Raw genomic sequence first — 57,671 nt, 5'->3', positions numbered from 1 at the left:
TTGTTAAAAAACTTAATAAACAAAACAAATTCTTATTAATCATTAGTAAAAAACTTTAATAAAAAAAAATTCTTATTATCCTTATCTCTTATTCATATAAAAAGTTTTTATTAAAAATCTTAATAAATAAGTTAGTCCTAATTTAAAATGAATATCAAGATTTAATAAAAGTTATTTCAAATTTTTACACTTGAAATGTATGTCTATTGAGATAAAAAAAATTATTTATTCTTAATGATATTTAGTGATTTCAAACTATAAGCTTTAGTTGATGGTTAAATCTATCATTATAAGTTTTAGCTATATTTTTAGAATAATTATATGTGCAATGTACATTATCTGAATAAATATTTTCATGGAATGGAAATCTTGGGAAGATCTGCATCATTTCAGATCCATCGACTAAAATAACTTTTGTATTTGGTAAATCATCTTCCTTGACGTTTACATCACAATTCTTGAATTTATTCAAAACCTCTATCTTTTCATTATCAATAGTACAAGCTTGATTAGCTATAATGTTAATTTTTACCCCAGTATTTTTCAGATTCTCAAAAACATTTATTAATATTTGTGCTTCATTGAAAAAAAGAAAGCCTATTTTCATGTTTAAGGTCTTTTTAGCACTTTTTATTAGATTAATTTCCTTTTTTATTATGGGTCGAAAACCTTGAATAAGATTTATTGGATGTTTCAATTTGTTTATATTTGCCTCATAGAGAAAATTAAGTTCATTATTTGCTGTATATAATTCATCTAATATTTTTATTTGTTCTTTTCTGAAAGTTTCGGTTGGTGGTACAACATGATAAATTACTGGATTACTTTTTTCTACATCAACGAAACCTTTTTGAATTAGTTTATTTAAAATTGTGTATGTGTTTTGTTTTTTGAATCTTACTTCTTTGCTTATCTCTTCAACTGTCCCACCCATCTTTTGAACTAATAACATGTATACTATAGCTTCACTTTTATGCAGGTTCATACGTTCTAGAGCATTAATAGTCTTATTCATATTCCATTCCGCCTTTTTGTTCATGCTTATCATAGCTATTATTTCAAACTTTTGATCGTTTTTAATCTTCTAAAATTATCATTATCTATTAAGATATGCTATGTAAATATATATGTATTACTTATAATTAAATAAAAGTCTTTTGGTTAAAGGTATTTTTATCAAAATTTTTCAATGAATTCTAATTAATTATATTTCATAAGTATGTGATATTACGAAATATTTGAAATATTCTAAGAAAGATCTATATGAAACATAGAAAATAAAACCTAATTAAAAATAAAATTAAAAAGATTCTTCAAAAAATTCAATAGAAATTCGATATTATTAAATAGAATAAATACATAGTACTTATTATAAGTAGTAATAATTAAATAATAACAAAAATAAGTACTAATTAATAAGTAATAACAAGTAATAATAAAAATAAGTACTAATTAATGAGTAATAATAAAAATAAGTACTAATTAATGAGTAATAATAAAAATAAGTACTAATTAATGAGTAATAATAAAAATAAGTACTAATTAATAAGTAATAATAAAAATAAGTACTAATTAATAAGTAATAATAAAAATAAGTACTAATTAATAAGTAATAATAAAAATAAGTACTAATCAATAAATAATAAAAAATTAAAATATTATAAGCCTATTTACTATTCTTTTAAGTATTTTTTAAAGTTTTTAGGTTTTAGGTATTTAAATACAAGTTTCTTAGATAGAAACTTAGAAATATTATTTGAAGTATAAAAATTAATAGAAGCTATTTATAAGCTCCTAAATGGTGATTAAATGAGAATATTGCTAGTTCATTCAGATTATTTAAAATACAAAACTAAGAAAAAAACACCAATAGCTGAAGAAATTGAAAAAGAGCAAAAAGAAGGCTTGTTTAAAGAGTCTTTAGTAGTTTTTACAGCTGTTGAAAAAGAAGATGAAAAAAATCCAGATGGTGTTTTAAAGAACCTTCTAGATGAGATAAAAAAAGTAAATAAAGAAATTAAAGCAGACAATATAGTTATTTACCCATATGCCCATTTATCCTCTTCACTCAGCTCCCCAAAAATAGCTATAAGTATTTTAAAAAGTGTGGAAAAGGCATTGAAAGATGAGAATTTTAAAGTATATAGAGTGCCTTTTGGATGGTATAAATCATTTGAAGTTTCTTGTAAAGGTCATCCATTATCAGAGTTATCAAGAACTATTAGCTCCAAGATTGAAATTGATGATGAAAAAATTGATGAAGAAATTTCAATATCTCCTAAATATTTCATATTTGACAGTTGGGAGAATTTTACACCAGAAGAGTATTATTATGGGAGTAACTCACAACTAAAAAAGCTATTAAAAAATGAACTAGGAACTCTTTCTACAAAAGATATAGAACCTCCTCATGTTAAATTGATGAGAGAAAAAGAATTATGTGACTATGAAAGTGCAGCAGATGTAGGTCATTTGAAATGGTATCCCAAAGGAAGATTAATAAGAGATATATTAAGTGATTATGTCTACAAATTAGTAGTTGATGAAGGAGCTATGCCTATAGAAACTCCAGTTATGTATGATTTGGCTAACAATGCTATAAGAGAGCATGCAAGTAAATTTGGAGAAAGACAATACAAAATTCATACTAAAAAAGAGTTAATGTTGCGATTCGCTTGTTGTTTTGGTGCATTTAGAGTTTTATCTGAATCATTTTTGACTTGGAAAAATTTGCCAGCAAAGGTTTATGAACTATCTACCTACAGTTTTAGATTTGAAAAAAGAGGGGAAGTAGTAGGCTTAAAAAGACTTAGGGGATTTACTATGCCTGATATGCATACTGTCTGTGCAGATATGGAACAAACGTTGGATGAATTTGATAAACAAGTAGCTATGTGTTATGAAACTAGCAAAAATCTTAATATAAACTATGAAATAATTTTCAGGGCCACTCAAGACTTTTACGATGAAAATAAAGATTGGATGGAAAATGTAGCTGAAAAAATAGGCAAACCTGTACTTTTTGAAATTCTCCCAGAACGAAAACATTATTGGGTTTGTAAAATGGATATGGCAGCTATTGACTATCTTGACAGGCCAATTGAAAATCCAACAGTTCAAATTGATGTTGAAAGTGGAAAAAGGTTTGATATTAGCTATTTAAACAAAGATGAAAAATCAGAACATCCTATTGTATTACATTGCAGTCCTACTGGAAGTATAGAAAGAGTAATATGTAGTTTACTAGAAAAAACAGCTATAGAACAAAAAGAAAAAGCTCCTATGTTACCAGTTTGGTTATCTCCAACCCAAGTGAGAATTATTCCTATTAGTGAAAAACATTTAACTTATGCTAATTTTTTATGGGAACATCTATCTCTTAACAATATCAGAGCAGATATCGATGATAGAGACGAACGTGTTGGTAAAAAAATAAGAACTTCTGCAACTGATTGGGTTCCTTATGTTATTGTTGTTGGGGATAATGAAATCAATAGTGAAATATTCAAAGTAACAATAAGAGAAACTGGGGAACAAAAAGAGATGAACATTGAACAATTATTAGATCATATCATGCATGAGACTTTAGGTCTTCCATTTAGAAATTTGCCATTGTCCAAATATTTATCCAAACGAATAAATTTCCAATAAAAAAAAATAAAAAATAAAAAATAGCTATTAAAAATTAAAAAATAATAGCTATTTAGACATTTTTATAATTACAAATAAAATGCACTAGAGGCGATACTTCAAGTATAATAAAGGATAGTAACACTGTCAACTATATGAAGGAAAATTTTATACAATATTATTGAAACTTCATTGAAAGAGATATGTATCAGTGAACATCGATTTCAAGTGTAAAAATGGATGAAAATATTGAAAATTTTAAAAATCAAATCTGGGTAATTAAGCTTTAATTAATAATTTAAATTAGTTTAATTGTTAATTAATAATCATTCAGTTTTTATTCTGATGAATAAGTATTTTAATTAATATTTAGTCTGATTAATATATTTATAGTAAAATAATAATTTCTAGCAAGTATATAATTTATACTAAGCATGATAATTTCTAGCAAGTATATAATTTATACTAAGCATGATAATTTCTAGCAACTATATAATTTATACTAAGCATGATAATTTCTAGCAACTATATAATTTATACTAAGCATGATAATTTCTAGCAAGTATATAATTTATAGCAAGTATTATATTTAACTAAAAACAGAAATGTTAATATAATTGAAATTTATAAAATTCTAAAAATCAGGAAATATCTGGAGGAAATGAAATGTATAAAATAGGCGAAGCTCTTATTGGAGATGGAAACGAATTAGCTCATATTGATTTGATTATTGGTGATAAAGAAAGTGCAGCTGGAAGTGCATTTGCAAATGGAATGAGTCAATTATCAATTGGTCATACCCCCCTTTTATCAGTTATAAGACCAAATTTAATGACAAAACCAGCTACTTTAATTGTTCCAAAAGTAACTGTTGGAGATTTAGATGATGCGAGCAAAATCTTTGGACCAGCTCAAACAGCAGTGGGAAGAGCTGTAGCTGATGCAGTGGAAGAAGGTCTTATTCCAAAAGACCAATCCGAAGATCTTGTAATAATAATAAGTGTTTTTATACATCCTGAAGCAAAAGATTATAGAAAAATTTACCAATATAATTATGGAGCTACAAAATTAGCTATTAGAAGAGCTATGGGTGATTATCCTAGTATCGATAAAGTTCTTGCTGAAAAAGACAGGGGAACTCATCCAATTATGGGATTCAAAGTTACAAGGTTATGGAGTCCACCATATTTACAAGTAGCTCTTGATTTAGACAATCTCGACACAATGGAAAAGATTATTGCTGCTATTCCAGATAGAGAAAGAGTATTGCTTGAAGCTGGAACTCCACTTATTAAGAAGTTTGGTGTTGGTGTTGTTAACAAAATTAGAGAATTGAGGCCAGATGCATTCATAATAGCTGATTTAAAAACATTAGATGTTGGAAGAGTAGAAGTTAAAATGGCTGCTGATGAAACAGCTGATGCAATAGCCATTTCTGGTCTTGGTACTATTGAATCTATTGAAAAAGCTATTCATGAAGCTCAAAAACAAGGAATCTATTCAATCCTTGATATGATGAATGTATCTAATTTTACAGATAAACTAAATCAAATTAATGAAAACCTTAAACCAGATATTGTTCTCCTTCATAGGAATGTTGATCTTGAAACTTCAAAAGCTGAAAAAGGTGAAGATACAAGTAGTATGACTGAATGGGGTAATATAAAAGAAATCAAAAATCTCATTGGAAATGGATTAGTAGCTGTTGCAGGAGGTATCACACCTGCAAAAGTAGAAGAAGCTATTGATAGTGGAGCAGACATAATAGTTGTTGGAAGATACATAATTGGTTCAAGAGATGTAAGAAGATCTGCTGAAGATTTTTTAAGTCATTTACCTCAAGATCCAGACAATATGAGATTAGCTCTTGATGAAGATGAATCTGCTAACTAGTAAGAATATCTATATCATAATTAGCTAAAAATAATTATTAATAACTAGTATTATTGCTAGCTATTATTTTCTTTTTATTTATTTTTTTTAAATTAATTTGTTTTGATTTTTAATTTGTGATTAAATTTATGATAAATTACTTATAACTTATAAGAAATAATTTATAAATAATAAGTTAAAAGTTCTGATTTTTAATATCTAATGATTAAGTGATAAAAGATAATAAATAACTTATAAGAAATAAGTTATAAGAAATATGATATAATAAATAAGTTATAATTTAAAATATATAATAAATAAGTTATAATTTAAAATATATAATTTATAAGATATAATTTAAAAGAAATAATTTATAAGATATAAATTATAAAATATAATTTAAAAGAAATAATTTATAAAATATAAGTTATAAAATATAATTTAAAAGATATAAAACAAAAGTTATAAGTAATAAGATATGTTGTATAAGTTAAAAAGTATAAAATATACTTTATAAATCATAACAAAGAAGTTAAAAAGTATAAGTAAAAATATATAAGAAATAAATTATAATATATAATAAATAAGTTAAAAGAAATAATTTATAAAAAATAAGAGATAACTAATAAGAGATAATTTAAATAGTAACTAATTAGTTATAAGTTAAAAGTAACAAGAAATCAGTTAAAAGTTATCTGTTATCAGTTTTGAATTATATCCTCTAACTTATATATTTTAACTTAGAAAAAATAAAAGAAAAATATAAGGATGGAAAAATGGGAGAGACAATAGCTATTATAAACCAAAAAGGAGGTTGTGGAAAAACTACAACCGCAGTTAACTTAGCTGCATCATTAGCAATGATGGATAAATCAATATTATTAGTTGATATGGATCCACAGGCCAATGCAACCACTAGTTTTGGGATTAATAAAGTAGAACTAGAAAATACAGTGTATTCTGCTATCAGTGGACAAGTAAACATTAAAAAAGCTATCATCCCCACTATGGTTAAAAATTTGTTTATTTTGCCAAGTAACATCTCACTTAGTGGAGTAGAAGTTGAATTAAGCAAACTAGATAATTATCATATCGTTTTAAAAGAATTATTAGAAAGCGTTAAAAGTATATTTGATTATATAATAATAGACCTACCACCATCTCTGGGAGTAATAACTATTAATGGTCTAGTAGCTTCAGATAGTGTGATAATACCAATTCAGGCAGAATATTTTGCACTTGAAGGAGTAGCTGATTTAGTAAATACTATAAAATTAGTAGAAGAACGTCTTAGAAGCCCATCTCCAATAAAAGGAATAGTATTAACTCTATATGACTCAAGGACAAGATTAGGAAAAGAAGTATATACTGAACTTAAAAAATATTTCGGTGATAAGGAACATATATTTAAAACAGTTATTCCAAGAAATATACGATTAGCTGAGGCCCCAAGTTATGGAAAACCTTGTATTATGTATGATGAGGATAGTAGAGGAACAAAATCATACTTAAAATTAGCTAAAGAAATGTTAGAATTGGAAAAAGAAAATAAGTAGAAATAAGAGGAAATAAATTTAAAAAGGTTATAAAATGGTTAAGAAAACAAAACAAAAAAATAGTGGGTTAGGACGTGGTTTAGACTCTTTAATACCAAAATATTATGAGGATGAAGAAGAAAAAAATGACAGTCACTCCTCAATTACATTAGAAGATATTCTTGGAAATACTGAAAAAGACACAGAAGAAAAAATAAGCACGAAAAAGGATGAAGAAGAGATCGAGGAAGAAATAAAAAATAATGAAAAAGAACAAATTGAACCAAAAAAAATTGAAGAATTTCAAGTAGAAGAAAATATTAACAAATCACCTGTGTCTACTATTGTTCAAAAATCACCAAATGAAAATAATATTCAAAATTTTAATGACGATATTTCTACTATCCCATCACCCCTCCCTACAAACATGTCTGAAGAAACGAATGAAGTCGTTGAAAATATTGAAGAAGTCCCTAATATAAATGAGGAAAATAGTATAGCTATTGAAAATAATGAAAGCTCTCTTGAAGAAAATGATAGAAATATAGTAGAAGAAAAAGTTCTTTCGGAATATGAGCTGGAAAGTATAGAAGAAGTTAAAGAAATCATCGAAAAAAATCCTAGAATAACATTATGGTCAATTAAATCAGCTGCTGTATTTAGATACTTACGAAAAACCCGTCCAGAATTTAGTATTAGTAAAGAAGCATCTAAATTAGTTGATAGTGCAGTTTCTACAAAATATCCAGAAATATGGGAATTATTTGAAGATCTTTAAAAAGTTAGATGAAGCAAGATAAAATAATACAAAAGCAAGATAAAATAATACAAAATATAAAACAATATTACTTATCCAAAATATAAACAATTATTACTTATCAATTGCTATCCAATAACTTATTTAAACTATATAAACAAAATAAATTACATGGATAAATATATTGAACATCCTTTAATCAATCCTAATAGTGTTGAAGCTAGAATATATCAGCAAATACTAGCCGCTGATGTATTGACAAAAGGAAACACGATGGTAGTAGCCCCCACAGCTCTTGGGAAAACTATAGTGGGGGTGCTTGTAGCTGCAGATAGATTGAAAAAAATCAAAGGATCAAAAATTCTTATTTTAGCCCCAAGCAAGCCATTAGCTATTCAACATGAAGAAAATTTTAAATATTTTTTAAATGCAAAATGCACTTCAATAACTGGGGCTGTGAAAGTAGAAGAAAGAGCAAAAAGATGGGATGAATCCCAAATTATTTGTGCGACCCCACAAACAGTTGAATCTGATTTATTAAATGGAAGGTACGACCTTGAAAATGTATCACTACTTATTTTTGATGAATGTCATCATGGTGTAGGTTCTTATGCATATGTCTATTTAGGACAAAGATATGTGAAAGAAGCTAAAAATCATCTTGTTCTTGGTCTTACAGCTTCTCCTGGCTCAGATAAAGGGAAAATTAAAGAAGTTTGCGAAAATTTGTTTATTCAAGATGTTGTTGTTAAAACTGAAGATGATCCTGATGTTAAGCCATATTTCAATCCAATCGAAATTGATTGGGTAAAAGTAAAAATGAGTAAAGAGCTTGAAAAAATAAAAGAACATTTGAATAAATCTTTGAAGCATAGATTGAAGATGCTTAAAAACTTAAAAGTCATCTCAACTATTTCTGTAAATAAAATTGACATATTAAAAGCCAGGGGAAAAGTGCAAAATAGAATAGCTAGAGCCACCTCCCCACCTAAAGAATGCTTTCAAGCTATCTCTCTTTTAAGTGCTGTTATAAATGTTCAACACGCCCTTGAACTATTGGAAACTCAAGGAATTGGCACTTTTAATAAATATATTAGCAGACTGAGAAAAAAAAATACCAAAGCAGCTAAAGGTCTTCTTATGGATGCTGATTTTTCACAAGCTATAAGTTTAAGTGAAAAAGCTGAAAAACATGGATGGGAGCATCCAAAACTTAAAAAATTAATGGAAATATTAAAAGATGAGCTAGGTATAGAACCACAAAAAAAATTAAAAAATAAGAATGAAGAAACTCTAGATCCAAATAGAAAAAAAATAATAGTTTTCACCCAGTTTAGAGATACCCTTGAAGTAATTTATCAAAAATGTAAAAAAGAAAGAATAAATGCTGTGAAATTCTTCGGTCAAGGAACAAGAGATGGTGAAAAGGGTCTTACTCAAAAAGAACAAAAGCAAATTATTAAGTCATTTAAAATAGGAACCTATGATGTATTACTTTCAACCAGTGTTGCTGAAGAAGGAATTGACATCCCTTCTGTTGATTTAGTTGTCTTATATGAACCAGTTCCATCAGAAGTTCGTATGATTCAAAGAAGAGGTAGAACTGGAAGAAAAAATACTGGTAAAATGAAAGTTTTAATAGCCAAAGGAACTAGGGATGAAGGATATTATTGGGCTAGTTTAAATAAAGAAAAAATGATGAAAAGGCAGTTAGTAGATAAAAATTCTCTCAAAAACTTAAATATTCAATCATCTGATAGAATTAAGAACCCTCCAAATTCAAGAATAATTGAAAGAATCGAAGATGAAGAAAATGAAAAAAATAAAGAAAGAATTAAAAATTTAAGTAAAAATCAGAAAATATTAGTTTATGCTGATTCAAGAGAAGGAAATTCAAAAGTACTTAGAGCATTAGATATGTTAAATGTTGAAATTCGTATTAAAGCTATGAGTGCTGGGGATTATCAAGTTAGTGAGGAAATAGCTATTGAAAGAAAAACAGCGAAAGATTTTGTTGATTCAATTGTAGATAAAAGATTATATAAACAAGCGCAAACAATGAGAGAAGAATTTAAAAAACCAATTATGATATTGGAAGGTGATGATTTGTATTCTGGATTTATAAGTCCTGATGCCATAAGAGGATCAATAGCTTCCATAGCTATAGACTTTGGAATATCGATTATCCCAACTAGAAATCCTGAAGACACAGCAGCTATGATTAAAAGAATAGCTATACGTGAACAAAATGGATCAACTAAACCAATACAAGTAAGAACAGAACGTAAACCTGTAAACACATGGGAACAACAACAGTTCATAGTTGAATCACTCCCTAATATAGGGCCAGTCAGTGCAAAAAAACTACTTGAGAAATTTGCTACTGTAGAACAAGTAATAAACGCTAATGAAAATCAATTGCAAGAAGTAGAGGGAATAGGGAAAAAAACAGCTGAAAATATTAAAAAAGTCCTAACAAGTAGATATTTACATTATAAAAAAGAAGACAAAGATAAAAAGCTATTATAATAACTTTCTAAATCCCTAGTTGAAATAAAATATTTAATAAGTGTTGTAGTTAATGAATATTATTACTAGATATTAATAATTATAATATTAGACAAAACTTCTCAAAATTATAATATTTTTAAATATTATCCATTTTTAATCATTATTTTTATAAATAGAATAATTTTAACGAATAAAAAGTTAATATTATTTTTAAAGCAAATGTCCAGGACTATACTAATATAATAAATGTTATTAAGAGCTATTATTAGATAAATTATTAAATTAATTAAAATTATTCTTATATAATATTCTAAATCTCCCATAATCAGTGAATTTGGATTAATTTTTGTATAATGAACTTTATTAGTCTTTGTCCAAAATGTTCATGATACATTTTTTAAATATGATAAAATGTAATATTCATTTGGAAATTATAACTTTTTTAAAAATGATTATATTAATCAAATATTTTTTTAAATAATTCTTATTTAAGTTAATAAAAATGTTTAAGAATTTAAACACTTTTTAAAGCTTTTTTAAGTGACAAATGAAAATTATAACATGATAAAATTTCCTATTGTGCATAAAATATAAATCTCACCAAGTAGCTTTTTTATTTTTCTATCATGAACAAAATATACAAAGACTTTATTAATGTTTTAATAAGATGAAAATAGATAAATGTTAATTAAATTATGAAATAAAGGAAAAAAAGAATGTTTGGAAAGAATACTATATTAATTAATTTCTTTCCAAAAAAATATATAGCATAAATTAATCTGTTCTTTTTTAGGCTTTTTTGTATACTGTTATTTTGAGTTTAGCTATTTTATTGTATGCTAGGTTTTTGACCATTGTTTTTAGTATTTTGGATGCTTTGTTGTAGTTGTATTTGGTGTTTTTTGTTGTTTGTATTTTGTAGAGTTTGTGTTTTTTGAGTATGTTTTTGAGTGATTTTGTGAATGTCTTTGAGCCTGTTTTTTCTCCATAATTCTTGATTGAATAGGTAATATAGTAGACTTTGTATTTTTTAGTCTTTTTTGAAGTTGTTTTTTTGCTGTAAACTTTTATTTTTGCTGGTGTTAGTGGTTTGTTAACATTTAAGGTTTTTGTTACACTTGCTGATTCTTTGAATACATAGTTTCCACTTGCGTTAGTTATTGTAGTTTGTTGTGATTTTGCATATACATTGTAGTTAGCTGTTTTTGGTACTTTGTAAATGAATCTTGCTTCGCCGTATTTATCAGTTGTTGTTGAACCTACTTGTTTACCATTAACGTAGAAATAAACTTTTTCGCCTGCTAATTTTTCTCCAGTGTTTTTGTTTGTCAGTATTGCTGTTATTATGATTTGTCCATTACTTGAAAAAATCACTAAATCGGTGTTAGTTTCATAAGTTACATCAACGGTTATATTACTGTTGTTCTCTGATTCGGTGTTATTATTACCTGTATTGGATACGATATCACCAGTGTTATTGGTTGAATTAGTATTGTTAATAGTTACATTGTTGTTGTCGCCTTCATTGGTGATTAGTCCGTCTTTTGCTGTATTGTTAGTCATAGTAGAGTTATCGACTGTGATTTTGTTATTATCACCTTCACTTTTTAATATTCCGTCATTATTGCCTGATAATTCACTGTTATCTATAGCTATTTCGTTTTCATCACCAGTACTACTGATTGCTCCACCTTCTCGTGCGGTGTTGTTAGTTGCTGTTGAATTATCCAAAACAATAACATTACTATCACCATTACTGTTGATTACTCCACCTTTATTTATAGCATTGTTGTTGTTGAAATCAGTATCATTAGCTGTTATATTATTATTTTCACCGTTGCTGTTGATTGCTCCACCATTTTTAGCAGAGTTATTGTTGAATGTAGAGTTGTTAATATTAGTCTCATGGAAATTACCATTGATATCTATTGCTCCACCATTAGAACTAGCAGAATTATTCTCAAACAATGAACTATCTATATTGACTTCAGCTTCTTCACCATTAATATCCAATGCTCCACCAATCTTAGCACTATTATCCACCAAAGCACTACCTTCTATATTAATAGTCTTATTTTCACCAGTAGCAAATAATGCACCACCTTCTTTAACAGCAGTATTATCACTTATAATACTATCTTTAATAGTAAGCACATTATTATCCGCAACAAATCCTATTCCACCACCATTAACACCAGCAGAATTATTAACTACAGTAACATTATCCAAAACACTATTACTACCATCACCATTAATATCTAAAGCACCATAACTACCACTACTTGCATTATTGTTTTTGAATACTGAATTTTTGATAGTATTACTAGAACTAACTCCAACCATACTTAAACCACCACAATTAGTTGCAGTGTTATTTTCAAAAGTACAATTATCAACTAAATTAATACTATTAAGCCCATCTATACGTACAATAGCAGTATTATTCGCAGTATTGTTGGTGAATACTGAATTTTTGACAGTATTACTAGAACCATCTCCAGGAATAGTTAAAGTAACAAAATTAGTTGCAGTGTTATTTTCAAAAGTACAATTATCAACTAAATTAGTACTATTAGCTCCACTTAGATATGCAGCAGCAAAATTAACAATCACATTGTTGTTTTTGAATACTGAATTTTCGAGAGTATTAGTAGAACCAGATCCACCCATACGTAAAGCACCATAACTAGTACCTGCAGTGTTGTTTTCAAAACTACAATTATCAAGCAAATTACTACTATTAACTCCATTAATGTTTACAGCACCATGATTAACACCTGCATTGTTGTTTTTGAATACTGAATTTTCGAGAGTATTACTGGAATCAACTCCATCTATAGATAAAGCACCATAGTCATTACTTGCAGTGTTGTTTTCAAAAGTACAATTATCAACCAAATTAATATTATTAACTCCATTCAGATATAAAGCACCGATATTAACACCTGCATTGTTGTTTTTGAATACTGAATTTTTTAGAGTATTATTGGAACCATCTCCATTGGTAATTAAAGCACCATAACTAACACTTGCAGTGTTGTTTTCAAAACTACAATTATCAACCAAATTAATACCATTAACTCCAGTCAGAGATACAGCACCAAAATTAGTTGCTTTGTTGTTTTCAAAAGTACAATTATAAATCGAATTATCAATATTATCTCCACTTAGTCTTACAGCACCCTGATTATTAATTGCTTTGTTGTTTTTGAATACTGAATTTTTTAGAGTATTATTTAAACTATTTCCAAGCAGATAAATTGCTCCACCATTATTTGCGGTGTTGTTTTCGAATGTACAGTTAGTTATGGTTAATATAATGTTAGCTTGCGTTGATGTGATTACACCACCATCACCAGTAACGTTTCCGTTTATGAAGGTTATGTTTATCAGTGTTAGGTTGATTCCCGCACTTATTGTGAATGCTCGTCCACTGTTTTCCATGTTGATTATTGCTCCACCTTTGTTTAAAGCAGCTATTGTCATATTTTTGCTGATTGCAAGATTTTTGTTACCTGTTCCTGAATATACACCATCTTCTAAGTACAGCGTATCACCATCATTAAAGCTACTGTTGCCGATTGATGCAGCTTGTATAGTAGTAGTGTTATTAATAGTAACGTCTGCTGCGTTTGTTGTGCCGATTAAAGAAAAAGTGCCAATAGCTATTATTGCGGAAATTATCAAAAAAGCCGATAATTTCTTAAATTCATTTTTATACATAATTTAAATTCACCTCAATATTTTTTTATTTAATATATCGAACCGTATTTTTACTTAAATATCTAATATTCAATATAATGCCAGCCATTAGTTAAAAAACTAAAAAATGTTTAACAATCATCACATACTAACTAATATCTTATCAATAATAAATGGAAAAAATTTGTTAGTTATTGGAAGAACAGTTAGTATCCTATTAAACTATTAACTTTTAATTACTGGACAAACATACTTATAGTAATTACCCATATATAAAGATATCACTTCTACACACTCCAATGCCAAAACAAGAAGAAACCACAACTCAGAACTAATTCCATAGACTACCCCCCCCCCCCTAAACATGTAAAGAACTTAAAACCATCCACACAGAAATTAAACACAAAAAATTATCTTTTTCATGAAACTAAGTTATTTAATCCCTCATCGGATTTTCAATCTATTCTTTTATTATAAAAAAATAATAATACACCACAATAACAAGATACTACCATTTAAATTATATACATAAATAAAAAGGCAAAAAACTCATATTCAACCTTTTTTCAAAAATTGGGGGAGAAAATGAAAAAATCGAAAAGATTATAATCTATAGAACATATACTAATATCATGAGTAATTGACTTTATTTTCACAACATGATTTTTTTTCTATCCTATGCACAAATTTAACGAATTTTTAACAAGTTTTTCAGGAAATAAAACATGTAACATCTGTGAAAAACTCATCAAAATGAAATTCCAACTCAAAAACAGAACACAATTTCATGTCAAAAATCATGAAAAAATCAAAACACGCCAATTTTTACACCTTCAAATTATTATGTTATACTTAAAATAGTCAAGTATTTATCTATAAATAATTAATAATATCCAATTTATTAATTTCAATTTATATTATAGAGCTATTATAATTTATTATAATAGAAATAATATCTCATCAAATAATCTAATAATAAATATATAATGACAGAAATAATGAAACTGGTGTATTAAATATATAATATAAAAAATCAAATGAATTAAGGTGATTAATTGATAATAATAATGGATGAAAGAGGGAAAAAATATTTACTAGGAAAATCTCAAGAGTTCCAAAGTGATTTAGGAATAATTTCTGAAGAACAAATAGCTAATGCTTCAATTGGAGATAGATTAACCACCCATCTAAATAAAGAATTTAAGGTCATAAAACCTAATATAAATGATTTCATAGATTTAATGGATAGAAGATGCTCAATACTTATCCAAAAAGACATTGGGAGTGTAATAGCCAAAACTGGTCTTGGTAATGGAAATAAAGTTGTAGATGCAGGTACGGGAGCTGGAGCTATTGCATTAAACTTTGGAAATATAGTTGGAAGAGAAGGTCATGTTTACAGCTATGAAATAAGAGAAGATTTTGCAGAAATAGCTAGAAAAAACATCAGTTCCTTTGAATTAGAAGATATTATTGAAGTGAAAAATAAGGATATTAAAGAAGGAATAGATGAAAATGACATTGATTTAGTTTTTCTTGATCTTACAAAACCTTATGAAATTTTTGAAGATGTTTATGAATCATTAAATCTAGGGGGACACTTAGTCATATATGCCCCTTATATAGACCAAATTGAAACATCTTATAGAATAGCTAAAAAATTAGGTTTTAGTGATCTAGCTATTGTTGAAACATTAGAAAGAGAATTAGAAGTAAGACCTCAAGGAACAAGGCCAAAAACTCGAATGGTTGGCCATAGTGGTTATCTTTTATTTGCTCGTAAACTATAAAGATTTTAAAACTGTAAAATTTGCTCAGCATTTTTTGAAATACTTTTTGAAAATAATAATCTTATTATATGAAAGCCACATCTACCATAATTATAATTTTCTTAATGAAAGTCAGTTATACTATTAATTGAGATTATATTATAAATATTAATATTATAATTATAATTGATTTACACTTGAAATATATGTAAATTATGACTAAAATATATTAAAATTATAATCAATTTACACTTGAAATATATGTAAATTATGACTAAAATATATTATAATTATAATCAATTTACACTTGAAATATATGTAAATTATGACTAAAATATATTATAATTATAATTAATTTACACTTGAAATATATGTAAATTATGACTAAAATATATTATAATTATAATTAATTTACACTTGAAATATATGTAAATTATAATTAAATTGTATTAAAATTCTAGTTAATTTATATGTGAAATAAATCTAACTTATAATTAAATTGTATTAAAATATCCTTAAAAACAATTTAACTTGTACAAATATTTTTGATATGAATAATTATTTATTACAGAAACTATATACTTAAACTGAGAGTGATATAAATTTTCAACCTACAAGATGTAATATCAATAAAGGACTTTCAGAAAGAAGATATTAATTTTATCTTAGATGAAGCTAAAAAGCTTGAAAAAGTGGCCATGTCTCAAGAAAAATCTGAAGAATTAGCTGGTAAAATATTAGGAATGATGTTCTTTGAGCCATCTACAAGAACACGGCTATCCTTTGAAACAGCTATGAAAAGACTTGGTGGAAATTGTATTGGTTTTGCAGGGAGTGCTGCTAGTTCAGTTTCTAAAGGTGAAAATTTAGCTGATACTTCAAAGATGTTTGAAGCGTATAGTGATGCTATTGTGATAAGACATGATTTAGAAGGAGTAGGTAGGTTTATTTCTGATATTGTTGATGTTCCTGTGATTAATGCTGGAGATGGGGCTGGTCAACATCCTACTCAAACATTGTTAGATCTATATACTATAAAGCGAGAATTTAATAAAATTAAAGGTCTAAATGTTGCTTTAGTTGGGGATTTAAAGTATGGTAGAACTGTGCATTCACTTGCTTATGCATTAGGTATGTTCGGTACAGAAATGACTTTTGTAGCTCCTGATGATTTAAAGATGCCCAACGAAATCCTTCATGATTTAAAAAAGAATAATATAAAATTCAATGAAACAAGTAATATAAAAGATGTTATTGATGATATTGATGTTTTATATGTAACAAGAATTCAAAAAGAACGTTTTCCTGATGTTGAAGAATATTCAAAAATCAAAGGTGCTTATTTAATCAACTATGATTTAATAAAAGGAAAAGATCTTATTGTAATGCATCCACTACCAAGAATTGATGAAATAGCTCATGATATAGACAATACAAAGTATAATAAATATTTTGAACAAGCTTTCTATGGTGTTCCAATACGAATGGCTATTTTAAAAAATATTATTAAAAATAAAATGTAATCAGCTAAAAATTCATATAACCTAATTACATTGTCCTATTAAATTGTATATAAGCTATTTTTAATTTTCATATGAATTCATATAACCTAATTACATTGTCCTATTAAATTATATATAACCCATCCTTTAATTTTCATATGAATTCATATAACCTAATTACATTGTCCTATTAAATTATATATAAGCTATTTTTAATTTTCTATATGTATGTATGGACAGGTGAGTTAAAATTTAATATGAACTATTCATTTTTATACTCTAAAATTAGCATAGTTATATCATCAAATTGTTCAAGGTTTTTAGAAAATTCATCAACATCATCTTTTATTTTAATTAATAGATTTCTTATAGGTAAATTTGATTTATTTAATATATTGATTAAATTTTCTTCACCAAAAAACTCATTTTTTTCATTGATGGCTTCTGTTATTCCATCTGTATACAATAATAATTTATCTCCTTTTTTAAGTAATAATTCATTTTGAGTATACTCAATATTTTCAATTGGTCCTAAGACAAAATTTGATTTTGATTTAAGAGGTGTATATTGTGAAGAAGTTTTTAGTAACGGAGGATTATGTCCTGCGTTTGCATAGACAAATTTACCAGTGTTTATTTCTAAGATTCCCATCCAAGCAGTTACAAACATGTTTTCACCATTATCTTTTGAAAGTTGATTATTAACATTTTTGAATATAATTTTAGGATTTGATTCATATGTTACCTCATTTTTGATAAGAGTTTTAGATAACATCATGAATAATGCTGCAGGAATACCTTTACCTGAAACATCTCCGATAACAATAGCTATATGATTATTATCGATGAAAAAGAAATCATAAAAATCTCCTCCTACCTCTCTTGCAGGATATGAAATTGCAGAAATATCAAACTTTCCTTTACCTTGTGAAGGTAAAAATTCTTTTGGAAGTGTTGATTTTTGAATATTGGTTGCTATAGTTAACTCTGTATTAATTTTCTCTTTTTCAGCAGTTATTTTTTCTAAATCTTCCATATATACTTTTAAATCTTTAATCATCTGTTCAAATGACTTAGCTAAAATCCCACTTTCAGATTGTTTATTTGAATATTGGCTAATTTTTTTTATTATTTTATTTGAATCTTGAATTTTCTTCCGACTTGTTGTATATTCATTAACAGAATTAGAGATAGATTCTATAGGGTTTGTAATGTTTTTTTCAATATACCATAAAAATCCTATAGCAGAAATATAGAAAATAAAAATAATAATAGTCATGTTTATATATACATGATTCCAAAAGTTTAGTAATTGTTCCTGAGTAATTTGAATAGAATAAAATCCTTCGATTCCTGTTAGAATGGACATAATAGTGCCAATTGTAATAAAAACAAAGATGAATTTTTCAGTTAAAGTTACTTTTTGGACTCCATTAATAATTTGTCGAGTAATTGGTTTGAAAATGAAAAAAATTGTTAGAATATAGAATATGATTCCTATATATAGTACATATTCACTTGATCCGTGAATAATTGAATATAAAAAGTATGATAAACCAATTAGAATAGCTATTTCTAAAGAAAAGTCAAATATTTTAGGATTAATATTAGTTTCTTTATTTTTTGGTGAATACATATTAATCCCATAAATATTAGCAATTGAAATAATTAAAACTCCAATAATCATAGAAAAGTCAAAATTATTAAATAAAAATATTAGTGTAGGTAAAGAAACAAAATCTGAAATTCCCATTGATTCTGATAAAAAAGCAAGTAAGCCAGTCATTGTTAAAGCTGTTATTGAAATTACGATTATAAATTTTAAAAGATTGTTTACTGTGTCTAATCTCGGTTTAGTAAGTTTTTCACCTATGGTAAAACTATACCATAATTTATAAGGGATATAACCAAACAAAAACTGTGCAATAAAACCAATTATTAATATGATGGGAGGATATCCTGCAATTATATCAAAAACTAAATTTCCAAGAGCTGCGCCTAATGCCCCCCAAAAACCAAACATCATTCCAAAAACAGGGGGTAAAGCACTGGCAGGTCTTAATTCAGATATATTAAAGATTGGAAAAAAGTAACGAAAAGGAACAGCAACTATGACAAAAATAATAGAACAAATTATTAATATGAATAATTTTGATCTATAACTATCATAATCTATAAGTTTTGATTCTACATTCTTCATTTCAATCCAACTCTCTTTAAAATATTGAAAAATTATTTTTTATCATATTGAAAAACTTTTAAATATATTTAATTCTTAGATAATATAGATAATTATTAAATAAAATACCTAATTCTTAAAATAATACATATTTTTAAATTCATATTTTATTTTAGATTTATATTGAATTATAGTATATCTTTAAAACTTCTTAAATTTTGAAGATAAATTAAACTTTCAACATTATTTATTTTTAATTATAATATCTTAAAATTGATTATTATTAAAACTATAATATTTAATCCTGTTTCTTAATCTAATATTGATTAAAACTATAGTATTTATGGAAAACTTCTTAAATTTTGAAGATAAATTAAACTCTCAACATTATTTATTTTTAATTATAATATCTTAAAATTAATTATTATTAAAAATATATTATTTAATATACTATTAGTTTAATAAATTGATTAAAATTATTAAATTAAGATTATAATATTTTTTAGATGAATTGATTAAAATTATTAAATTAAGATTATAATATTTTTTAGATGAATTGATTAAAATTATTAAATTAAGATTATAATATTTTTTAGATGAATTATTCATTAAGAACTTTATCAAATTGACTATAATAATTTAAATTATAATATTTTTTCAGTTTCTATAAATTTTAATTTTCCAATTTTTTCAAATGCACATACCGCTAATGCATATTCATTTTTTTTATCATCAATAATATTCAAATGTTTAAATTTTATTCCATTTTCATGTTTATTTGAGAATTTTAAATATTCAATATTTTCAATATTATTGTAATTTTTGTAATCTTCAATCAATTTTTTGTTTTTTAAATAATTATGATACTTCTGAATATTATCATGACTATGATAATTTTGATGATTTTTATTTTTAAATACTTTGATATTATTATTTTCACCAATATCTATGAAAAAAGAGTTTAATTTGGATTTAAGCCCTATTCCTGTCATTTTAAGATAACTCTCTTTTAAAACCCATATTTTAAAAAATGCTTCATATTTATTCTGGCTATTTATTATATATTCATATTCTTTTTGATGAAATTGTGTTTTGGCAATGCTTAAGTCTATTTTATGGATACATTCGATATCAAGACCTATTGGAAGATATGATACTCCACAAAATACATATTTTTCTGAGTGAGAAATATTAAAATGAACTTCAGGATAATTTTTCAAACAAGGTTTTCCAAGACTATTATTAATAAAAATAGGATCATGAATTTTAATTTTCTTCAATAGATAATTTAATAAAGCTTCTCCTCCAAGAGAGAGAAGTTTATCTTTTTGATAGATATATTTTTTTGAATATTTCCACCTATTTTCGGACACCTTATCTTTTACTTGGTTCAAGTCCAAATCTGCAATATTCATGTAATATAAAAGCATTTTATCATATTAATTAATTTAAATCTAAAATTTTAATATTTATTATAGTATTATTTAATCCTAAAACTCTACTATAACTTATTTTATCGGATATTTTCTTAAGTACTGTTATGTTATCAAATTCTTGAATATTGTCAGATTGAATTGTTGGATCATACTCTATACCAGAATCCTTGAAAGATAATATTACTTCCTTTTTCCCAATCTTTATTAAAATATCGATGAAATCTAAATTTTCATTTTTATTATTCAATTTATTATTAATCATGGTATTATTATTAATCAGATTATATTGGTTATTATTATAGTTAATAATATTTACAAGTATTTCTTCAATAGCTAATCCTAGATACATAGCTGTTTTTTCATTTAGCCCTTTTTTATTAGAAAAATCTATAATTTTTTTAGATAAATTTATAACTTCATCCACATGTCCTTTTATTGTTATATCTAAAATTTCAAGATCATTATTTTGTTCTAATAATAGAAATCCTTTAAATCTACCTTTAGATTTTAAAGAAATTATTTTAACTGAAATTAATATTACAAATATTGTTACAATTTCAGCTATTGTAAATGAAATCCATATTCCATTACCCCCTATGAAATTACTCAAAATATATGCTACAGGAATTAATATTAGTAAACCTTCGAAAATAGAAATTAAAAATGATAATTTATTTTGTTCAATCGCTTGAGTGTAGAATAACATGATAAAAGTAATGGCTGTACCAATAAAGCTTATTGAGAAAATTCTTAAGGCATTTATTGTTATATCAATATTCTCAGAACCTGTAATTCCATATATTTGAACAATTAAATTAGGTACAAGGATTATGATTAAGGTAAATATCGTAGTAAATGCAATAGCTATTTTAAATGAGTGCTTCATTACGAATTTTACTGCATTGTTGTCTTTTTCGGTATAAAGAACAGCTACTATTGGTGAAAATGTTTCACAAATACCTGCTATTAAGATGGATATTAATAAAAGAACATCAAAACAAGTTGCCATAGCAACAGCACCAGAACTCCCTAAAGTTATTAATACAAGAGAGTTAATAATCAATATTTTTAAAAACATGAATATTTGCCCTGATGCAGGTGAAAGTCCTAATATAATAATAGATTTTAATATGTTAAATTTATTTTGTAGATTTGTTGTGAATTTTGTAATTCTATCTTTTGAAATTAGATATCTTATTACTAAAATCATTCCAAAGCAGTAACCTACAAAAGTAGCTAAACTACCTCCAGCAATTCCCATATTAAAATACTCTATAAAAACGATGTCCATTATAACATTTACTATGTTTGCAATTATAAAAACCATCGTAGCTGTTTTAGGTTTTCCTTCAGCACGTATAAAATAGCTAATTCCTAATGATATAAGCATTAATGGTGTTCCTAAAAATATAAAACCAAGATAGTCAGATACTAAATAAGATAAACTTTGATTACCTTGTGTTAAAACATTGGAAATATCTATTAAAAATATATTTCCAAAAATAGCCATAAATAATCCAATAATTAATAATGATAGAATAGATATTGTAAATATTTGTTTTGATCTTAAAAATTTATGTTCTGCTTTAGATATTACAGCCAAAGTAGATCCACCAAATCCTAAAATCATTTCTAAACATGTGATAATTGTCATTATAGGTATACATAAAACTGTGGCTGCAAGTGCATTAGAACCTATGAGGTTACCTATAATAATACTATCAATAACTGAAGTAACATTTATAGAAGCCGTTATAAGTAGTGTTGGTAGGAAAAATTCCTTATATTTAGCATATGTTAATTTAAAATTCCTTTCAAACATGTTCTTACCTTTATTATAAAATATACCCATACAATACAATTATTAAAGTATATTATTAAAATATACTATTGTAATAAACCCATACAATACAATTATTAAAGTATATTATTAAAATATACTATTGTAATAAACCCATACAATACAATTATTAAAGTATATTATTAAAATATACTATTGTAATAAACCTATACAATACAATTATTAAAATATAATTAATGTAATAATGTAGTTTATCTAATCAAAGAAATTTAAGTCATTAAGATATTTTATAAAAGTATATAAATATTCATCTGTAATTACATGCCAGTTAAAGTCCAAATGATACAGAAGTTCAGTTGTATATTCATTAACACCCGAAATAGGAATTTCTAATGTGTTTAATGACGAAATCATGCCAGATATTTTAGTAATTTTTTCTTCATCCTCCATTGTATTATTTAAAGCTTTTTCGAACTCTTCAAGAGTAGATCCTTTAATTTCAAGACCTAGTTTTCTCATAACATTTACAATATCTCCCATTGTAATACTGTGATTATTATAGCAATGGAAAATCATATATTCTTTAGGAGTCTTGGAAAGTAACAATATTGATTTTGCAGTACTATCTATAGGACTAAATTCAACTGATTCATTCATCATTTTATATGGGATATTTCCAATGATATAATGAGATTTTAATTGATTTATAAAAGAGTTTGTATTGAAATTAATCTGAAACTCACTATCTTTATCTCTTGCCATTAAGTTTCCAACTCTCATTATTTTAGCATCAATTTCCTTATTTAAAACTGATTCTAATATAATCTCTTCACCTTTAAATTTACTATTAATATATTTATTATTTAAATTTTGATTTACATATAACATACTTTCATCAAATTTAATGTTAGTTGGTGGAATATTATTTATACTCATTCCAGCTATACTGACTGTTGAAACATGAATTAGTTTAGAATTTTTTTCTTTACAGAAGTTTACTGAATTAATTACTCCTCCAATATTTACATCCTCAATATCACTCCCATGAGAGAAATGTTTTACATTTGCAGCAGCATTTATAACTGTATCAATTGGATATTTTAGACATTTATCAAAATCACTCCTATTTGTCACATCCCCCTCTATTAAATGAATTCTTTTACCAAACAGCTTTTCATAGTTATTACTGAAATAATAAAATAGTAATGTTTTCAATCTCTTCTCTACATCAGATTGTCTACCTTTACGTAACATACAATATATATTTCCAGTTTCATTTTCCAAAAATTCTTGTAAAATATGTATACCTAAAAATCCAGTAGTACCAGTTAATAATATATTGCCCAAATCTTCTATTTTATCCTTATCAAAGTTTTCAAGATTTTTCAATTTTAAAATATCTTTTAATTTGTTAGTAAGGTTATTAGAATTTATATTATCTATAGAATATAATTTGGAATTTTCATTAATATTTAAATCATTTTTAGCTACATTTTCAATAATTCCCTCATTTTCAATTATTTCCTCTTTTTCAATAGTTATTCCTTCATCTTCATTATTATCAACAGTCTCATTACCAATAAATTGAGAAGCTGCAAATTTATTATTAATTACTGCATTGGCAATTTTTTGAGGAGTTTGGTATTTGAAAACATCGCCGTAAGAAATAGTATATCCTTTTTTAACCCCTTCTACAACAACTTTTGTAGCTAAAAGAGAAGTTCCACCTTGCATGAAAAAATTATCATTAGTACTAATTTTATCTGCTTTAAGAACATTTTCAAATATCTCAACAAAGGATTTTTCATCATCATTTACAGGTGCTAAATAATCATTTCTACTTATTTCAGCTTCAGGGAGAGATATTACATCAATTTTTCCATTAGAAGTTTGTGGAAACTCATCTAACTGAGTAAAAATACTTGGAACCATATAAGGAACTAAATGCTTAGATATTTCAGTTTTTAAATCATCAGTATCAATATTTTCAGAAGCTGTAAAGTATGCACATAAGTGTTCTTGAGATTTAATAGTCTTTATGATTACAAGTGAAGACTTAATTTTGTAATATTCATTTATTTTGCTTTCAATTTCACCTATTTCTATTCTAAGTCCCCTAAGTTTTATTTGATTATCCATTCTCCCCAATATAGAATATTCCCCATTTTTTTCACATTTAGCGAAATCACCAGTTTTGTAATAAATATCTCCATTTATTTCTATGAATTTTTCTTTATTAAGTTCTTCTCTATTTAAGTACCCTTTTGAAACTCCAAGACCCCCAACAGCTAATTCACCTATAATTCCTTGAGGTAATGGATTATTATCCATGTCAAGAATTAGTTCTTTTACATTAAATAATGGTTTACCTACAGTTATTATTTCATCGTCATCCATGATTTTCTTACCATTACAAGCTATTGTAATTTCAGTTGGGCCATATTCATTGAAAATATTTGCATTACTATATTTTCTTATTGTTTTATGCAATTTAAAGCTATAAGCTTCCCCTCCAAGTATTAAGACTTTACAATTTTTTAATCCTTCTTGAATTCCTTTATACTCTAAATATTGCATTAATCTTGCAGGAGTCAGACTAAATGCATCTGGCTTTGTTTTAGCAAATAATTTAGAAAGTGCTATTGGGTCTTTAGATTCTACATCATTTGCAAATATTAATGTTAATCCATTCATAAGAGTATTGAAGTAATCATTTAAAGAAGGATCAAATGCAACTGTAATTACCGATAATAATTTACTTGCTCTTTTTACTAAATCAAATGTGAAAACATTTTTTTCTGAAGGATAAATTAAATTAGTTATTCCTTCATGAGTAATCATGACACCTTTTGGCTTTCCAGTGGAACCAGAAGTATAAATAATATAAGCTAAATTTTTAGGAGTTATTTTTGGATTAGGATTTTTATCATTAGATTCTCTTAAAAGTTCATCTATAGTTATCTTATTAGGTAAATTTTTATTTGTTATAATATATTTAGATTTACTATCACTCATGACATGGTTTATCCTATCTTCAGGGTATTCTGGATCAATAGGAATATAAACACATCCAGCTTTGATTATTCCTAAAATAGAAGCTATTAAATTACTATCTCTATTAACCATGAGCATTATTTTATCTTCTATTTTCACCCCTCTTTTTATAAGAGCATTGGCTATTCTATTGGATTTCTTATTCAATTCATCAAAAGTAAATTCTCCATCTTCTGCTATTAAAGCTATTTTATCCTTACTTTTTTCTACTTGATTTTCAAAAACCTTATTTAATAACTGTTCTTTAATCGGAGTTAAGGGATTATTCTTGTCAATTGACTCTAATTCATCTTTAGATATGAGTGATATGTTTTTGAGCTTATTTTTAGTATTGTCTTCATCTTTAGTGTTGTTTTCAGTTTTAGTATTATCTTCATCTTTAGTGTTGTTTTCAGTTTTAGTATTATCTTCATCTTTAGTGTTGTTTTCAGTTTTAGTATTATCTGGATTTCTATTATTGTTTTCAATATTATTACTGTTTATAATTTGATATATTATGGATTCCACACTTTTTAAGAATTTTTTAATTATGTCATCACTATACAATGCATCATTGTATTCTGTTAAAATTTTAAATTTATTTTGAGTTTCTTCTACTTGAATAGCTAGTTTAGATTTTGTAGTATCTAATTCTAATGATTCAACTTCTATTTTTTTACCATCCACTTCTAATTCATCGAGAATTTGTCCTTGATATGAATATATAAACTCAGGTTTTATTTCATATTTTTCCATAAGTTTTGTTGATGGATATGAGCTATATTTGATTAAATTGAAATAATTTTCTCCCATATATTTTAAATATTCTCCAATAGTTTTTTCACCATCTATTTTAGCTATTATTGGAATATTTTTAACCATCATTGCAAATGTATCAGAGTAATTAATATCATCTCTACCATTAAATAGACTAAATATTAATATATTTTCATTATATACAAATTTACTTAGAGCTATTGTAACAGCTGATAAAAATAATGTATTTTGACTTAAATAATTGTTTTTACAATATTCATCGATCGTGTTTTTATAAATAATTATTGACTTATTCACTACATTTCCATTTATTTCGTTATTATTTTTATCTGGGCTTATTACTTGCTCACCATCGAAACCTTTCAATTTATTTTTGTAATATAATTCAGCTTCTTTATAATATTTTGTCTTTTCAAATTCTTTCTCTTTTAATGGTAAATCAAACCCAGTGTATTTTTCAACAGATAATTGTTCATTATTGTAAGCTTTTTTAATATCATGTAAAAATAAATTTAATGAATAACCATCACATATTATATGATGAAAATCAATTAAAAGAGTTACATTTTCTTCATTTTTATATATTTTAAATCTGAATAGGTCATCATTTAATAGATTAAAAGGTTTAACAAAGTCTTTTTTTACTTTTTCAGTCACTTTTTCCTTAATAACTGGTATATCAACATATGGCTTATTATTATTTAAATCATTATTAAGATTATTAGTATTATTATTAGTATTAATCAGATTATTTTTAATTTGATAAATTTGTCCTTTTTCCTCAATTAATTTTACCATTATATATGGACGATTATAAATAGAATTGTTCACAGATTCAATTAATTTAGTTACATTAATATCTTTATCAAAAGTTATTGCAAAAGGTATATTATATATTAATTTATCTGGATTTTTAACATAATCTAAATATATTCCAAGTTGATTTTGAGTTAAAGGATATAGCTCATTGTTATTGCCATTATCAACAACAATATCCTCTTTAAAATCAACTAATCCACTGTTACCATTATCAACAACAATATCCTCTTTAAAATCAACTAATCCACTGTTACCATTATCAACAACAATATCTTCTTTAAAATCAATTAGTTTATTGTTATTATATTGAATACCAATATCATTATTTTTATCTATTTCTTTCTCAGATGACAACGATGTTAATCTTTCATTTAATGCTTGGACTTCAGATGAATAGGAAAATATAATATTTATAATATGATTAGATATATTTCTTATATTCTCATTTTCCAATATATTAGCTAAAGTAAGCTCTACATCAAATTTTTCCGATATTTTGACCATTAATTTAATAATAGAAAGTGAAGTAAATCCTATTTGGAACAAATCAGTGTTGATTCCAAAATCTTCATATCCAATTATATCCTTAACAATATTAAAGATGCTCTCCTCAACTATATTACTTGGAGAATTATCAAATTCATGAATATTTTCATCTATATTTATATTTATTTCAGTAGAATCTAATCCAGGAGGTTCAGGTAATTTTTTAATATCAGTTTTTCCATTTGGAGTCATAGGTAATTCATCTAATTCAATAAAATAAGATGGAACCATATAGGGAACTAATTTTTCTTTTAATTTAGTTTTCAAATCATTAATATCAATAGTTTCACTACTAGTAAAATATGCACATAAATGTTCATTAAACTTAATTTCTTTTATTAAAACAACAATTTCTTTTATAGTGGGATAATTACTAATGATATTTTCAATTTCACCAATTTCTATTCTAAGTCCTCTAAGCTTTATTTGATTATCCATTCTTCCAATTATAGCATATTCCCCACTTTCATCTTCAATAGCAAAATCTCCAGATTTATAATAGTTTAAACCATCGATGTTAATAAATCGTTCGTTTGTGAGTTTTTTTCTGTTTAAATAACCTTTAGAAACACCAAATCCTCCAATATATAATTCTCCCATAATTCCTGGAGGTAATGGATTTTCATCAATATCTGCAACCATTTCAACTACATTAAGTAAAGGTTTACCAACAGTTATAATATCATTAGTAATATGTTTGGTATTAGAAGATATTGTTGTTTCTGTTGGTCCATAAACATTGAATATTTCAGCATCCGTAATAGTTTCAAGAGTTTTATGTAATTTCAGAGGATATTTCTCACCACCAAGACTAATAATTTTACAATAATTTAATATATTTTTAAATTCATCAAATTCTAAATATTGACTCATTCGTGATGGTGTGGTAGAAAAAGCATCAGATTTCGATTTTTTAAAGAATTTAACAAGTTCTATTGGATTTTTTGAACTTTCTTCATTTGCAAAAACAACAGTTAATCCATTCATCAGAGCGAGAAAAATATCATGTAAAAATAAATCGAAAGCTACTGTTGTTATTGATAATAATCTGTTAGATTTTTCTTTTAAAGCATGAGCATAAACATTTTCTTTAGATGGAGTTACATAATTAGAAATGTTACTATGAGATAAAATCACTCCTTTAGGTTTACCTGTTGAACCAGAAGTATAAATTATATAAGCTGAATTATCTGGAATCAATTTAGGGTTAGGGTTAGATTCATCTTCTTCTTTTAATAAATATTCTACATCTAATTCATTTTCTAAATTATCAGAATCATTATTGGTAATTATATATTTAGATTCACTATCTGACATTACATGCTTTATTCTATCTTTTGGATATTCAGGATCGATTGGTATAAATGTACATCCAGCTTTAACTATCCCAAGAACCGTTGCGATAAGATTACTATCTCTCCTTAACATGAACATTATTTTATCTTCTACCTTCACTCCTTTACTTATAAGAGCATTAGCTATTCTATTAGCTTTTTTGTTTAGCTCATCATAAGTAAATTCTCCATCTTCGGCTATTAAAGATATCTTATCTAAATTTTTACTTACATTATTTTCAAAAATTTTATTTAATAGCTGTTGTGGAATTGGCTTTGGGGTGAATCCATTGTTAATCTCTTTGACTGATTTTGAAATACTTATATCTTTAACAGCCTTCTTTTGATTCTGAATAAATTCCTTTATAATTATTTTAAAGCTATTTAAAAACGTTTTAATATATTCTTCAGAATATAATTCGTCATAATATCCTATTTTAACTTTAAAATTTTCTTTTTCTTCAAAAACATTTACTGAAAATTTGAATTTTGCAGAATCAATGTCTAAGTCTTCAAATGAAAGATCTTCATGGTGTTCATTAATATCTCCCTGATATGCATACATTATTTCTGGTTTAATAGTATATTTTTCAACAATTCTAGATATTGGATAAAAACTATGTTTAAGAGAATCTAAATATGTTTCATTAATATCTAAAAGATATTGTAATACATTTAGTTTATTATTGGTATGTAATGCTAAAATGAATGTTTTAACCATCATAGCTACAGTATTCATGTATTTAGAGCTGTTTCTACCATTAGCAATAGTGGAAATTAATGCATCATGAGAATAAGAAAATTTATTAATTGTTAAATTAGTAGCTGCTAAAAATATTATATTAGGTGTTATATTCAACTCTTTTGATAATTCTAAAATATTTTCTTTGCTAATGTATATATATTGGTTTGATTCAGTAGGGTTATCATTTAACTTAGAAGAATCAGGCGAATTTTTATTTGTTATAAATTGAGGGCTTATTTCACTAACTCCTTCAAAAAATTCTATTTTGTCTTTAAAGAATTTTTCAGCTTCTTTATATTTTTCACTGTTTTTAAGCTGTTCTTCTTCAATAGCTAAATCATAGCCACTGAATTCTTCTTTTTTAAGATTAGTATTATTAATATCAACCTTATCATAATCAATAATAATTTTTTTATAATTAATACTATCGTCATTATCAATAGAATTATCAGTAGTAGTAGTAGTAGTAGTAGTAGTAGTATGCCCACTATCACCATACTCATTATTATTCTTATAATCACTATTATTATCGTTTATAAAATTATTATAATTAATAAATAAGTCTCTAAAGAATATATTGTGAGACATACCATCAAAAATTATATGGTTGAAATCTGTGAGTAAATAAACATTATTTTTGTTTTTATAAATAGCAAATCGATATAAATATTCAGTAAATAAATCAAACGGCCTTACAAACTCTTTTTTAATTTTATTACTTAAAGGTTCATTAAATATTTTTATATCATTTTCATCTTCGAAATCATTATGGAAGTTTTTCTGGTAAATTTCACCATCTTTTTTTACAAGTCGAGTGTTTAAATATGGATGAAGATTTATTGTATTAATAATAGCTAATTTCAATTTATCTACATCTATATAATCCTTAAAACTCACTAAAGAAGGTATATTATAAAGAGTACTATTAGGTTTATCTAATAATTCATAGAATATTCCTAACTGATTTTCACATAAAGGATAAAAATCATCATAAATCCTAGTTTCCGTGTTCAGTTGAATATTATGTTGTTCATTAGATTTTTCAGCACTATTTTTAGTGTTATTAATTAAAATAGCTATATTTTCAATTGTAGAGTCTTTTAATATCTCTGTTAAGTCCAAATCAACTGAAAATTCCTTAAATATTTTTGTTAAGATATGAATAATAGATAAAGATGTAAATCCTATGGATAATAAATTAGTAGTAACACCAAAATTTCCATGTTTTAAAGTTTCAGCTATTATGTCATATAATTTTTCCTCAATTTCTGTTCTTGGTTTAATTGTTTCTTCAATTAAAAAATCATCTATAGTTGGTATCGGTAATGAGTTAGTATCAATTTTACCACTTGGAAGATATGGGAATTCTTCAATCTTGATAAACACTTTTGGAATCATATATTCAGGTAGTTTTTTACTTATTTCTTGTTTTAAAACTACTTTAAATTTATTGTCCTCATCAACAAAATTAAGAGAATTAGAAGAATTATTAAGATTAGAAGAATTAAAAGAATTATTAAGATTAGGAGAATTAAAAGAATTATTAAGATTAGAAGAATTAGAAGAATTATTAAGATTAGGAGAATTAAAAGAATTGTTAGAATTAGTATTATTGTTATTTTCTTTTACAATCTTAGTATAAGCAGCTAAATACTCATTATCATCAATTATAACTATTTTAACGTAGGATTGTTCTACAAAATTATTTGAATTAATTACACTTTCTATCTCTTCTGTTTCAATTCGTTGCCCTCTAAGCTTTACTTGATTATCAATTCTACCAACAATTTTATATTCACCATTTGGTTCTCGAATAGCTAAGTCTCCTGATTTGAAAAACTTATATCCATTAATTTCAATGAATTTTTCTTTGGTAAGATCGCTTCTTTTCCAATATCCGCGACCAACGCCATATCCACCAATTAATAATTCTCCAATTGCACCATCAGGTAGAATATTACCATCCATATCTATAATTTCTTCTACAACATTTAACATTGGTTTTCCAATTGAAATATTATTATTATCTCTAGAAAGTAGTTTAGAATTACATGATATAGTTGTTTCTGTTGGACCATATGAATTATATATGTCAAGATTAGGGTATTTTTTTAATTTATCCCATAAAACTGGAGGAAAAGCTTCACCTCCAATTATTATTGAGTCAATATTATTTAAAACTTCATCAAATTCATTAACAGTTAAATATTGCAGCAATATAGAAGGAGTAGTTGTAAAAGATTTATAACCTGTTTTTTTAAAAAGTTTAACTAATTCTAATGGATTTTTTGCTTGTTTATCATCTGCTAGGACGCACGTTAAGCCATTGAAAAGTGAAGTGAATATTTCTTGGTAAAATGGATCAAAAGAAACTGTTGTAGTGGCTAAAATCCTTAAACTATCTTTAATAGCTATTGCTTCAATGTTTGAATCATAATTAGGACAAACAAAATTAGCCATCGAAACATGAGTAATCATAGCACCTTTTGGATTTCCAGTAGATCCCGAAGTATAAATCATGTAGATTAAATTATCTTTCTTTACTTTAACATCTAATAAATTATTGGTATCTTTAATAATATCATTTTCAGTATTTTTTTTAAGTAAATCCTCTATGTTAATCCATTCAGAATCATTATCCTTATTCTCATTATTATCCTTATTATTATCCTTATTATTATCCTTATTATTCTTATTATTGTTCTTATTATTATCCTTATTATTAGTCTCATTATCCTTATTCTCATTAATATTAGTATTATTGTTAATATTATTATCAAGAGACATAGAACTATAGTCAGTTATTATAAATTTAGATTCACTATCTTTTAAGATATAATTTATTCGTTCAATAGGATAGTTAGGATCAACAGGTATGAAACATGTTCCTAATTTAATAGAAGCTAAAATAGTTGTAATTAGATTAACATCTCGTTTTAAAGCTATAATTATCCTATCTTCAATATTCAATCCTTTTTGATAAAGATTAGTAGCTATTATGTCTGATTTTTCGTCTAAATCTTTATAAGTAAATTCTTCATTATTAGATATTAAAGCTATTTCGTTGGGACTGTTTTTAACTTGTTTTTTAAATAAATCATTAGGTAAATCTTCCCCAATATCTTTAAAATTAAAATCTATATTTTTAGGAACTATAGAAATATCTTTAACAAGTTTTGTTTTATTTTCATTAAAATTAAGAACGATTGATTTAATTGACTCTGCAAAAGATTTCATTAAATTTTTAGTATATAAAAAACTGTCATATTTTAGATCAATGATAAAATTATTGTTTTCAGTATAAACATCTAAAGATATAGGAAATTTAGCTGTATCTGATTCTATTAAATCAATTGAAACTAAATCATGTTCTTTTATAAGTTTATCTCTGTAAGAATAGCAAATTTCAGGTTTAATTTTATATTCATCCACAATTTTAGATAAAGGATATTCTTGTTTATTTAAAATTTCTAAAAACTCTGCTTTGATTTTTAAAAGATAATTTTCAACACTTAAATCACTATCTGTTTTCAAAACTAAAGGTAATGTATTAACCATCATCCCAATAGTATTTTTATATTTTTCATTATGTCTATTGTTGGATATTACTGCAATCATTGCACTTTTATCATGGGTAAATTTATTTATTGCTAAGTTCAAAGCACCTAAAAATAATCCACTTGGCTTGATACTAAGCTTTTTACAGAAATCGTTTATTAGCTCTTTATTAATTTTTAAAATTTCACTTTCTTCTTTTCCTCTGATATTTTTTCTTTCTTCAATATTTTTATTATTAAGGTTGTTTAATATATTACTATTATTTATGTCATTATTACTATTTTTTACACAATTATCACTACTAATATCGCTATTATCACTAATATTTAAACCAATATGATTATTTAAGCTATAATGAATTCTTGTTTGTCCTTCAAAATCAGATAGTTTGTTTTTATAATATTTCTGGGAAGTTTTACATTTAACAGAGTTTTTATTTTTTATTTCATCTAGAGCATAGTGATAAGCATTAAATTCTTCTTTTTCTAATTTTTCACCAGCATATGCCTTTAATAAATCATCTATAAATAAATTAAGTGAATATCCATCAAATATTAGATGATTAATATCTATAAGTAAGTAAACTTCATTTTTATCGCCGTTGTATATTTCAAATCTATATAATGTTTCATTAAATAAATCATATGGCCTTATAAAAGATTTTAAAGTGTCGTCTGTGAAATTTTCATTTTTAATATGGATTTCAATATTTTTAGATTCAATTTCTTTTTGATAAATATTTGAATCAATATTAACAAGTCTTGTATTTAAGTAAGAATGTGCTTCAATAGTTTTAATTATTGAATTTTTTAGCTTTTTAACATTAACAGTTGATTTGAATTGAACTATAAAGGGAATATTGTAAAATGTTGAGGTAGGATTCTCTAAAATATCATAATATATCCCAATTTGGTTAAATGTAAGAGGATAATATTTTGTTTCATTGATAGTTTTTTTAATGTTGTTATTCTTTATTGTGTTTTTACCTGTTTTCATGTTAATCCATCCACTTCCCAAATAGCTATTTAAAACATTTTTTTATAACTTATTAAATTTTTTCGAATTTAATTCAAAATTACATCAGTTAATATCAAAAATATATAGTTAATTATTATATGATGATAGAATAAGTCATTTCAATAATTTTTTAAATGTTAGAATATTTCTTCCTTTTTTATATTGATAATTTATCTCATCGACATTTTTCCTTGCAAGAAATATTCCTAATCCTCCAATTTCACGCATTTCAGAACTTAAAGTTATATCTGGATCTTTTTCTTCTAGAGGGTTAAATGGAATCCCATTATCTACAAATCTAACTGTTAATATTGAATAATCTTCATTAAAAAAAGAATATATTGCAATTTCAGAATTTTCAGAATCTTTTTCATGCGCATAATTAGCTATATTAACAAATATTTCTTCAGTTGCAAGTTCTAGCTGAGTTTCAAATTTTTTTGAAAAATTATATGTTTTCAATTGATTATTTATGAAATTTAATACTTTGTTTAATTTTTCAGTTTTTGCTGGAACAATGAGTTTATCCATGGTCTCACCTTAACAATATTTTTATCATGAAGTTATAGTTAAATTATTTAATCCAATTGTAATTCCATATTTTTACCTATCTTTTTAATTATGACTATATTTCCTTTTGGAAGTATATTTAACATTAAAAAATTTGACTCTTTTTATTATATTTAATTAATATTTTAATAATAATTACATTTTTAGATATCATTCTATTGTTAGAATATCAATAAAACCTGTAACTTCAAAAACTTCCATTACTAAATCATTGACATTTTTGATTATCATATTTCCTTGTTTATTCATAATTTTCTCTGTTGAGAGAATAACACGAAGTCCTGAACTTGATATATACATTAAATCATTGAAATCAAAAATTAATTCTTTAATGCCTGGGAGATCATTTTTCAATTCTTTTTCAAATTCAGGGGATGTATTTGTATCTAATCTACCATTAATTTTAACCAATAACTTATTTCCTTCAATTTTTTTTTCAATATTCATATATCTTCACCAAATCATGTATAATAACCTATAATATATTTAATAAGTTAATAATCTTATATATAAATATAATAAATAAAATATATAGCGGATAATATTCACTGCATAGATAATCATGTTAACTATATTAATTAATGGTTTTAATTAAATAATGCTTAGTTGCTTGCTTCTAAAGAATTTAAATAATATTATTGGATTATCACTGATTAAAGGTCTTTAAAGTATTAGTTTATCTTGATAATATGAAAAAAATTTAATATTATTTTTAAATCAAATATCTAGGACTATAATAATCTTTTACAAAAAATTCTCAGGATTTTGAAGGATTAAATAGAAATATAGAGTTATTAGTAGAAAATTGATATTATTATTAAAAACAAGATTGATAAAACTATTATGGAAATAATGATTGTTAATTTAGTTAGTTTAATAGCTTTATCTATATCCATCTTATCTAATTCTTTATTTTCATCCCCAATAATGTAAGATCCTATTTTTTCTAATTTAATGTCTAATGCACCAGCTGTTGGGGCCATGGTGAAACCAGAATTTGGACTTGAACAGTTTTTAGAATCTCTCTTTAAAATAAAATAGCTATTTTTAAAATTCATTTTTAAAATTCTTGAGGATAAAACCACCATTAACCCTGAAAATCTTGATGGAATATAATTAAAAATATCATCTATTTTAGCTGGAACATATCCTATAAAAAAGAATTTATTATTTTTGTATCCTACCATTGCATCTAATGTATTTATAGCTCTATAAACCATTGCTGCTGTAATTGCTACAATAAGAATGGTGATTGTTTTTGTGTAAAAATTTAAGTTGTTTTCTGTCAATACAATTACTAAAAATGTTATTGTTCCAAATAGAAGATAATAAAAGATTGGAGCTACAGAAGAGTCTGTAATATTTTCAGATAAAGATTCTATAGTTGCAGAAACAATTAATTTCTCAGATAATTCTTCAGTGTTCCTACTTACAAGATATGCCATAGATTTTCTTGCTATTTGAATTCCTTTTTCTAAATCTTTTTTTATATCAGCAGCTGTAGATAAAAAAAACTTAATAGAAAATGTAGATGATAAAATAATCGAAGAAATTAGTATAAATAAATAAATATTAATTGTTGCTAAAATAAGTACTAATAAATTCATTAAAATAGCTATCAATATAATTAGTATAGTTAAATATGCTCCAGATAATCTACTTTTAATATTTATAAAATATTGACTAAAATAATCAATAGTTTTACCTATCAGGACGACAGGATGGATTTTTACTGGTAATTCTCCAAATATAATGTCTACAACTATTGAAATAAATAGAATAATTGGAAAAAGTATGATTTCAAAATTTTCTATCATTAGATTAATTATTATAAAAATTAATATATAAATTAATACATATAATAAAGTGAATAAGAATTATAGTATAAAACAATTTTAGCTTGAAATCATTTCATAACTAAAATACGTTATCCTAAATTATAATATAAAATAAAACTAAATAAATTAAATAAAAATGAATATTAATCAATTGATATATTAATAAAATTTAATAAACGAATATTAAGACTCGCTTCTTAATTATAATTTAATAACAGAAAAAATATGATTAATAAATAAAAATTTTAAAAAGAATAGCTGTGGTTATATGATCGATGAAAAACAAATTAGAGACTGGTTAGTAGAAGAAGGATTTTATAAAGATGTTATACATGATGAAAATGCCAATTTTCATTTCATTATCAATTATCCTGAAGATCATGTTATTGATTTAATTCAGCCAAAAAACAAAAAAGATGTTCTTTTAGTTGGCTGTGCTACTGAAATATCTCCAGAAGAATTAGGGATAATTAAAGATGCTTCAATTAAGAAAAAAGAAAAATTCATTTGGGATATTAGATTTAGTTTAAATCAATTTTTATTAGATTTTGAATTAGAGCATCCTGATAATAATCTTCAAAGATTTATAATTACAGAAGAAATATATGAAGATGGATTATCGAAAAATAACCTAATTTTTGCTTTGAAAAAAGTATTTAAAGGTAAATTACAATGTATATGGCTTATTGAAAGAGATTTTGGAAGAGTTAACGGTGCATCATATGCCGATGATAATAGTATGTTCATCTAAATTCTATCTTTCTATTTTTTAATTTTTATTTTAATATCTAATAATACATTATATATTTATCATAATTAATAGATAATAATTATTTATTAATAGTAATTATTATGTATTAATTATAATATATACTATTAATATTATATATTATTATATATTGATTATTATTAAATATTATCATATATTAATTATTATTATATATTAATTAATATTATAAATTAATTAATTTATAATTAAATGTTTTCACAGGAAAATTTATATCTTGTATATTATTTTCTCATATATATTAGTTATTTATTAATAATTTTTTTTTGTTTTATTGATTTTTCATATATATTTTTTATCTTATAATGTAAAATTGAGAGAGAGGTATATTTCAAGTGAAAGATATAATCAGGTTTATTAAGAATGAAGACATATATTGCAACTGAATACACTTGAAGAATATTATACTCCTGTGTTTTTAAGGTTAATAATTGATTAAAGACATAATTAAATTAATTTATAGTTTTTACAACACATTTTATTTTATTATTAGTATTTAATTCAATATTTATTAGTTATTATTCAATAATACTTAATTTAATTTATTATAAACGTTTTAATTTTATTAAACTTTGTTAATATTTATCAATTTCAAAAAAGAACAAATTGAAAAATCAGGGGTTTTTCACTTGCAATACACCCCTTCAAAATAACTTCAATGAAATTTTCTTTTCACTTGCAATGCACCTCTAACTTCTAAATTTTTTACACATTAATATATATTATAAACGTGTTTATAAAATATTTAAATTTTATATATTTTATTTTCTTTTATTTTTTGACAGAATTTTTATTTTTTAATTCAATTATTTTTTAATTACATATTAATAATTAAATGAATTCATATTTTAGAAATTCATTATTTTCATGAAATAGTAGAAATTTATCATATTAACTAAATATTAATGATATCAAATTGAATATTTTTTAGCTTATTAATGATATATCCTATCAAAAACAAAAAAATCTATAATAGAAATATGATAATTACACTTGAAATCCATGTCTAATTTTAAACGGAAATTATAGCTTTTTCATTTAAAAATTTATTTTAGTGCTATTATTTATTTATTTAAAATTATATTTATTATATTAAAAAAAGCTTATTAGATATGAATAATATAAATATTTATAGACCAATTAAACATTATATTATTTTAAATTATTCTTTTCAATATATTTTCCACTAAAATATTGTTAATGAGTTAAATACTAATTTATAATATAAATAACATATTAAAAAATTAATTTAAACAGTACCAATGATTTTTAAGATTTGATTATTAAATTAAGTCAATTACCTCAATTTAAATCAATATTCATATCATTTAATAAAAAATCATAACTTCACTTGTTTTTTTAATAAATACATTTATCTATAGTAATTTTAATAAATACACTGGAAGCATAAGATACACTTGAAAGTCATGTTAAAAAAGACCTTTTTTAATTGATAATTTCATTCAAATATTCATTTAAATATTCATTTATCTTATTTAGAAATAAAAGAGTTTGTATAAAATAAGAATCATTAAAAAAGTATTTAATGATAATATTTATTAATTATTTTTAGTATAGATGTGTATTTAATATTGACGTGTATTTGATATTTTATTATAATTTTAATTGCAATGATTATTCAATTGATTATATATAATTAATTTATTTCCACATTTAAATTGATTATATATAATCTTATCTGTGATTATCTTATAAATATTTGTATATTTAATCGTAATTTAACAAATTGAATTATTTAAAGCTAAAAATATTTATTTACATAACAAATATTTATTTACATAATAAAATATTTGGTAAATTAGCTTTTGAATCAATTTTAAAGTTTAAACATATTGGTGGGGACTTTATGAGTAATATTTTCGATAATTTAGCGGATAGGGGATCAGTTTTTAAAGATAAACAATTTTTAGATCATAGGTTTTTACCTGAACACTTACCACACCGCGACGAACAAATAACATCAATTGCTAAATATTGGATCGAAGCATTGAATAATGTAACTCCTTCTGATGTTACAATTTATGGAAAAACAGGAACTGGAAAAACAGCAGCAGCTAAATTTGCTATGAATCAATTGAAAGAAGCTACAAGTAGTAAAGATGTTTATATAAGAACGGAATATATTCGTTGTACAGATTATACTACAGAATACCAGGTAATAGCTAAACTATGCCAACAGATGGGTAGAGATGTTCCTTATAGGGGATGGACAAAAGCAGAAGTAGTAAATACATTTAGAGATATTTTCAAGAAAACTGCTTTTGGAAAGAACATGATTCTAATAGTTGTTTTAGATGAGATAGATATTCTTCTTAAAAATGATGGAGATGGGATTCTTTACACTTTAACTAGAACAGATAACGTTTCAATATTATCAATTAGTAATTATGTTGATTTTAAAAAATTCATAAAATCTAGAGTGATGAGTAGTTTTAGAGATAGAGAAATTGTTTTTCCACCTTATGGTGCTCAACAACTTGTTGATATATTGCAAGAGAGATCTGATCTTTCTTTTATCAATGATTCCTTAGAAAATGATGTTATACCTCTTTGTGCAGCTATGGCTGCCAAGGAAGAAGGAGACGCTAGATATGCTCTTGATCTTTTAAGAACAGCTGGAGAATTAGCAGATGAAAAAGAATCTAATATAGTTTATGGTGCTCTTGTTAGAGAAGCTAAGGATAAAATTGAACATAATAAAATAACAGACCTTATCATGACACTACCAGTCCAACAACAACGAGTATTAGAAGCTATTTTAAAGTTAACAATGGATAAAGAAGAGATTACTTCTGGAAAGCTCTATGAGATGTATGAGGAAGTTTCAAAAGGAGATTCAGTGTCATACCGAAGAATTTTTGATTTTATAAATGAACTAGAGATGCTAGGAATAATATCAACCAACACTATATCTAGGGGACGAGGTAAAGGAAGAACAAATATAATATCTCTTCAATGTGATAATGATATTTTAGAACACGCTTTATATTCTACATGATTTTAACTTAATAAAAAAAGATAAAAGGTCTTCAATATTAATAAAAAATACATTTTTTAGGTTAAGTTTCTTGTTATTTTATCCTTTTAATATTTTTTATTATATTAAATTTCATTTTCTAAATTATATTTTAAGTACATTTTAATTATATTTTAAGTGCATTTTTATTATATTTTAATAATTTATAAATAATGATATGCTGTGGTAAGATGAAAATAGCTATTTTATCAGTATCTAAAAAAGGAAAAGAATTATCATCTAAAATAAAAACATTATTAGAAGATGATCCTACAATTATGGATGTAAAGACCGTCCATAAAAATATAAAAACTCACATTAATCATATTTTTAATGAATATGATGCAATAATTGGAATAATGGCCACAGGAATACTTATTAGGAGTATTTGCAGTAAACTACAAGATAAATATTCAGACCCAGCTATTTTATCAATGGACGATAATGGAAAATATGTAATAAGCTTATTATCAGGCCACCTTGGAGGAGCTAATGAACTTTCTAAGAAAATAGCTAAACTTCTAGATATACAAGAAATTATAACAACAGCTACAGATATTAATGGGAAAATAGGGATTGATACTTTAGCTAATAAATATCATTGGAGAATAAAAAACCCTAAAGATATTTTAATTTTTAATAAAGCTATTTTAGAAGATGAGAAAGTTTATTTGTTACTTAATAATTTGAATAATTCACAATCAAGCGTTAATAATTATATAGATGATTTAAACAATTATTTAAAAAATAATACACTTGAAATCCTAGACCTAAAAAACAATGATAATACAATAGAAAACATTGACAAGTTAGCCTTGAACAATGTTTCAGATGAGATAATAGCTATTTTTAATGATAATTTACTTTTTTTAAATCAAAAAAAAATAGTTGTTGGTATTGGAGCTCGTGCAGGAATTTCTAAAGAAAAAGTAATGATAGCTATTGAAAAAGTCATGGACACTTTAAACCTTCCAATTGAAAGAATTGATTACTTGGCAACAGTAGAAATGAAAAAAAACGAGAAAGGTATAATTGAAGCATCTAAAACTTTTAATAAACCACTTAAAATAGTAAATACAGATGAAATTAAGAATTTAGATAGTTCTGATATTTCTTTTTCAGAATTTGTAAATAAAAAATTTGATATACCTGGGGTTTGTGAACCAAGTGCTTTAATTGTATCAGGAGTTAATTCAAAGATAATTCACAAAAAAATAGCTATTGATGGTGTAACAGTGGCTGTGGCTAGTTCACAATAGCTATTGAATTCTATATCTAAAACTTTTTTAATTCAAGAATTAAAAATATTTTTAATTTTAAGAAAATTTTCAATATCTTTATTTTTAAGAAATTTTTTCCACATTATATTTTTTAAAAAGCTAATTTTAAAAAGCTAATGTCTAAAAAGTAATAATACAAAATGAGCTTATATTATAAAAACATCAAGATTACTAAAAATTACCAAAAGCTATTTAAATAGCTTGATGTAATATATATTTATAACTAAATTTTACTATTTTTATTGTAATATTTATTTTAATTTTTTTGGAGGATTATATCATGAGCAATAATATTTTTAATGAAGTTTCTGAGATATTAAAACATATCATGGAAAACCCAAGCGTTCCACGTAATATTAGGAGAGCTGCTGATGAATCTAATGAACTTTTAAATGATACAGAACAAGATGAAACTGTTAGAGTAAGTTCAGTTATTTTAATATTAGATGAAATTAGTAATGATCCAAACATACCAATTCATGCAAGAACCTTGATTTGGGAGATTTTAAGTAAATTAGAATCTATTAAGGCTAATTAATTTTATCTAGTTTTTACAATCATTTTCATCTATTAATTTTAGTTTTTCATCTACTAATTAGTTTTAATTATTTTTTTATTTTATTTCGAGTTATAAATTGATATCAATCTAATTTTTTTATTTTTAATTATTTTTTTTATTTTATTTAGGATTGTAAATACAAGATCATAATTTTTAAATTTTTACAATAGAAGTTTTGATTAAATTGAACTTCATAATCTTAGCATATTAGAAATAAACTGAGTCTTAGCCATGTCTTCAACAAATTCAGCTAATAAACAAGCTTCTTCTATATTAGAACCTGTAGATAACACACCATGTTTTTTAAGTATTAGAACATCTTCATCTGCCAATGCTTTAGCTACACTAATAGCTAAATCATCACTTCCAGGTTTTTTATACTCAACATCAATTAAATAAGGATTTTTTATCTTACCAAAACCTTCTAATCTTTTTATCTTCTTGTTTGAAAAAGAAAAACCTGTGGCAAATGGTGAATGAGTGTGAACTATTCCATTAACATCTTTTCGCTTTTTGTAAATATTTAGATGAAGATTAACTTCAGATGAAGGGGTTCCTTTAGTTAAGCTATTACCATCAATATCAACCAAAACAACATCTTCTTCTTTTAAATTACCCAAAGAAATCATCGTTGGAGTAATAGCTATTATTTCTATTTCATCATTTTTAAATCTTGAACTTATATTTCCAGCTTTACCAGAAACCAATTTTCTTTCAAATAAATATTTTGATACATCAACTAAGGCTTTAATATCATTTTTCATTATATTCCTCACATTCATTAATTTAAATAAAAATAACTTCTTTCTAAATATAATATAAATTTATTAATTTTATTAGCTATTAACTAATGCAGTGTCTAAATTTAACAAATAAATGAATTTAGTAAATTAAATGAATTTTAATTGTTTATAAACTCCTTTATGAAGCACAGGAACTTCAGCACATGTTGGAACGATATTATAAATCTTTTGAAATTCAGTCTGGGTCTGGAATGTTCCAGAATTAATCATATGAACTCCGTTATAATGTTTGTATGTATTTATATGAACATGGCCTGTGTGGAAAATATCTGGAATGTTATCAATAACTAAATGATCTTCTAATTCTGAAGCAAGTGGAGTTCTTTCACCATAAATTGGGGCAAGATGTCTTTTATTTAGTAATTCTTCCATGATAAGATCATTTTTTTCATGTGAGAATCCTTTAATTGTCATAGCTAAATCATCAAAACCACGTCCATGATAAATTAATGTATTCCACCCATCTAAACTAACAACTGCAGGATTACTTACAAATTCAACATTATTTAATTCATAAAGAGACTTTGCATATTTTTCAGGAACTGCAGGTTGTGGTTCAGCTACTCTTGAGGCGTCGTGGTTTCCAGGAGTTATTATTATTTTGACGTCACCCCTAATATTTCCAAGTAGTCGTGCTGCTTCATCATATTGTTCTGTGATATCCTTAATAGCTAATTCTTTATCTTGATTTGGATAAATACCAATTCCGTCCACAATATCTCCAGCTACAATTAGATATTTAACATCTTTAGCTATATTTCTTTGTTCTTCACTTCCAAAATCACCATTTATCCACTCTGTAAATCTTACAAAGGCATCTTCTAAAAATGTTAAGCTTCCAATGTGAATATCAGATGTAAAAACTGCTGCAAAATCCATTTCTTTTCTCGGAATTCTTGGAACTCCTGGGTTAATTATCCTGGTAGCTACATTCAAAGTACCTTTTTTTTCAGCTATTAAACCAATTATTTCATCTTTAACAAGTTTTTCTGAAGCTTTGAATAATTCTTGATTATCTTTGTGAAAGAGAACGTTGATTTCTCCAGTTTCATCCTCAAATTCAACGATTTTGTGACCATTTTTCGTAGCTCTAATATCTCTAACCATTACAATAACATTTAAATCTCTTGCACCTTCTTCAATATCATTTATTTTCTGATAAGCTTTTAGTTCAGGCCTTTTTGAAAGAATATTTGATATTTTACTATATCTACTTTTAAAATAAGCAATTAAATTTCCAATTTCACCACTGGTGTAAGATTTTTTACTAGTATCTTGTATAATTTTAAAATCAAAATCAACATCATGTGATGTTAAATTTCTTTTAAATTTGTCAGGATCAGATTTTTTGTATTCATTTTTTAATGTAATGTTTTCAGAGTTATCAGGTTTTAATGTAATGTTTTCAGAGTTATCAGGTTTTAGTGCAATATTTTTAGAGTTATCAGGTTTTAGTGCAATATTTTTAGAGTTATCAGGTTTTAGTGCAATGTTTTCAGAGTTATCAGGTTTTAGTGCAATATTTTTAGAGTTATCAGGTTTTAGTGCAATGTTTTCAGAGTTATCAGGTTTTAGTGCAATGTTTTCAGAGTTATCAGGTTTTAATGTAATGTTTTCAGAGTTATTATGTTTTTTGTATTCATTTTTCAATGTAATATTTTTACAACTATCTGGTTTCTTATATTTATTGGCTGTTTTTCTACTTTCTTTTATTTCAGAGCTTATTTTTGTTTTTGTATGGGAGTTTATAGTATTTGGTTCAACTCTTATTTTTTCTTCATAATCTGCATTTATATTACTATTTATATCTTTTTCATTTGTTTCAAATTGATTATTTTTATTATTCTCTTTATCATAAGTAAATAAGCCTTTTTGTGATTTGGATTCAGTCTTCTTGGATTGATCTAATCCTAGGATTTTTATGAATTCCTCAACAATACTGTCATTCAACGACATTAAATCTTTTTCAGAAAATTCTTGACTTTTTAGTTTCACAATTAAGGAAGATGAAAAGTCTAAAGGATCTTCTAAACTGTTTATTTTTTCATAAGCTTCTGGTGATAAGTTAATACCCTTTTCAGCAAATTTAAAAAGAATTTTTGTTGTCATACATATCTAGTTCAGTACTAATTATATTGTTCATATTAAGAAAATTAATTATATTTTTCATATTAAGAGAATTAATTATATTTAATATACTTTTTTTAGTTTATATTTTTAACTTAATTCAAACAAATTATTAATTAATTAATAGTTAATTTTATTATAAAAAATAAATATAACTATAATATTATTCATATGTTATTTTAATTTTATTCTAATTAAAATAATTTTTAAAAATTTATTATAATATTTCAATGTTCATATATTCTTATATTATTTTAAAATATTGATAGGGTCATTATTTTAAAAAACTATTAATAAGATTATTATTTTAAAAAGTATTATATTTTGAATATATTCTTATTTAATTAATAAATATTAAATTTATGAGAGATCTTAAATCTTATTAGGTGATTTTATGCCAAAAATACTTAAAGCTATACTTATTATCTTACTTTTTATAGGATTTTTTGAAGCTGGGCTTCTTAGCTCATATACAATTATAACTTCTGAAGCTCCAGATGTTAAAGGACTTATTGATTTACAGATTGAAATCATTTCAGGAATATTTAGTCCTGAAAATATTGATAGCATCCTTCTTAAGGATCCAAACCAAATAAACATAACAAACATGGCCGATGTAGCCGATAAGATAACGTCCCTTGCAAAGGTAGATGGTGTAGATCTTAATAACACCACTATAACGACTTATAACAGCCAAAATGATGAAAAACTTGATGTTAATATAACGGCTTTGTGTTATTCTTCACCTAATGCAACTAAAGGTCAAATTATCCTATCTCAAATCCCAGATTATGAAGTAAAAGCGTCAGCTTCAGCTGTTCGTACTGATTCTGGTATTGAAGTTAATGTAACAACTATTAAGATAATATCTATCTTGAAATTATATAATCAATAATTTCTAATGAATATTTCTAGATTTCTATCATATTTGTTGGTGAACTGATGATTAATATTATTGGAATTGGTCCAAACAGAGAAAATATAACTATTTCAGCACTCAAAGCTTTAGAAGAATCTGATGTTGTCATTGGTTATAAAAAATATATAAATTCAATAGCTGACTTAATAGAGAAAAAAGAAGTCTTTAAGAAAGGTATGGGGGATGAAATTGCAAGAGGGGAGCTTGCTATATCCAAAAGTCTTGAGGGGAAGAATGTTGCTTTAGTTAGCTCTGGAGATCCTGGAGTTTATGGAATGGCCAATCTCATGTTTCAACTTATTGGTAAATATGATGGAATAAAACTTAAAGTTTTTCCAGGAGTAACATCCCTTAATTATTCAGCATCTTTGCTTGGAGCACCATTACATGATTTTGCAGCTATTAGTTTAAGTGATATATTAACTCCTCTTTCTGAAATTGAAAAAAAAATTGAATATGCAATTAAAGCTGATTTTATAATAGCTATTTATAATCCAATTAGCAAAACACGAAAAAAACCTTTTAAACGTTTTCAAGAAATATTAAATGAATTGAAAGACCCAACTACTTTAATTGGAATTGTAGACAGTACTCAAAACCCTTCAAAAACTAAAATTATAACTCTAAACCAGCTTGATGAAGATGAAATTAATATGTCTACTACATTGATTATAGGTAATTCCTTAACTTATGAATATGATGGATATATGATTACTCCACGAGGTTATGTTGTCAAAGCACCAATTCATCCATTAGCTAATGATTTCTATACAAAATATTTAGATATGGAAACACCAACTGGTTTAAATAAATCTTGTGAATATTATCCCTGCCATTCTGACCCACAATATTGTGATTTTTGCTATTGCCCTTTTTATCCTTGTGGAGATAGCTCAACTGGAGGAAAATGGATAAAAAACAAGAATGTTTGGAGTTGTGAAGATTGTGAATGGATTCATGAAAAAAATACCATAAAATGTATCAAAGATTCATTACCTACTATTTTGAAGAATCCAGAAGATTTAAAATCCAAGAAAAAAGAACTTTTAAAATTAAGAAGGCATTGTATTTTAGCAACAAGATAAAATAAAACTATTAAGACAATGATAAAATAATGAGACTTTTTTGTTAAATTCATTTTTCTGTAATTCATCTTTTTGTTAAATTCATTTTTCTTTAATTCATCTTTTTGTTAAATTCATTTTAAAGAATTGAGTTTAATGATAAGTTTATTAATACATGAAAGTTAATATATTATAAATTGTTTTATAAGCAGAATGGAATTTTAATAATAAAAACAATCAATAATAATCAATAACTTATTAATATATTAACTTGAAGATGTAATAAACACAGGTAGGAGACAGAAATGTCAAGCATTAAAGATATTTTAATAGAAATGAAGAATTTATCAGAGCTAATGGTAGATTTAGCTTATTCTGCCGTTCTTTTTAATAGTAAAGATGCAGCTAAAGAAGTTTCAAAGCTAGAAAACAAGGTAAATAGCTTAAATTATGAAATAAAAAAGCAATCTCTCGTGGCAGCTCGTTCAAATGAGGATGCAGAAAAATTAACAGCACTTCTTGAAATAGCTGAAGCAGCTGAAAGTATAGCTAATGCTGCTAAAGACTTAGCTGACATAGTTATTAAAGGATTTAAACCACATCCAGTTTTTAAAATGGTGATGGAAGAATCTGACAAGATGATAATAAGTGTGAAAATTCAACATGGATCAGAACTATCTAATAAATCTTTAGGAGAGCTATTTTTAGCAAATAGGACGGGTATGAGAGTAATAGCTATTAGAAGAGATGAATCTTGGATTTATGGTCCTGATAAAAATACTATGCTTTATATTGAAGATACTTTAATAGCAAAAGGAACAGAGTTTGGTTCTGATTTACTTAGAAAATTGGCTAGTGGAAAAATTTCTTTAGATGAGATTTCAGATCTTATCGATGAGTGATAGCTTTTAATATAATATTTATTTTAATAGATTCTTCTATTAATTAATAATAATTTTTAGTTTAAAATATTAGTTTAGTTTAATATAATTTAGTTTAATATAATTTAGTTTAGTTTAAAATATTAGTTTAATATAATATTAGTTTAGTTTAAAATATTTAGTTTTTAACAATTAAGAATAATATTTTAATATATTTTTGTAAAGATTTGAGTTGATAAAATGTTTGTGGGTGATTTATGTGAAGAAAACAAAGCTTCTATTGAAGATGATTCGACATATATTAAACATGTTAGTTTTATTTATAGTCAACTCAATATTGTTCCTTTATGAAAAGCTAGAAATGCTTTGTTCTCTTGTCTATTCTGCAATTAATAGATTTAATTCATTTTTTAAAGATAGTAATTCTGTCATTAAAGAAGGATTAATAGCTCTTTTAATCTGTGCAATTGGTGATTTATTTGCAGGTATCATCCTTGGAAACATGACTTTCTTTTTAGAAACATTTCCTGGTTTAATGGTCCTTATTCCGGGGGCTATTGGAATGAGGGGAAATATTTTTGGAGCATTAGGGTCTAGATTAGGTTCAAATCTTCACATTGGCCTTATATCTCCAAAACTTAAACGTTCTAAAATATTAACAGAAAATATCCTATCTTCTTTGATTTTAACATTAATATTATCTCTTTTCTTAGCATTTTTAGCAAAAGGAATATGCACACTCTTTAATTTTGACAGTATGAGTTTACTGGACTTTACACTAATTTCAGTATTCGCTGGTTTAATTTCCAGTGTTATAATGTTACCATTAACCATGCTCATATCATTAAAAAGTTTTAAGAATGGATGGGATCCAGATAATATTTCTACTCCACTTATAGCTGCTTTTGGAGATTTATTTACATTACCATCAATTATATTATCTTTAATTATAGTTTCATTACTTTCGCATGTTCTTTTAAAATATTCATTATTTATTTTAGCTATTATAATTACTATCATAGTATTTATTTATGCTATAAGATCAGAAGGTGAAATGAGGGACATTGTGATGCAATCTACTCCAGTACTTCTTCTTTCTTCAGTTTTAGGAGTTTCCGCTGGAGGATTTTTGAATAGCTCTATTTCTGTACTTCTTAAAAATCCAAGTCTTTTAACATTGGTTCCATTGTTTTCTGGTGAAAGTGGTAATTTAGTAAGTATTTTAGGTGCAAGGCTTTCATCCGCCCTTCATGCGGGATTAATTGAACCAGTTTTAAAGCCTGAAAAAACTAGCGTAAATAATTTCTTAATAATTGTAGTTTTAGCTATTATCATATATCCAATCATTGGATTTTTGGCTGAAGCATCTTCAAGACTCCTTAATTTTCCTGGAATTGGGTTTTTCAGTATTCTATCTATAAGTACAGTTTCTGGAATGATTTTGATAGGTATAATGATTTTAATAGTCTTTTTTATATCTTCTATTTCCTATAGAAAAGGTTTCAACCCAGATAATATAGTGATTCCAATTTCAACAAGTATAACTGATTCGATATCTTCTTTGATTCTTGTTACAGTAGCTTTGGCAGTTTTGCACATTTTTGTTATTTGATTTTATTTCAATTAGGGGGTCATGGCTCATTCATACCAAGTTTTTAATATGAAATAAGAATTTTGAGTTTTGAAATAATCAATATTAATATTATCAAGGTTTAAGTCATATGGAACCGATGCTAAAACACATTCAAATTTATTTTTATCTTTTTTCGGAACTTTACAATGTAAATAAAATATCAAAGAGCTTTCATTAGCTAAATTATCTTCGAAATACCTATTTAAATTAATAATAGGGGATGTAATTGAATTTTCTATATTAATTTCGGTTTTAGAACTATCCAAAATCCAATGAGAATTAATTTTTGTACTTTCTTTATTAAATAACAAGTAATAATTGTTATTTTCAAGTTCACTTCTTTTAACTTTAAATTCTTTACATATCCATATAAAATCTTGATTTTCAACATGATCTAGTTCACTAATATCATTTCCATTATCAATAATATCATGATTACATAATTTATCATAGATGATATCTCTGTTTTCATTAATAATTGATACAAGAGCTAAACTAGATAAAAAATCACATGTTATTGTTCTATTGACTACTACAACGTTTGAAATATTTTTATTAATCACATCATTGCCTATTGTAATAGGATCTAGATTTTCATTAAATGGATAAATAGCTATTGAACTTTTTATTTCATCATTAAAGATGTTTCGATCTATTAAAGTCTCATATTGTTCATTTTCAAGTATTTTAATTTTTTTAAATGAAATACTATTAATAATCGTGTCATTATTTCCATTTCTAATTGCAAGTCCTGGGCTCACATCATTATAATCATTTAAATTTTCCCAATTTTCTGGTGAACCAGGATTATTTATTAAATAGTCAGCTATTTCAGAAGTTAGTCTTTCTAAATTGTTTACTTCTAGTGAATTTAGTATTTTATCATCTGAATTGTCTATTATGTTTATCATCATTCCAATAGCAATTATAAATAGAAATAAACCTAATAAGAAGTCAGTTGAAAATAAAACTCCTTTTGAATCTTTATAAATACTCATAATTTCTCCATTTTCTCTTTTTTCACTTATATGTAAGAAAGATGCTCTACTCCATATTTTGCTCGATGAGAATCATCTAGGAACAAAATTTCATAAATTGAACCATTTTTATAGAAACCAAGATTTTCTCCAGGATAATGATCATTAAAAATCACATGATCAGAGGAACTAATGGATCTAAAATTAAGTTCATTCACTTTATTTGGCACAATAAATGTTTCAAGACCATAATGATTACATACTCCTTTTCCTTCTAATCTACATAAATAACAGGCACCATCTGCACTTTCATGATAATAACCATTATCTATACAATTTTTTAAAGTATGACCATCTCCATGATGTTCATAGGGGTCATATGGACATTTTTTTATTATCAGTGGAGAACTGGCATTATTATAAGCATAAGGATTTAATAGGTTATTTTCAATAAAATAGGCTTCTAAAGAATCATGGTAAATTATTTTTGTTCCATTTTCAGACAGATTTGGCTTATTCTTACACATCAAAAATGGAAGTGGATCTTTTAATCCTTCAATTTTTACCACACTTTCAATGACTTCATCATATTCTAAATTTCCTTTTTTCCCATGAATATGAGTTTTTATATTAACATGATATGGATTATTTCCATTATAAACGCTTAAGACCTCTGATTCCATCATGATGTTGTTATTATTACCTATTTCTTCATTTTTTTCATCTAACTTTTCTTGTAATCTTTTTTTAATCGTATTTGGACTATCAGAACAAGGAACATAATTATGTATGGTATCATTAGCTATTTTTCCCATGATATCTTTTCCAAGAACTGGAATATTTCTATTATAATCTTGAATCATATAATTAAAGCTATTTGAATCAATAGCATCATTATTTATTTGATTCGAGTCATTACTCACATTTAGAAATATTATACTCATTATAATTAGTAAAAATACCATTATTGTAGCTAATCCTATGAATACATTTCCATTTTTGTTATAAAATATATATTCTTCTTTATTTTTTCTCATGTCTAGTTTTTGATCTCTTAGATTTTTCAACTTTATTATTTTATTTAAATTCATTAATCATTTTTTATTATAAATTTATATAAAAATATTACTATTTTTTAATATCAATATTTATTTTAAAATAAAAAATAGCATTCCTATAAAAATTTATTATGGTCATGGGTATGATTTATAACTCTAAAATTTGCTTAGTGAATGTATTAATATGAAATTATATTTCTAAAATTATGTTTCTAAAATTATGTTTCTAGAATTATGTTTCTAGAATTATATTTTACAATTGATACCATAAAATTTATTTATCTAAAAAACAATACAATAAAATAATATAAATTTAGATTAAAGTATTAACTATATTTTTATATTATTCACTACATTACTTAATATGTGATTAATAAGTTTACTAAATATTTAAATTAAAACATCTAAATTTATACTAGATTCTTAAAAATTCGTTTAATTTACTTTAACTTTTTAGGAGGATTGAAATGTCTGATATTGTAAGAACATGGCGACATATTCCACAAAGATATAATCTTATTGGTTCAAAATGTGAAGAATGTGGGGGAGTTTATTTCCCTCCAAGAGTTATATGCCCTAAGTGTAGGAGAAAAGGAAAGATTGAAAATATTCAATTTAAAGGAAAAGGAAAAATCCATAGTTTCTCCATAGTTGAAACTCCAACCGACGACTTTAAAACCATAGCTCCCTATGCAGTAGCTATTGTAGAGTTAGAAGAAGGTGCTAAATTAACAACACAGTTAGTTGATTGTGATGTAAATAAAATTGAAATTGGAGATCCAGTTGAAATGGTATTTAGAAAAATTAGAGCAGATGGTGAAGACGGAGTAATTTCCTATGGATTCAAATTCAAGCTTTCAAAATAATTCTACTAGCACTGATTTAGGTTTTCAGGATAATTCTATGGATTCTAACAATTTAAAAACCTCTAGCAGACCTAAGGACAATTTTGGAGTTTTACTTATAAGTCACGGAAGTAGCTTAGATTATGCTTCAAAGACTTTTAAAGAAATAGTCACGAAATATATAGAAACTACTGGTCATAAAACAGAAGTTGGATATATGAAAGTAGCTGAACCTTCTATTTCAAAAGCTATTGATAATTTAACAAAAGATGGGGATATTGATAGGATAATAGCTATGCCCGTCTTTTTAGCTCAAGGAATTCATACAAACATTGATATTCCATTAATGCTGGGATTAAGTCCTTTAGAAACTGATCCTAGATGTCCAGAAGGTAATTATCCTCCTGATCATTATTTAAATGATTTGAATCCAATCAATTTCGATGGTGAAATTAATTTGATAAATTGTATTGGGGCCGATTCTTCAATTCTAAATATAATTGATAAAAGAGTTAATTCAGCTATTGAAACTTCGAAAATCAAAACCACGGATCAAAAAACAGGAATTATCCTTGTTAGTCATGGAAGTAGATTGAATTATAATCGTGAGTTTATAACTGATATTTTCAATCAATACATAATTACTAATGATTATGTCGTTGGACAAGGATTCATGGAACTTTCTGAGCCAAGTATACCTCAAGCAATCAATAAAATAATAAAGAATAATGAAATAGATAGATTAGTAGTTGTTCCTGTATTCATAGCTCCAGGTGTTCATACAACTAGAGATATTCCCACTATTTTAGGCCTTTTAGAGGATAATGAGAAGAAAGATTCTCATAATCATAGTCATTCTAATAATCATACCCATTCTCATAGTCACACCCATGACCATTCTCATGCTAGAGAAGAAATTGAATTTAATGGTGAAATATTATACACCGAGCCTTTAGGTGCAGATTCATTAATAATTGAAATTATTAAAGAAAGAATAGAGAATGAAATTAAATAATCGGATTATTTCCTCATCGATTATTGAAATATTCACTTGAATTTAATTCATTGAATTTTTATATTTCATATTCGTCCTAGAATTAAGTTTTTTAGAGTTTTTTAAACTTTTTCGTGAAATTCTGAAAATAAAGAATTTTTTGAAACTTTACAGCTGAAATAATGCTTAAAAACTATTTTAATATTAAAAACACTATTTAAAGTATTATTCTGAAAATTGAGAATGGAAATAGCTATTTTTTAAGAGTTCATCCTTTTCATGAGATAGTATTTCATTTTTTTTATTTTTTATTCAATTTCATATTTCCAGTTGTTAAGACCTCCTTCTAAAAGATAAATATTATTATAGCCTGTATCAGCTAGTTTTTCTGCTGCTAACTTGCTTCTTCTCCCACTTCTACAATATAAAAATAGTTTTTCACTTTTATCTTTCACTTGATCGGTTATATCATGACTTATATTGTCTAATGGTATTAAAATAGAATTGGGGATGTGTCTTTCATCATATTCTTCTTTACTTCTAACATCCACTAAAAATATAGGATTATTTTCTTTTAATTTTATTTCTAATTCTTCAGGACTTATATTTTGATATTTCATGTTTCTACCTCCTCTTATTTTACAATTGATTTTAGAAACTTATTCTAATTAAAAATAACTTTAAATTTATATAATTAGTATATTTAAAATCAAGTATATGCAATTTATCATAATATAACAAATTATTAATAAATATATTATTATAATTATTATTCAAAATTAAATATATTTTTCAATTGTTTCATGTTTTATATTAATAAACCTATTGGTAATGAAATTTAAAAGATTATATATTACATATTATAATTAAAGATAAATTAAATTATTAAAGATATTTTAGCTTATTAAAGATTTAAATGAAATTCTAAAAATAGCGAAAGTTTTTTTTTATTTAATGAGATGTTGTAGAAAATCATGATTATTTAAACAATTAATTTTTCATTAGAACCATTAAAATCGGCTTAAATATCTTAAGAATAATTTTAACTTTATTAAAGATAATTTTAATTCTATTAAACATAAGTTTAAATATATTATTAAATACATTAAAGGTAATTTTAATTCTATTAAAGATAAGTTTAAATATATTATTAAATATATTAAAGATAATTTCAGGTATCTTAAATTTGATTTGTTATTTTTTAATTATTATGATTTCAATTATATGTTAAAAATAATTATAATTTTGATACTAAATTCATTAGTTTTAATTAACTAAATTCACATGATAACGATAAAAGATCCTTTAAAAATTAGATTGGATGATTAATAAAATGAAATCAAAAACTTTAAATTCAAATTCTAAAAACACTGGAGTTTTACTTATTAGCCATGGAAGTAGACTTCCTGAAAGTAGTGAAACTATCAACAAATTAGCAGATATGTATAGAGAACACACAGATTTCAAAGTTGGTATATGTTACATGGAACTTCGTGAACCAAATATTCCTAAAGCTATGGACAATCTAGTGAAAAATACAGAAATTGAAAAAGTGATAGTTGTTCCTGTATTTTTAGCTAATGGAATGCATACCACTCGAGATATTCCTAAAATATTGCGCTTAATTGATGATGTAGACGAACATGACCATACCAATGAAAATCATGAGGAACATGGCGATAATCATTCTCATCACGACCATCATCATGATTTTGAAAAGATAAATTTTGATGGGGAAATTATTTTCACAGAACCTTTAGGTGCAGATCCTTTAGTAGTTGAGATAATTAAAAAAAGAGTAGATAACGCTTTGAATTAACTATATCATATTTATTTTATTATTTCTAGTTTATTATTTTCTAATTTTTATTCATATTTTTAATTTTTTCAAACAAATCAATTTTTTACACTTTATTTTTCTACCTGTTATTTCATCTTTTTAGTAATTTTTATAATTTTTTTATAATTTTTTTAGTTCGTGAGGCTGAGAAATAATTCTAAAATAAAAATTTTAAAAATCACTAAATTATCTTAGCATTGGTTTAAAGACTAATAAATATTATTATTTTAAAAAATTAATTATATAAATCTAAATCTAAATTAATTATTAAAAATGCATCGCTATACAAAAGAATCAATCAATAAAAAGATATATTTAAATGTAGTTTTAGGAAACATAATCACATCACTTGGACTCACAATCAAAAAATAAATACAATGTCTTCTTAAAGAAACATGAAAAATTTAGCATCCTAATTATTTTTAGTTTTATATTTTTAATTTTTTCAATATTTTTTATTCTTTATTTTATAAAAACAATAGTATGTTTCATATAGATTTAACTAGTTTATGAGAAATCTAAATAGTAAAATTTATATACTATTTAGTCATATACCAATTATTACTAATAATACCTTTATTTATCTAATACTAGGTAAATTATTGCATAGTCCTAAATATTATATTAGTTATTAATATGTATGGATCATCTGCCTCATATTTCTAGTCATCTGCCCACTATATCGATTTTTACATATTGATAAAATATGTATGGATTGTGGAATTATGTAGATATATGGAAAAAAACTTATGGGTGGATGATATGTTAACATATAAAAATTTTTTTTTACTATTGGGCATGTTTTTCATGCTGTTATTTTTATCGGTAGCGATGGTTTCTGCTGTTGATTATGGTGATATTCGGGATAGAGTTAATAATGCTAGTACTGGAGATACTATTAACTTGGGTAGTGATACTTATATGAGTGATGGTTCTCCTGTTAGGATTGATGGTAAAAATCTTACTATTCGCGGAAGCTCTGATTCTAACCGTGCTATTTTGAATGGTGGTGATCGTAGTGCTGCTTTCATTGTTTTACCAGGGTCTATTGTAACCCTACGTTATATTAACTTTGTAAATGCTAGTTTACCCCGCTCTCATGCTATTTCAGCTAATAGCACAGTTTTAATTGAAAATTGTACTTTTTCAGGATCTAATGGTGATTCAGGCGCAGCCATATTCCTTTATGAGAATGCAGACAATTCTCACATTATCAACTGCCGTTTTATAGATAATAAAGCAGATAATGATGATGATAATGAGTATACTGCTGGTGGAGCTATTTGTATAAATGGTGCAAGTAATGTCGAAATCAGAAACTCTTATTTTTCAGGAAACACCGCCTTAAACAACGGAGGAGCACTAGTAATCCGTGCCAACGCTCAAAATACTAAAATCACTGACTGCACCTTTATAAACAATCGTGCACCTAATGGAGGAGCTATATACAATCAATTAAGCACCGGAGCAATTATAAGTGGCTGTACTTTTACAAATAACAAAGCGACAGAACTCGGCGGAGCAATTCACTCAATAGACATTTTAAACATTTCAGAATCTAATTTTAACAATAACACAGCTAAACATGGCGGAGCTATACACAGCACAGACCAACTAAGAATCAGGGGTTCTTCATTCACCACAAACACAGCTACAGACGGAGGAGCTATATATTTAACCAACACTCTTTCTATAGGTTCTAGTTCTTTTAATAAAAACACTGCAAAAGGTAATGGTGGCGGATTATTTTTATCTGGTAGCCATCAATCAAATATTAATGGAAATTCTAAATTTACTAGTAATTCTGCGAAAAATGGTGGAGCAATTTATACTAGTTCTCCTTTATCTATTTCTTCAAGTAATTTAGATAGTAATGAAGCCAGTACTGATGGTGGAGCTATTTATTCGACTAATACTCTTTCTATAGGTTCTAGTT

The 57,671-nt window shown here is 25.2% G+C and carries 34 protein-coding genes; 19 read left to right on the top strand and 15 right to left on the bottom strand.

Annotated features, from left to right (window positions below):
* Positions 1 to 250: 250 nt before the first annotated feature.
* Positions 251 to 1,039 carry a TrmB family transcriptional regulator gene (locus MBCUT_RS10075; protein ID WP_067260656.1) on the bottom strand — a complete coding sequence of 263 codons (789 nt, stop codon included), beginning with the start codon at positions 1,037 to 1,039 and terminating at the stop codon, positions 251 to 253.
* A 770-nt stretch (positions 1,040 to 1,809) separates the two neighbouring features.
* Between MBCUT_RS10075 and MBCUT_RS10070 the strand changes: the two genes are divergently transcribed.
* The 5 genes from MBCUT_RS10070 (at position 1,810) to MBCUT_RS10050 (ending at position 10,323) form a co-directional block, all read left to right on the top strand.
* Complete coding sequence (locus MBCUT_RS10070; RefSeq protein ID WP_067260653.1) at positions 1,810 to 3,651, top strand: threonine--tRNA ligase; 1,842 nt, start codon at positions 1,810 to 1,812, stop codon at positions 3,649 to 3,651.
* Positions 3,652 to 4,296: 645 nt separating this feature from the next.
* A complete protein-coding gene (locus MBCUT_RS10065) occupies positions 4,297 to 5,523 on the top strand; it encodes a bifunctional 5,6,7,8-tetrahydromethanopterin hydro-lyase/3-hexulose-6-phosphate synthase (RefSeq protein ID WP_067260650.1) in 1,227 nt (408 codons plus the stop codon).
* 755 nt (positions 5,524 to 6,278) lie between these two features.
* Positions 6,279 to 7,058, top strand: a complete 780-nt coding sequence (locus tag MBCUT_RS10060) for a ParA family protein (protein ID WP_067260648.1) — start codon at positions 6,279 to 6,281, stop codon at positions 7,056 to 7,058.
* A gap of 34 nt (positions 7,059 to 7,092) precedes the next feature.
* A complete protein-coding gene (locus MBCUT_RS11625; RefSeq protein WP_067260645.1) occupies positions 7,093 to 7,815 on the top strand; it encodes a hypothetical protein in 723 nt (240 codons plus the stop codon).
* A 150-nt stretch (positions 7,816 to 7,965) separates the two neighbouring features.
* The gene (locus tag MBCUT_RS10050) at positions 7,966 to 10,323 is read left to right on the top strand and encodes a DEAD/DEAH box helicase (RefSeq protein ID WP_067260644.1); all 2,358 of its coding nucleotides are present in this window, start codon (positions 7,966 to 7,968) and stop codon (positions 10,321 to 10,323) included.
* Between the two features lie 771 nt (positions 10,324 to 11,094).
* Here MBCUT_RS10050 and MBCUT_RS10045 read toward each other — a convergent pair.
* Positions 11,095 to 14,028, bottom strand: a complete 2,934-nt coding sequence (locus MBCUT_RS10045; RefSeq protein WP_067260641.1) for a beta strand repeat-containing protein — start codon at positions 14,026 to 14,028, stop codon at positions 11,095 to 11,097.
* 204 nt (positions 14,029 to 14,232) lie between these two features.
* Positions 14,233 to 14,373 (bottom strand): hypothetical protein, encoded by a 141-nt coding sequence (locus MBCUT_RS11055; RefSeq protein ID WP_157082580.1) that lies wholly within the window; start codon positions 14,371 to 14,373, stop codon positions 14,233 to 14,235.
* A 689-nt stretch (positions 14,374 to 15,062) separates the two neighbouring features.
* On the opposite strand from MBCUT_RS11055, the gene MBCUT_RS10040 reads away from it, so the two are divergent.
* Both MBCUT_RS10040 and pyrB read left to right on the top strand, forming a co-directional pair.
* Positions 15,063 to 15,797, top strand: a complete 735-nt coding sequence (locus tag MBCUT_RS10040; protein ID WP_067260638.1) for a tRNA (adenine-N1)-methyltransferase — start codon at positions 15,063 to 15,065, stop codon at positions 15,795 to 15,797.
* A gap of 581 nt (positions 15,798 to 16,378) precedes the next feature.
* Positions 16,379 to 17,299: an aspartate carbamoyltransferase gene (gene pyrB / locus MBCUT_RS10035; protein WP_067260636.1), complete on the top strand. Its 921-nt coding sequence runs from the start codon at positions 16,379 to 16,381 to the stop codon at positions 17,297 to 17,299.
* A gap of 241 nt (positions 17,300 to 17,540) precedes the next feature.
* Here pyrB and MBCUT_RS10030 read toward each other — a convergent pair whose 3' ends face one another.
* The 7 genes from MBCUT_RS10030 to MBCUT_RS09995 all read right to left on the bottom strand — a co-directional run bounded on the left by MBCUT_RS10030 (position 17,541) and on the right by MBCUT_RS09995 (position 36,910).
* Complete coding sequence (locus tag MBCUT_RS10030) at positions 17,541 to 19,478, bottom strand: SpoIIE family protein phosphatase (protein WP_067260633.1); 1,938 nt, start codon at positions 19,476 to 19,478, stop codon at positions 17,541 to 17,543.
* A 623-nt stretch (positions 19,479 to 20,101) separates the two neighbouring features.
* The gene (locus MBCUT_RS10025; RefSeq protein WP_067260630.1) at positions 20,102 to 20,887 is read right to left on the bottom strand and encodes a 4'-phosphopantetheinyl transferase family protein; all 786 of its coding nucleotides are present in this window, start codon (positions 20,885 to 20,887) and stop codon (positions 20,102 to 20,104) included.
* Between the two features lie 13 nt (positions 20,888 to 20,900).
* On the bottom strand, positions 20,901 to 22,715 hold the full coding sequence (locus MBCUT_RS10020; protein WP_169805443.1) for an MATE family efflux transporter: 1,815 nt from the start codon (positions 22,713 to 22,715) through the stop codon (positions 20,901 to 20,903).
* A gap of 234 nt (positions 22,716 to 22,949) precedes the next feature.
* Positions 22,950 to 34,502 (bottom strand): non-ribosomal peptide synthetase, encoded by an 11,553-nt coding sequence (locus tag MBCUT_RS10010; protein WP_067260622.1) that lies wholly within the window; start codon positions 34,500 to 34,502, stop codon positions 22,950 to 22,952.
* A 135-nt stretch (positions 34,503 to 34,637) separates the two neighbouring features.
* Positions 34,638 to 35,054, bottom strand: coding sequence for an ATP-binding protein (locus MBCUT_RS10005; protein ID WP_067260620.1), 417 nt, complete (start codon positions 35,052 to 35,054; stop codon positions 34,638 to 34,640).
* A 189-nt stretch (positions 35,055 to 35,243) separates the two neighbouring features.
* A complete protein-coding gene (locus tag MBCUT_RS10000; RefSeq protein WP_067260618.1) occupies positions 35,244 to 35,540 on the bottom strand; it encodes an STAS domain-containing protein in 297 nt (98 codons plus the stop codon).
* Between the two features lie 347 nt (positions 35,541 to 35,887).
* A complete protein-coding gene (locus MBCUT_RS09995; protein WP_067260616.1) occupies positions 35,888 to 36,910 on the bottom strand; it encodes a cobalamin biosynthesis protein in 1,023 nt (340 codons plus the stop codon).
* A gap of 289 nt (positions 36,911 to 37,199) precedes the next feature.
* On the opposite strand from MBCUT_RS09995, the gene MBCUT_RS09990 reads away from it, so the two are divergent.
* The 4 genes from MBCUT_RS09990 (at position 37,200) to MBCUT_RS09975 (ending at position 42,573) form a co-directional block, all read left to right on the top strand.
* On the top strand, positions 37,200 to 37,682 hold the full coding sequence (locus MBCUT_RS09990; RefSeq protein ID WP_067260614.1) for a DUF2299 domain-containing protein: 483 nt from the start codon (positions 37,200 to 37,202) through the stop codon (positions 37,680 to 37,682).
* Between the two features lie 1,903 nt (positions 37,683 to 39,585).
* Complete coding sequence (locus MBCUT_RS09985; RefSeq protein WP_067260612.1) at positions 39,586 to 40,737, top strand: orc1/cdc6 family replication initiation protein; 1,152 nt, start codon at positions 39,586 to 39,588, stop codon at positions 40,735 to 40,737.
* A 191-nt stretch (positions 40,738 to 40,928) separates the two neighbouring features.
* Positions 40,929 to 42,014, top strand: a complete 1,086-nt coding sequence (locus MBCUT_RS09980) for a cobalt-precorrin 5A hydrolase (RefSeq protein WP_245634994.1) — start codon at positions 40,929 to 40,931, stop codon at positions 42,012 to 42,014.
* A gap of 301 nt (positions 42,015 to 42,315) precedes the next feature.
* Positions 42,316 to 42,573, top strand: a complete 258-nt coding sequence (locus tag MBCUT_RS09975) for a UPF0147 family protein (protein ID WP_067260605.1) — start codon at positions 42,316 to 42,318, stop codon at positions 42,571 to 42,573.
* Positions 42,574 to 42,785: 212 nt separating this feature from the next.
* Here MBCUT_RS09975 and MBCUT_RS09970 read toward each other — a convergent pair whose 3' ends face one another.
* Together MBCUT_RS09970 and MBCUT_RS09965 are read right to left on the bottom strand one after the other, a co-directional pair.
* The gene (locus MBCUT_RS09970; RefSeq protein ID WP_067260602.1) at positions 42,786 to 43,358 is read right to left on the bottom strand and encodes a class II aldolase/adducin family protein; all 573 of its coding nucleotides are present in this window, start codon (positions 43,356 to 43,358) and stop codon (positions 42,786 to 42,788) included.
* Between the two features lie 126 nt (positions 43,359 to 43,484).
* Complete coding sequence (locus MBCUT_RS09965; protein ID WP_084270816.1) at positions 43,485 to 45,506, bottom strand: DNA-directed DNA polymerase II small subunit; 2,022 nt, start codon at positions 45,504 to 45,506, stop codon at positions 43,485 to 43,487.
* A 412-nt stretch (positions 45,507 to 45,918) separates the two neighbouring features.
* Between MBCUT_RS09965 and MBCUT_RS09960 the strand changes: the two genes are divergently transcribed.
* The 4 genes from MBCUT_RS09960 to MBCUT_RS09945 all read left to right on the top strand — a co-directional run bounded on the left by MBCUT_RS09960 (position 45,919) and on the right by MBCUT_RS09945 (position 50,000).
* Complete coding sequence (locus MBCUT_RS09960; RefSeq protein WP_067260599.1) at positions 45,919 to 46,419, top strand: hypothetical protein; 501 nt, start codon at positions 45,919 to 45,921, stop codon at positions 46,417 to 46,419.
* Positions 46,420 to 46,466: 47 nt separating this feature from the next.
* A complete protein-coding gene (gene cobJ, locus MBCUT_RS09955; protein ID WP_067260595.1) occupies positions 46,467 to 47,528 on the top strand; it encodes a precorrin-3B C(17)-methyltransferase in 1,062 nt (353 codons plus the stop codon).
* Positions 47,529 to 47,812: 284 nt separating this feature from the next.
* Entirely contained in the window at positions 47,813 to 48,409 is a 597-nt protein-coding gene (locus tag MBCUT_RS09950; protein ID WP_067260592.1) for a potassium channel family protein, read from the top strand.
* Between the two features lie 340 nt (positions 48,410 to 48,749).
* A complete protein-coding gene (locus MBCUT_RS09945; protein ID WP_067260589.1) occupies positions 48,750 to 50,000 on the top strand; it encodes a magnesium transporter in 1,251 nt (416 codons plus the stop codon).
* Between the two features lie 26 nt (positions 50,001 to 50,026).
* On the opposite strand, the gene MBCUT_RS09940 is transcribed toward MBCUT_RS09945, so the two are convergent.
* Both MBCUT_RS09940 and MBCUT_RS09935 read right to left on the bottom strand, forming a co-directional pair.
* Positions 50,027 to 51,019 carry a hypothetical protein gene (locus MBCUT_RS09940; RefSeq protein ID WP_067260585.1) on the bottom strand — a complete coding sequence of 331 codons (993 nt, stop codon included), beginning with the start codon at positions 51,017 to 51,019 and terminating at the stop codon, positions 50,027 to 50,029.
* A 26-nt stretch (positions 51,020 to 51,045) separates the two neighbouring features.
* Positions 51,046 to 52,035, bottom strand: a complete 990-nt coding sequence (locus MBCUT_RS09935; protein WP_067260682.1) for a hypothetical protein — start codon at positions 52,033 to 52,035, stop codon at positions 51,046 to 51,048.
* 488 nt (positions 52,036 to 52,523) lie between these two features.
* On the opposite strand from MBCUT_RS09935, the gene MBCUT_RS09930 reads away from it, so the two are divergent.
* On the top strand, positions 52,524 to 52,922 hold the full coding sequence (locus tag MBCUT_RS09930; RefSeq protein ID WP_067260582.1) for a Zn-ribbon domain-containing OB-fold protein: 399 nt from the start codon (positions 52,524 to 52,526) through the stop codon (positions 52,920 to 52,922).
* A gap of 37 nt (positions 52,923 to 52,959) precedes the next feature.
* Positions 52,960 to 53,916, top strand: a complete 957-nt coding sequence (gene cfbA, locus MBCUT_RS09925) for a sirohydrochlorin nickelochelatase (protein WP_067260679.1) — start codon at positions 52,960 to 52,962, stop codon at positions 53,914 to 53,916.
* A 287-nt stretch (positions 53,917 to 54,203) separates the two neighbouring features.
* Here the strand turns inward: cfbA (MBCUT_RS09925) and MBCUT_RS09920 are convergent, their stop codons facing one another.
* The gene (locus tag MBCUT_RS09920) at positions 54,204 to 54,515 is read right to left on the bottom strand and encodes a rhodanese-like domain-containing protein (protein ID WP_067260579.1); all 312 of its coding nucleotides are present in this window, start codon (positions 54,513 to 54,515) and stop codon (positions 54,204 to 54,206) included.
* Between the two features lie 713 nt (positions 54,516 to 55,228).
* Here MBCUT_RS09920 and cfbA (MBCUT_RS09915) point away from each other — a divergent pair.
* Together cfbA (MBCUT_RS09915) and MBCUT_RS09910 are read left to right on the top strand one after the other, a co-directional pair.
* Positions 55,229 to 55,714, top strand: a complete 486-nt coding sequence (gene cfbA / locus MBCUT_RS09915) for a sirohydrochlorin nickelochelatase (protein ID WP_067260576.1) — start codon at positions 55,229 to 55,231, stop codon at positions 55,712 to 55,714.
* A gap of 783 nt (positions 55,715 to 56,497) precedes the next feature.
* Positions 56,498 to 57,671, top strand: a 1,174-nt coding sequence (locus MBCUT_RS09910) for a right-handed parallel beta-helix repeat-containing protein (protein ID WP_169805442.1), incomplete at its 3' end; no start/stop codon positions are given.

It is taken from the genome of Methanobrevibacter cuticularis (genome assembly GCF_001639285.1).
GTDB classification, from domain to species: Archaea; Methanobacteriota; Methanobacteria; order Methanobacteriales; family Methanobacteriaceae; genus Methanobaculum; species Methanobaculum cuticulare.
Note: the sequence above shows the minus strand (reverse complement) of the source record. Positions and strands in the feature narration are given on the sequence as shown.

What these genes read in the sequence shown, in the direction of transcription:
- MBCUT_RS09975 (WP_067260605.1), top strand. Translation starts at nt 42,316, where the DNA reads ATGAGCAATAATATTTTTAATGAAGTTTCTGAGATATTAAAACATATC.
- MBCUT_RS09990 (WP_067260614.1), top strand. Translation starts at nt 37,200, where the DNA reads ATGATCGATGAAAAACAAATTAGAGACTGGTTAGTAGAAGAAGGATTT.
- MBCUT_RS09920 (WP_067260579.1), bottom strand. Translation starts at nt 54,515, where the DNA reads ATGAAATATCAAAATATAAGTCCTGAAGAATTAGAAATAAAATTAAAA.
- MBCUT_RS09995 (WP_067260616.1), bottom strand. Translation starts at nt 36,910, where the DNA reads ATGATAGAAAATTTTGAAATCATACTTTTTCCAATTATTCTATTTATT.
- MBCUT_RS10070 (WP_067260653.1), top strand. Translation starts at nt 1,810, where the DNA reads ATGAGAATATTGCTAGTTCATTCAGATTATTTAAAATACAAAACTAAG.
- MBCUT_RS10030 (WP_067260633.1), bottom strand. Translation starts at nt 19,478, where the DNA reads ATGAAGAATGTAGAATCAAAACTTATAGATTATGATAGTTATAGATCA.
- MBCUT_RS10010 (WP_067260622.1), bottom strand. Translation starts at nt 34,502, where the DNA reads ATGAAAACAGGTAAAAACACAATAAAGAATAACAACATTAAAAAAACT.
- MBCUT_RS10060 (WP_067260648.1), top strand. Translation starts at nt 6,279, where the DNA reads ATGGGAGAGACAATAGCTATTATAAACCAAAAAGGAGGTTGTGGAAAA.
- MBCUT_RS10005 (WP_067260620.1), bottom strand. Translation starts at nt 35,054, where the DNA reads ATGGATAAACTCATTGTTCCAGCAAAAACTGAAAAATTAAACAAAGTA.
- MBCUT_RS11625 (WP_067260645.1), top strand. Translation starts at nt 7,093, where the DNA reads ATGGTTAAGAAAACAAAACAAAAAAATAGTGGGTTAGGACGTGGTTTA.
- cobJ (WP_067260595.1), top strand. Translation starts at nt 46,467, where the DNA reads ATGATTAATATTATTGGAATTGGTCCAAACAGAGAAAATATAACTATT.
- MBCUT_RS09960 (WP_067260599.1), top strand. Translation starts at nt 45,919, where the DNA reads ATGCCAAAAATACTTAAAGCTATACTTATTATCTTACTTTTTATAGGA.
- MBCUT_RS09945 (WP_067260589.1), top strand. Translation starts at nt 48,750, where the DNA reads ATGCTTTGTTCTCTTGTCTATTCTGCAATTAATAGATTTAATTCATTT.
- MBCUT_RS09930 (WP_067260582.1), top strand. Translation starts at nt 52,524, where the DNA reads ATGTCTGATATTGTAAGAACATGGCGACATATTCCACAAAGATATAAT.
- MBCUT_RS09985 (WP_067260612.1), top strand. Translation starts at nt 39,586, where the DNA reads ATGAGTAATATTTTCGATAATTTAGCGGATAGGGGATCAGTTTTTAAA.
- MBCUT_RS09935 (WP_067260682.1), bottom strand. Translation starts at nt 52,035, where the DNA reads ATGAGAAAAAATAAAGAAGAATATATATTTTATAACAAAAATGGAAAT.
- MBCUT_RS09965 (WP_084270816.1), bottom strand. Translation starts at nt 45,506, where the DNA reads ATGACAACAAAAATTCTTTTTAAATTTGCTGAAAAGGGTATTAACTTA.
- MBCUT_RS10075 (WP_067260656.1), bottom strand. Translation starts at nt 1,039, where the DNA reads ATGAACAAAAAGGCGGAATGGAATATGAATAAGACTATTAATGCTCTA.
- cfbA (WP_067260679.1), top strand. Translation starts at nt 52,960, where the DNA reads ATGGATTCTAACAATTTAAAAACCTCTAGCAGACCTAAGGACAATTTT.
- MBCUT_RS09950 (WP_067260592.1), top strand. Translation starts at nt 47,813, where the DNA reads ATGTCAAGCATTAAAGATATTTTAATAGAAATGAAGAATTTATCAGAG.
- MBCUT_RS09970 (WP_067260602.1), bottom strand. Translation starts at nt 43,358, where the DNA reads ATGAAAAATGATATTAAAGCCTTAGTTGATGTATCAAAATATTTATTT.
- cfbA (WP_067260576.1), top strand. Translation starts at nt 55,229, where the DNA reads ATGAAATCAAAAACTTTAAATTCAAATTCTAAAAACACTGGAGTTTTA.
- MBCUT_RS09980 (WP_245634994.1), top strand. Translation starts at nt 40,929, where the DNA reads ATGATATGCTGTGGTAAGATGAAAATAGCTATTTTATCAGTATCTAAA.
- MBCUT_RS10020 (WP_169805443.1), bottom strand. Translation starts at nt 22,715, where the DNA reads ATGTTTGAAAGGAATTTTAAATTAACATATGCTAAATATAAGGAATTT.
- MBCUT_RS10000 (WP_067260618.1), bottom strand. Translation starts at nt 35,540, where the DNA reads ATGAATATTGAAAAAAAAATTGAAGGAAATAAGTTATTGGTTAAAATT.
- MBCUT_RS09940 (WP_067260585.1), bottom strand. Translation starts at nt 51,019, where the DNA reads ATGAGTATTTATAAAGATTCAAAAGGAGTTTTATTTTCAACTGACTTC.
- MBCUT_RS10045 (WP_067260641.1), bottom strand. Translation starts at nt 14,028, where the DNA reads ATGTATAAAAATGAATTTAAGAAATTATCGGCTTTTTTGATAATTTCC.
- MBCUT_RS10065 (WP_067260650.1), top strand. Translation starts at nt 4,297, where the DNA reads ATGTATAAAATAGGCGAAGCTCTTATTGGAGATGGAAACGAATTAGCT.
- MBCUT_RS11055 (WP_157082580.1), bottom strand. Translation starts at nt 14,373, where the DNA reads ATGTTTAGGGGGGGGGGGGTAGTCTATGGAATTAGTTCTGAGTTGTGG.
- MBCUT_RS10050 (WP_067260644.1), top strand. Translation starts at nt 7,966, where the DNA reads ATGGATAAATATATTGAACATCCTTTAATCAATCCTAATAGTGTTGAA.
- MBCUT_RS10025 (WP_067260630.1), bottom strand. Translation starts at nt 20,887, where the DNA reads ATGCTTTTATATTACATGAATATTGCAGATTTGGACTTGAACCAAGTA.